Genomic DNA, 44,318 nt, shown 5'->3' with positions numbered 1-44,318 from the left:
ATCGAGCTGCGCAAATACGGCAGCGTGCCGCACAGCGGCTTCGGGCTGGGCGTCGAGCGCACGGTGGCTTGGATCTGCGGCATCGAACACGTGCGCGAGGCCTCACCATTCCCGCGCTTGCTCAATCGCCTCTACCCCTAGCTGCGGCCATTGGGCGCAATCGTTTTAGCGCGCAAGCTCCCGAACGTAACACCACACCATAGGGCTTCAGGTGATGCGGAAGCGACACGGCAGCGGCGGATACGCCGACGGTGCCGGCAGTACCTGGCGCGTTACCTTCTACTGCTCCAATAGTCTGACCATTCATTTCGAGCGTTGCCTGTGATTGCGCTACATAATCCTCAGTTCGTCGTCTCTGGCAACGAGCAATCCTACAAGCTGCGCGCCTCCAGATGTCCTATTTGTGTCCTATTTTTAGTGCAACCCTGCGGAGATGCATGAGACCAGCACACCGCCGAGCTTGCCAGAGCAGCTGCTGTTGGTGGTGCTGGAAGCATTGCGGCTATGGTTCGACTAGCCCGTTCGCCCGGAGACGGTGCACTGGTGCACCATGGAGAAAGAGCATGGTCGCCTTGTGCAGGATCAGGTGCGGGCGACGACCGTGCTCGACGCCTATCTGCAAACGTTAGGCTGGCCAAAGGTCGGACAATGTCTGTGCATTCAACAGCGGAGCCTGCGGATGGCCAGCAGGGTCGAGACTGGTCACACGCACTACGCTATCACCAACCTGACCGCGAAGGAAGCACCGGCGAGGCGGGTGTTTGAGTGGTGGCGCGGTGACGGGCAGATTGAGAACCACGGGCACTGGGTGCGGGATGTGGAGTTTGGCGAAGACCGCTGTTCGGCGCGCCGCCGACAGGCGTCACGTGCGTGAGTGGCCTTGCGCGATAGGGCGATCGGCTGCTGCGCTTCCGGGGTGCCCGTTCGATCACTCAAGCGCGCGCTGCGCTCGCGTTTAGCCCTGAGCATGCTGCTTCGATCATTGGTACTCCGCTAGTATTCCGCTAGATTGAGCCAGTCCTGGGCGTTATCCAGACCTGTGGACAAGCCCCATCCACAACAACCTAATTCGCGCTTCGTGGACGGTTGCGCTCTATTAAGCCTAGATTTAGTAGGCCAGCGCGCGTCACACGCCACCGATAAGCGGCTAACGGCCTCGCTGAGGCCGCCGGCGAGCTGCGTCGGCGTGTGCTGGACGAGATCCGCAGCGGCCACAGCAGGAAGCCGAGCCCCTGCTAGCGACAATGGATAGGATTTACGATCTGCTGGTGACGATGGACTTCCCCGACACGCTGCGCCGCAACACCGACATGGTGCGCGGCGTCCCTAGAACGCACGCGATAGACGTTACATCGCGCGCGTCAAGATAGGACGCGCGCGATGCCTTTTCCGCGCCGGCGCGTGCAGAGGAAATCGCATTTCCAGGCGTGAGCAGGCGATGGCAGCGGCGCCGCCTGATCAGAACATGATCAAAACATGATCAAAACAGTCTTGATTTATGGTGAAGGATGACTAGATTGATTTGCGCGAATCGAAGTTATCTGAGTAAAGCAAATTCCACTTTATGTTCACTAGAGGGAGGGCAAAATGACCAAGCAACACGCCTCAAAGTGGGGTTCACTGACAGCGGCGATCATGCTGGCACTGATGGCATTACCGGCCGCGACGCCGGAGAAGGTGGCCAAGGCCGCACCAGTGCCGCCGACAGGGACATGGCCTTTCTACCGTTACGACCTGCAGCGCACCAACCGTGTGCCGCCATCCGCAGGGCAGGCCAACATCACCCAGCCGGCGGTCAAGTGGACGTATCCCGTCGGTGGGGCACCCAGTGCGACGGTCGCCGACATCACCGGCCTGAACGGCGTGCCAGACGGGCAGCCAGAAATTGTCACTTGGGGCGGCGGGCGTGTGCGCGCCTACAACCCGCGTAACGGGGAGTTAATTTGGATCAGTGAGCTCATCGCTGACCTAGACATGTATGCCTATCAGAGCGGCGTCGTGCATATTAGCAATGTGGATCTCAGCGCGAATGGCAGCGTGGAGATACTCGTTGCCGTGACGTCTGGGTCAAAATGGTTCCTGTATACATTAGCCGGTGCAAACGGTCAGCAACTCTCTGTCATCAGTCAGAACACGCCAGAGAGCAGGCCTCCTCGGATCGCCGATATCAACGGTGACGGACGCATCGAGGTCGCCGAGCAGGGGAGTCGCTCTCAAAAAGTGGTTTACACGTTTGCATCTGGCGCTACGATGCCAACACTCATTGCGGTAGTCACTGCCGATCTATCAATGGCAAGCGTTGGAGACGTTAACAATGACGCTATCCGCGAACTGCTTTATACAGGACAAGGAGGCAACATCCAGATAGTCAATTCGAGCACCTGGGCAGTTGTAACAGCGGTGGTGACGAGTGTTTCAGGGGTTGAGAACTATCATGGAACGATAAGCGATGTGTTGTTCGGGCCGAGTTATCCTGGCCCGGAAATCATCCTCAGCAGATACTCGCTATCCTCGCCCTACGCTGCGTTCGCAATCAGTCGAATCGGTGCAGCGCCAAGCTATCCGATCACGACGTTGTGGGTGAATACGACTACACAGACTTCACAGCAAGTAGTGGGCATAGCCGACTTGAACGGCGGAGATCGCGAAGTGGTACTCTCCCGACAGATCGCTGGGCAGTGGCAAACGGTGATTCATGATCCGCTAAATGGGACAACGATTGCCTCGGTCAACAACCAGTATTGGTGTGGCGCGGCCAACCTAGATGCCGACGCGTTTGACGAGCTTGTCCTATGCGAGCCGACCGGCAGCAATCTGATCGTGCGAGTCTACGATGGAATTCCCCCGACCTTGAAGTGGCAGCGCACGGTTAGGCGCCTGGTCACTTTCGGTGGCGACTGGCTCAGGGAGCCTCTAGTAGCGGTATTAGGCAACGCCGACTTCGACAGCGACGGCGTGCGTGACATAGTAGCGATCGAGAGCAACAACGCGGCGGTTGTAGCATATCGCGGCAGCGATGGGGAAGAGATTCGTCGCTTTAACTTCCCCAACGATGTGCCACACGACGTGCGATTCATTGGCGGAGTGGGTAACCCTAACACGCCGGAGCTGCTTCTGGCCGGTGCGGACGGCTTCCTGCGCTATCTCGACAGAACCTTCCAGTTTCAGCGGGCGATGTATGCTGGCACAGCAACGGTGCAACCCTACGTGGTGAACACCAACAATGACGCGCGCAACGAAGTGATTATTGTGACGCCGTTCGGTCTGCAGAACCTTGACCCCTACAATGCTACACAGCAGACCCCGCCGCAGAGGAACTGGACGTATCGACTAGAAAGCCTTGCTTTGCTTGAAGATCGCAATCTCAACCGTTGGCATCCTGTAGATATTGATCAAGATGGTTTGTGGGAATACCCACTGTTCGAGCGCACGGTGCCGACCGGGTATGTCGTGCGTTTACTGCGTAAAAACCCCCTGAGCGGTGCAGAAAGCGTTCTGGCTAGTTATCCGGTTCCAACCGGTACGCTCACCCCTCATCTGCTAGGCGTTGGCGAGTTCGACTCCAATCCCGCACAGAGCGAACTGCTAATGTCGGAGGGATGGATCGGCGAATTCCCAGTTCATGGCATTCGGCTGTCCGGCAGCGCATTGCTGCAAATATGGAATCCGTATGCTCTTGGCTCGCCTCGGACTAATACATCGGCGCCCGTAGCAGTCGGCGGAGACATCAACATGGATGGGCGCGATGATTTCTTGCTCCAGACAGACCTTATCCAGTTGCGTTCGGGTGGTGACGGCGCCTTGCTCATGTCGAGGAGCAGTTGGGCCAGCCGGCAACAGCCGATGTTGGCACAATTGGACGCAGATAGTCCGCTGGAGGCGATATCGGTTGGGCAGAGCCGTCTAACCGTAATTGATTTCACGGCAGCTTTCAATGTGACTTTCTCACGCACCGTACCTTTTGTTGATGACCGAGCAAGGTCAGTGGCCGATGTAAACACCGCGGAGCCGGGGCTGGAGATCGTGTTCAATTGGTTGGATGGCAGTCTAGCAACGGCTTCCGGCGTGACCGGGAACGACATCTATACGCGCGGGCTGGGGATGGCGTTCAACACCGGCACATGCGAGACGTTCATCAATCAGCCGGTGGCCTATCTCGGCGGTCAGGTGGACGCTGTTGAAACGATGTGTCCAGGCGCGGCGCGGCTATGGACGATCAACGATATCGCAGTAGCCAACGTGGACAACGACGCCGGCGATGAGATCCTGGCCGCCTCGGAAAATGGTTACCTCTATGTGCTGAACGCCGAGAACGGCAGCCTGGTCTGGGCATATAACTTCTACTATCCGGTGCGCTATATTGCCGTTGCTAACATTGACAACGACCTGCAACTGGAGGTGCTGGCCAGCGTCGCTGACGGCTTCTTATATGCGCTGGAGCAACAAACCTTCGCTCGGCCGTCATTGGTCTGGGACGGCGAGAGCGCAGTGATCAACGACGACATTGATGTGCAACTGGAGCGCGCCTGCTACCGCGGGCACTGGACGGTGACGCAGGACGCGCTTCAGGGCTGGCCTAATGGCTTCCGCGTGGCGTTGCGCGACGAGGGCGGCGCACTGATGACGCAGGGCTACGTGAACGTACCCCGCGAGACTACCACAGTGCAGGGGGTAGTGTTGTGCGCCGGGGGCAGCAACCCACAGTTGGTCAGCCCACTGGTGCCAGGGCGGCGCTACTTCCTAGAGGTAATTGCGTATCAAGGCGGACGGGCTTCCGCGCCGACCTTCAGCGACATGGTGCTGGTGGCAGCGACGGGTGACTTTGGGCAGAGCGCTAAGAGCGTGACGCCGGCGACGGCAGGGCCGGGCAACGTAGTGACGTGGACGGTAGTGGTGCGCAACAATGGTGTGGCAGCGGCGGGTGCGCAGATGTTCGACCCGATCCCGCTCAACACCAGCTACGTGACTGGCTCGGCGACGGCGACGAGCGGCGCCGTGAGCTACCAGGCGGCAAACAACCGGATTACGTGGGACGCGGGCGGCATGATGCCACCGGGTCAGGCGGTGACGATCACCTTCCAGACGCAAGTGACGACGATGTTCAGCAGCGGGCTGATCCGCAACCGAGCAGAGGTGATCAACCAGAGCACGGGCGTGCGCACGCTCGTAGAGGCGAACGCGTCTGTAGGAGCGTCGAACCTGAGCAGCGCGGAGAAGACGGTGGATCGCGCCGAAGCGCAATTGGGGGACGTGCTGACCTACACAATCCGGGTGACGAACACGGGCACGGCGGCGGCTAGCGGGACGCTGATAGACGATCCGCTGCCAAGCCCGGTGACTTTCCAAGGCAACCTGACCGCGACCGGCGGGAGCGGCAGCGCCATCTACAGCGCGCTACAGAACCGGGTGCGCTGGACGGGGACGCTAAACCCCGGGCAGTCGCTAGAGGTGAGCTTCCGCGTGCGGGTGAACGTAGCGAACGCCGTGGTGGATAACTGCGCGACGATGCGCGACGCGCTGAATGGGACTTTCCGTCGCTGCGCGCGGACGATAGTGGGGTCAGGCGGGCCGGCGCTGGCCGGGTCATACAAGACATCAGATCGGCTGAGCTACGCAACGAGCGACCAGATCACCTACACAATCGCAGTGATCAACGACGGGACGACGACCTCGACCATTCAGTTGCGCGATCCGCTGCCTGCGGGGTTAAGCAATGTGCAAGCGGGCGCGACAGCAGGGACGGTGAATGTGGCAGGCAGCATGGTGCAATGGGACGGCAGCCTGCTGCCTGGCGGCCAGGCACTGATTACGATTCGGGCGAACTTGAACTTGCTAGACGGAGTGTTGAAGAACACAGCGGTGATGACGGACGTGACGAGCGGACGGGTGTACACGCTGACGCGCGAGGTGCTGGTTGGCACTGCGCCGTCGCTGAACGGGGAGAAGTTCTCTGAGCCGCTGAGCGCGAGAGTAGGGGAGGAGATCACCTACACTATCCGGCTAGAGAACACGGGGAACGCGGTGGCGGCGAGCGCAGTAGTGACCGATCCACTGCCTTCTGGGACGAGCTATGTGGCCGGGTCGGCGCAGTCCAACCGGGGAGTAGTGACCTATAACGCAGCGCAGCAACGGCTGGAATGGAGTGGGCCAGTGTGGATCACAGCGCCGACGTTCATTACGTGGCGGGTGAAGGTAGAGGCAGGCGCGCCAGCAGGGTCGCTGATCCTGAACGAGGCGCGCTCGTTCGACGGGGTGAGCGACCTGGACACGTTCGTGGCGACGACAGCAGTGGATGTGCCGGCGGGCAAGGCGCTGATCCGGACGTTTGTGTATAGCGGCACGGGGGCGACGGCGATGGTAGGCGTGCAGGTGAGCGCGGCCGGGCTGGTGACGGTGACGCGGAACACGGACACAAGCGGGTATGCGGGTCTGCTGGTGGATGCTGGGATGACGCCGACGAACTACGCGGTGTTCCAAGTTGTGCCGCCTGGCTACGTCAACCTGACGCCGAATCCCGTAGGCGTACCCGGGGTGGTCGAAGGTGGGGTATACAACGTGGTGTTCCGCAACGCGCTTGGCGCGCCAGTGGGCTTCGGCTGGGTGAAGGGTGTGGTGTTCAACGATGCGAACGGCGACGGGCAGCGCAACATCTTCAGCGAAGTAGGGCTGGGCGGATGGACAGTAACGGCGAGTGACGGGCAGACGATGCAGACGCTGGCGGATGGGAGCTACTTCTTCCTGCTGGCAGCCGGTGGGCGCGTGATCACGCAGACTAATCAGACAGGATGGGTTGCGACGACGCCAGCGCTGGTGCCGGTGGTAGTAGCGTCACAGGGGGTGCATGAGGTAAACTTCGGGGTATGGCAGTGCCCGCCTGGGTCGCCGGTGTGCGTAGATCCGCCAGAGGGGTATGCGTGGTTGTTCGGCTATGTGTATCGCGACGCGGACGCGACGTTGAACGCGCCGGATGGGCTGATCGGCCCCGGGGATGATCCGCTAGCGCTGGTGGACGTCTGGACGACGATCGGGACGTTCAGTGCGAGCGACGCGACGGACGCGAGCGGGTTCTACTATGTGCAGGTGCCTGCGGGCAACGGGGTGGTGAGCTACACATTGCCGAGCGGATATGTCGCGCTGACGCCGGCGGCGGTGCCGCTAAGCGCACCAGACACTGGTCGGCTGAGGGTGGACTTCGGGATGATCAACGCGACGCAGTGTGCGGCAGGGACGGGCATAGTGAACGGGTTCGTGTATTCAGACACAATACCGGTTGGGCAGTTCTTGCTGGGAGTGGACGGACCAACACTGACGGAGGCGCCGGTGACGTTCGGGGTGCAGACGCAGCGGACGAACTGGATGTATGCATTCGCGTGTGTGCCGAGCGGTAGCGGGACGGTGAGCGCGGGCAACCCAGCTGGCTACACGAACACCACGCCGAACAGTGTGGGCGTGACTGTGCCGAGCCAGGGAGCAGCGAGCGCGCACTTCGGGAAGGCTTTTCAGAATATCCCGGTCGGGCCGCGCTACGCCTACGTGCCAATCGTGCGGCGGGAACCGTAGCATCACTCCTGCTTCTCTTCAAAGAGAGAAATAGATGGGTCAGTGAAACTTGTGAAGGCCTGGGTTAGCCCAGGCCTTCAAGTTGCGCTGGCGTGGTGGGTGGTAGCGCGTCAATCCAATGCGCCACTTCGTCGGCGCGGTAGTGCGCGCGGGCACGCAATTCTTTCAGGCTAGATTCGGCTAGATCGCACGCGCCGATCGTGTCGCCGTGTGCAGCGCGCACACGCGCCAGGCCGAATCGCCCAAGCGCGGCCACGTCGGCGTAGCCCCGCTGGTCGGCAAGCTCCAGGCCGCGCGTGAACGCATCTTCGGCGTCTGTTAGCGCATTCTGCGCTAGATGATATTCGCCCAAGGCGACGTGCGCGCTGGCAGAGAACCAGGCGAACCCATGCTGCTCAGCCAGCCCTAACGCTTCGCTCAGGTGCTGGCGCGCCGATTCAAAGCGCTGGCGTTGTGTCTCCAGCAATCCCAGAGCGTATTCCAGCAGCACGATATTGGGCAAGCTGTTGAGCTGGCGGGCGAGCGGAAGTGCGTCGCGGTAGTAGCGCTCAGCAGTCTCATCGTCGCCGCCCTCGGCGGCGATGATCCCCAGCGCTGTCGAGGCGTACAGTACGCGATCGCGGAAGTCAATGCGACGAGCCAAGTCGAGGCCAGCTTGCAAGTATCGGACAGCTTCGGCGCGGCGGCCACGCTGCCAGCACAAAGCACCCATGTAGATTAGGACGATAGTTTCCGTCACAGGGCGTTGGAGATCGCGAGCCAGGCTGAGCGTCTGCTGGATGGCGGCCTCGGCTTCATCGTAGCAGGCCAGGTGGCCAAGGGCGCTGACTCGAGTGGCCAGCGCGGCGAGGCGTTGGTCGGGAGAACGATTGATCTCGTCCAGGGCGAGTGCCTGATCGCAGGCATCCAGTGCTTGCCGGGCGTCGCCGGCCTGTAGGTGCGCATGAGCCAGGGCAAGCAGTGCCGTCGGCAGCAGATGGGTGGCTCGTTCGCGGATGTCGGCCACAACCTGATCGAGGTGGCGGATGGCAGCGCGCAGCTCGCCGTGCCACAGGAGTACGCGTCCGCGCAGGATGCCAAGGTGGTGGCGCTGTGCGGAGTCATCATTCGGCAGGCCTGCCTCGGCGATCTCTAACAGTCGCTCGGCGAGGGGGCGCAGCCCGCGCCGGTCGAGGCAGTCGAACAGGAGGATTGCGAAGTGAGCGGCGGCCTGAGGCGCGCGTGCCTCGATGGCGGCTTGAACAGCGGTCAAGGCAACGTTCCACTCGGCTGGCGGAAGCGGGCATAATTCAGGCGAGCGGAGTCGCTGCACCGCATGCTCAAGGAAGGCTTTGCGGGCAGCGTCACGGATCACCTCTGTTCGAGGAGATGTAGCGGCCACATGCCAGTCCACGATGACCGGATGGATGCTGTAGGCAGTGCCGCGGCACTCGATCAAGCTGGCGTCTACTAGTCGGTCCAGAACCTTTAGCTCTGCCTGATCGCCGACAGTGGCGCGCAATACCGCCAGCGCCGCTTCTTCGTCGAAGGTTACCGGCTTGGGCAGAAATATGCACAAGCTGGCCAGACCGCGCCGTTCTCGGGCGCTCAGCAGCGAGACGCTCAGCGCAATGGTCTCGCCTAGCGAGCGCGCACCGGGCGCAAGCCCGCTGGGTTCGCTCAGCGCGGGTTGTAGGCTCAGTCGTGCGCGGCGCTCGCGCAACCGCGCGAACGCCGCTTGAATGCGCCGTGGCTGGCCGGCGTGGGATTCGCGACGCAGGTAGTGGCCTATCAAGGACAGCGCCAGCGGCAAACCGCCGCACGCCTGCGCGATTTCCTCCATCGCCTCGCGCCAGTCTGCTTCCAAGCCAGGGGCTAGGGCGTTCAGCACCTGCAGGCTTTCCTCTAGCGTCAACTCCTCGACGCGCAGAGTGGCATGCGCGTCGGCAAAGACTAGCGCAACCTCGGCATTCGATGTCGCAAGGACATAGGCGCAGTGCTCGTTGCCGATGAGCAACGGCGCGATGTGCTCGCATTGCCATACATCGTTGAAGGCGAATAACATGTGCCGCGCATCCAGCAAGTGGCGCAGCGTCTGCGCGCGCTGCGCTGTGTTTAGCCGGCCCAGGTCATGCTGGCTTAGGCCGAGCGCTAGCCCCCAGTCACCGAGGATGGTGGCTAGATCGGGCTGCGCTCCCAGATAAGCCCACAGCACGCCGTCGGCGAACTGCGCCTGCGCGAACGGCGAGCGCACTACACGGGCCAGCGCTGTGCTCTTGCCGCTGCCTGGCAAGCCATACAGAGCCAGCCGCCGGCAACCAGATGCCAGCAGCGACTCGGCCTGTTCCAGCAGCCTCTGCCGACCAATGAACGGCCCGCTTACCACTGGCGCGGTGTTGATGGGCCAGTTCGCCTGACCAGAATTCGACGTCGTCGAGGCCGCCACGCTTGTGATCGCACGCGCCTCGGCCTCCTGCAACTGCGTTCCTAGTGCGTCGAGTGCTTGTTGCAACGCGCGGCGGCAGCTGACTGGCTGCACGGACAGTTCACGAGCGATTTCGGCCAGTGGCTTGCCCTCCAGGTAGTGCTCGGTCAGCGTCAGATACGCACGCCATCTGCGGTCAAGTGGACTGGGGACTGTGCTGGCCGGCCGTAGACGCTCGATGAAATCACGCACGACAGCGCGCACGGCTGTGGCAGTCTCCTCGTGATGCGCTGTGAGCCGCTGTGTCACCAATCGCCCCCGCGCTAGGGGATGCGCGCACAGCCTCGCCGGATCGTGCCAGGCGCGCAGTAAGCGACGTAGTGACTGGCGCCCATACAAATCTTCTAATGACTGCGCCGCCTTTTTACCTAATGCACTCAGCCGGCGATGTTTGCCCATGTTCGGCTCACAAACCAAACTTAGGTAGGCCGATGATGATCAGAACTTGATCAAATTCTACTTGAAAGAAGCAGCCCTGTTCGCTAAGCTCTAGCTACACGCAGGGGAAACGCATCACTCATTCTAAGGTCGCGCCCGCTTGGAGCACTTTGAGCAGGTAATCGTTGTCCCACCCCGCACGCTGCCGCTTCCCCGCTAAGCTGTCTTTGGTCGTCTTCTCCAGCTCGAGCAAGTTCAACGCAAAACGTCTCACCACGGCGAAGTTCGTCGCCTCAAAGCCCACCTGCGCTCGACTCAGATCTTCCTGAAAGATCACATCCAGCGTCCAGTGCAGATTGTTCTCGAGACTCCAATATCGTCGCACCGCTTGGGTACAGCGCTTCACATCCCCCTTCAGGCTGGTAATGAAGAACGCTTGACTCCGTTCCACCCGATCGCCCATCTACCGCGTGCGATCCACGATCCCCATCGTTCCAAGTTGCCACCAGGCTCCCTTGTGGTTGAAATACGCCACATATTCCGGATCGCTCACCAGCACGTAGCGCCGCGTCTGGATCCGGCCTTGTGCCTTGCTACGGTCTGCCCAGCGCTCATGCTTGACCGCTCGATAACCGATCAGCGCTTCATGCGCTATCATCGCGATCACTTCATCGTATAGATGTCCCTGATTGTCATTCAGCGCGAACACATAATCACCGCCATGTTCCACGACGATCCGCGCATGCTACGTCTGGTAATAAGCTGTATTTGCAGTCACCATGCAACCCTTCAGCACCAACTGTTGTAAGATCTCCGGTACTGTAGCAATTTCATTGCTCCCCTCGGCACTTACCGCTTAGCCAGCACCAGCCAGGCACTGCTGGTTCAGGCGCAGACTATCTTGATAGCTGCCCGCCTACTCTATCGGTTGTAGCTGCGTCGGATGGTCTTGTCATCTAAGGTGATCACTTCTCGGGTTTCAGTCATAAGATCGCCTGCATCCAACAGATAAAGCAGGGCTGAAAGGTCGTCTGGCACAACAAGAAGATGAACATGCGCCGAAAGGTGTCATGCGAAAGGATGCCTCAAGAAAGATCGAGGACCGTGGCCAGCTAGTCGCGTTTGAGCCTGCAATGGCGCTCGATGGCCACCCATTCATTTGCACCAGCGATTATGGCAATAATGGCCATGATGATGACGGTCTTCAGCGGATATAGCTTGCCGTGATCTCGGCGAGGGAGTGTCAGCTCGTCTAGGTAGCTTTTCAAGCTTGTGCGGATGAGAGTTATACCCAAATAATCATCGCATTCTTAAACCTGCATTATGTCATGCGTTTCCCTGCAAAATATTACCTCTGCTCTCGACAAGACAGATAAAACTTGCTACAATAAGTACTATGAGAGATAAAAATCACTTCCATGTGGTCAGACTGATATCAAAGATTAGTGAAATTTGGCCGCCAAGAATTGAAATCATAGAGCATTCGGAAGAACAAAGATCCAAAGATCTTCCGCCAACTATACAATCAAAACCGAGTAATAAAAAATCATCTGGGAGAAGATCAGGATCTACCTACATCTTAGAGCCAGTGCTTATCCTAGTATATATCTTAATGCTAGCATTGAATATCCAGAATTTTATGTGGTGCTATTCTCTATTTGTAGGTGGAATTACGGATACATTGAATAAAATGTATTTAAATTCAGACGAATATGCTGAAATAAAGTACAACGCGACGATAACTTACGATATATTTAAGAATAATAGGATGGAGTTTGGGAAGCAAGGCCTTGGCCAATTATGGCCTGAGATCGGTGATCCATCACCGACTCTATCCCATGGTAAAATAGATAATTATGATTTCACAGTTCTTACCACAAGGTTAAAACTACATGTTGGCCCATTTGGGCGAGAAACTTCGCTAAATTATCTAAAATATAATGAAGTTTTCACGGGTGAGGAGTAACGTATTTATGCCTGGAATTATTACGATAAAAGAGGACATACCTCTCGTCACAGATACACTTGACATGATTCGTGCAATGATTTCGAATACAAGTTCAACCACGCTTCAGTTTGTACCAATTAATTTGGCAATGATTAAAGATGAGCCGATGATTAATATATTATTTTTAGACCCTGAAAATGAAAAACATATCGATGGGTGTGATGTTAAAATAAATTACAGACAAGTTATTGACGCAATTTTTGAAAAGGTCTTCGAGGATGCTATTACACAACCTGAGGATGAATCAGAGTGGTCCAATCTAGCCGAAAAAATAAGTTTCTGTGTCAAAGAAGGCCTTTTGCCAGATATGATACGTAAGGCTTACTATATTCCTCCTATGCAGCATCTCCTTACTCCAAGTGGAATCCCTATCGCCTTTATGATCGAGAATATAAAATAGATTTTTTATAATCATCGTTGAAAAAGTGTTAATTTAACATGCACCCTCAGGTGCAGACTCAGCAAAACTTGGCAATTCACATGGTGAAATATTGACCGGGATACCATTTTCGCCCATACGAATAACCTCGAAGTGAAGATGAGGCCCTGTAGAATTACCCGTATTCCCGGATAAACCGATAGTATCATTTTCTCCGATCACTTGGCCTGGTTGAACGTGTACACTTGAAAGATGTGCATAAAGCGTAAGCACGCGATCATTCCCCGAACCATGCGAGAGCACAACGTAATGGCCATATCCCCCTTCCATGTATCCAACTGCGACAACTTGCGATAAACCCCCTGCAAAAGGCCTAAGCGGTGTGCCTGAATACATAGATATGTCAATTCCATTGTGGAAATCTGTATCAGTTCTCCGGTCACCATATTTACTCGTGATCCTAACGTAAGCTTGGTTGATGGGAAAACGCACTAATCCTCCTTGTACAGCTGCATTTGGATCGATAGGACTTTCGAACCAGCGTTTTCTGTTTGGCAATGGTCGTGCACCTGGAATTGGCCGATAACCTACATTGCCGTTCGGCAAGAAATATAACATATTTTCGTCTGCAAGAGGGTCATAATTGTCATCATTTCCGCCAGCCGTCACAGCCGGATGTCGCCCATCCAACACCCACTGTTTCATAGCATCACCCACCTCGTGATATGTTACACCAAAGAAAGGAGCAGCTTTATTCATAATTGGCGGAGTACGCATACCGAGAAAGTAAACACTAGACGAAACTACACTGCTACCCAGTATCAAAATGGCGTATGTAAAAATAGTTGCTAAACAAATCCAGGGAATTACCAAAAAAACTACCCATCTCATGCCAACATTATAACACATCATTGCTTTATTTCATCATTATATATAAATCATGACATTGTTTTACCAATCAATATGTCTGGTTATTTTACACATGATTAAATGTTTTTATATGCATACATTTGATTAAATATTTTTATATACATACATTATATTTATAAGTATATCTAATCGAGGTGTTTATATAATATTTAAAGAAATCGCATAAATATTGGAAAAATTACTACCGTACTAGAGCTATTTCTTTACTTCTTTATACGTAAATGATTTTATGAGAATAATACATGTGCAAAAAATATCTATATAATTATTTTCAATAGATTATGTTTAAGATGTTTTACATGAATTACACTGAGATAGTTTAATAAATGTTATGTCCTATTTAACCAACTTGTTTTAATATATTTGGTGCTATAATATTATGCATTCATAAGAGGGATCGATATGTCAAGTATAATTCTCGAAAGAATTATCGCAACGAATTACAAATCCTTTAGGACGTTAGATCTGCCAATAAAACAAGTGAATGTGCTAATTGGAGCCAACGGTGCCGGAAAATCTAATATTCAAAGGCTTTTCGGTATGATTAAAAGTATAGTCAATCAGGAATTTCAAGCATATATAGATAAATCAAATGGCTCAGGCGCGATACTGCACTACGGTCATATGAAAAGTGATCTAATAAATATTACAATATGGTTTAAGCATGATAACAATTTATCCTCTGCTTATCATTGCAAGTTAGTTCCAGCCGAAAAGAGCATGAAATTGGTTAATGAAACGATCTATGTTCGCGATAGCAGCAAATTTTCTGACCCAATCGTTTATTGTGAACATGATAATATCACGACGGAAAGTCATCTACCGCACTGGGCAAACATTTCTGATATACCTCGTCAAATTCTTGACGCTATACGTAGTTGGCATATTTATAATTTTAACGACAGTAGTGCATTAGCGCGCGCAAAACAGCCTTGCAACCTTGATGATAATCTCTGTTTGGCGCCTGACGCGAGCAATTTACCCGCTTATCTCGACATGCTAAGAAATAAATATCCGAAGAACTACGACAGCATTGTTCAAACTATACGGATGGTGAATCCATCCTTCAGTGATTTTTTCCTGCGAAGACATCCATTCATCTTTAACCATGTTGAATTGATGTGGAAGGAAAATAATACAGATTTCATCTTCAACGCAAATATGCTTTCTGATAACATGCTCCGATTTATTTTCTTGACTACATTGTTTTTGCAACCACGTGAAATGTTACCTTCTTTAATTGTCCTAGATAACGCTGACCTAGGATTACATCCATATGCTATTGTTTTGCTGGCTGAGATGATTCATAGCGTAACTGTAACTGACCGCACGAAAGTTGTTTTATCTACTCAATCAGCTACGCTTATTGATCAGTTTGAACATGAGGATATTTTACTCGTAGAACTTGACCATGGTATATCCATGATCCGTCGCATAGATCAAAATAAAATTGTGCCATGGCTTGCAGAATATAGCTTAGGTGAGTTATGGCAGAAGAACGTTTTAGAGGCATTGGCGATTTGATAGGTTATATACAAACATCGTCTGAATAGTTAGTGTTTGTATACTGTCGTTAAAAAATCACTACACTATTTTGTAATTCAGGGGCTTCTTTTCACTACTATTGACTAGTATGATGTATCCCTTCTCTTATTCCTAACCTGCACAGAACTAAATTATAGATCAAACTGCAGGCGTATTCTGTTGAAATGACTAGTCATTTAGTCAGATGGAGAAATATTCTAACTACTTAAGCCATTATCATATCTACTTATGCAATGTGCAGGATTTTTTCATGAGGGGTAATTCTTTATATAGCACTTGACTAAACAAGATGCATGCAAATATGCAAAAAAAGACGAATTTAATATAAGGCTTGTAGGCATTAATACGCCTACATTTATATTTATTTATTGTTATTATATAAGCTGATATATTCAAACAGTTGATGTTTTTTGAATTAAGCCATGATCATCGTAGGTGTGTTTCTTTAAAGTATGAAATACTGACGAGATAAGGAATAAAAAAGGCATAATTCCTCTCTTTATTTATTGGCTGCTAATTCATTTTGTATTGCCTGTAATGTTAGACCACGAAGATCTTGTCTTTGCAAAGCTGCTATTGAGTTAGGCGTAAGACCATCCGAGTAATTTAAATTAAAGACGATGGCTATAGCAACAAGACCTGATCGTTTAATTATCCGCATCCATTTAATCATATTTTCAGCTTGTTGTTCTTCTGTATGTGATGCTGCCCATGCAAAGTTCTTAGGGGTTTGGCCATTTATTGGCAAAGAAAATGAAAATTCTGTTATACATAAAGGGCGTCTGAGTCGGCTATCTTGTTTATAAAATATATTCTCGGCAAATCTGGATATAACCTGATCTGCATAGCCTATGCCATCTGGTCCATTAGCGTGATACCCTACACAATCAAACCATAGAAATCCTCCCTCGTGAGAAATATTTTTTAAATACTCTACATCACTTATATAACTTGGATATGAACTTTGATCAAGTGGTGCCATACCACCTGATATAACTATAATGTTCGGATCAGAACGACGGATAATCGTATAAGAGATGCGCAGTAAGTCCAGATACTGGTAAGGATTTACGCCCTCCTCCCATTCGGCGTCTAAGTTAGGTTCATTCCAGATTTCAACTGCATTGATCTTGCCTTTATAACGCTTAAGCAGGGCGGATAAAAATTGTTGCCATGCGCCTAGATCTCTTGGCGGACCAAGTACTGTATTGGCATAAGAAGGCCTTAGATATTTTGGGCTTGTTGTTATCGAAAACATTAGTTTCATACCATACGCTGATGTTGCTTCGGCTACATCGTCTAAACATTGCCAGCGTACTCTTCTAATATTTCCGTCAAGATATTCAATGTCGCCCCATCTAACTTGTTGTTTTATCCATATCAATCCTACTTTCTTAGCTGTCTCAACGGCAGGCCAAACAGGATTGTGACATCCATCGATCTGAATGCCGAATTCAGTGATTTGCGGAAAGCTTGGCCATGTGTGTGTAATACCATATTCGTGCATAACGGTTAGATCATCCATCAACTGTTCATATTTAATCTCGAAATATGATCCGGGGATAAAGTCATCTGGAGGTATGATTTCATCAGGGGAAGACGTAGGTGGAGGCTCTTCCGGTAAACCTGGCAGGAGCATCGAATAAGGTATTTCTGTTTGATCTTGGGCTTCAGACGTTATGCCATGTATTTCCTTATTTGTGCTTGGTGTATTTGTCGAGTCAATCTTTATAGTTGGTTGTACAGCTGTGATTTTATCTTCATTTATCATTGATGAATTCGCATCTATTGTTGACAGTTTGTCGTTACGATTATCTCTTATCATTAAATACAAGAAAAGAATGATTGATAATACAACTGCAAGGAGGAAAATGATTTTTTTGGTTTTTAGTTTGCGCATATCTTATGCTAGAGGCCTCATTTTGAGAGCTAAACTGGACTATTCGGATAATGATCTGATGGACGAGTTGTATAAAGTTTATGCCTTGACTGTGGATAAGGCTTGTATACAAGCCTTCTAATATTGCCTGCATGAAGGAGGAACTTGCCCGGTTCGAGAGTTGGTAAGACTGCTTTCTCAGCAGCGCTTAATTTCCCGATCTGCCCGATTTGCTCGACACTAATTGGAGTTTGCTTAAAATACAGCCGCGTGTCGGCAATTGAAACGATAGTTGAAGCGTGCCGATTAGCAGCGAAATCAACTACGTTCTGGGTAGCTAGCCACAATGAGGCATTTTTTTTGCGGAAGCGACGAGCGCGTTCAGCTAAAGCTGCGGCCGTAGAATCAGAATCGAGCAAGAACCATGCCTCGTCTACAATTTCTAGTTTAGGAATTTCTGTGTTATTTAAAACCTGAACTAAAGTCCAACTCAGAATTTGCTGCATTCTGGCCCTCAAGTCACCGCGCTTGAGATTTTTAAGTCCGAAAACTACAAGAGAATAAGTTTCCACATCGATATTTGAGTCGCAGTCATAGCTTTTATTAGTATCGCCATAAGTATAAGCATATAAAATGCTTTGGAGATGACGTGCTGCTTTTTCCACGGCAGGATTCTTGGTACGATGGACTTTAGCAACAGTCTCCAGCGCATCATAAAAATCTGATAGTTTAGGAGGCGCTTTTCTCAACGTCTCAGGTTTATCATGATATATTCCCTTGCTATTAAAAGCCAAGAAATAAGCTTTATGAAACGCCTCTCGTTGGAATGCGTCTAATGGAATACCTTGTATAGATTCAACCCAGGTTAGAAAATCTTTCATCGCGCCGTGTAGACCTTCGGGATCGTTATAAGCCGGCTCCATCACATTAATCTTATACTGACTATTGCTCGCCATATCGAGATATGCACCACCAAGGTCATCACATAATTTTCGATATTCGTCCTCGATATCTATAACAAAAACCTTCATTTTTCTAAGAATAGCCTGTTCGATGAGGTCTTTGAGAAATAAAGATTTGCCTGATCCGGGTATGCCAATGATAATCGAATTAGGATTGTCTAAAGCCATCGGGTTAACAAATATAGCTGCTTTATTAGCCACATCAACACCGTAGAAAAATCCTTTCTTTACCACGTTCTCTTCGGAGATCATAGGGAACATGGATACCGCAGTATCGGCATCGATATTTCTTCTATGGGTGGCCATCAGATTTACGCCCAATGGCAATATGCTGGTGAAGGCTTTATCCTGCTCAAATTGAGCCACATAAAAAGAGTTGATTCCTGCATACTGAAGCAGTTGTTTGATCATAGTGCTATATTTTTCAAGCATCTCCACTGTAGGAGCAGCTATACCAATGACTGCAGTCAACATAAAAATAGGTTCGCCATGTAAAACAACCTTTATTCGCGCATCAGTAATGCGATTAAGTCTAAGAGCATCGGCTTCGTTTGGATCTCTCTTTTGAATGGCCAACAGGTTACGTTGTGTGCGAAGCGCGGTCGCTTCCCGGGCTAGCGCTTGAGAAGCTATATCAGGACTGATAACGGTATGATGGAGTGCGATATAGATATTTCCGCTGAACTGGAGTATGCGATGCCACAAGTCACGAGAGACGACTGGTGGCCATTCTGCTACATAAAAAAGGCGATAGTATGCACCACCGATATTAATCTTATCATCTTCAATGTAGACAAAAGGCGGCGCAATTTTATCGCTCAACTCATCATCACCTATCTTAAACGGTGGAGATTCCTCTTTTATTTTTATGTCTTCAGGTATCTTAACATCTTGTCCTCTGCGCTTCAAAATTTGCTGGATTGTGTTAATCATGGCTTTATTCTAGCATAGTAGTATCTGTAGAGTAAAGCATTTTAACATTTGCGCTTATGCCTTCATCGACATAGTACATGTATTAGTAGTAGTAGTAGCGCCTGTGGACCAATTGTTTGTGGATATTCTCCGACTTATATGTGGATATCTTCGCATATTTTGTGGATAAGGCCGCATTTCTTGTGGATAATGGCCAAAATAATTCCACCGAGAGGTTTTTTCTCACATAATATCCGCGTTTTTTTGTGGATAAATCGCTTTGAGTTGTGGATAAACTGTGAATAGGTTGTGGGTTAATTTTCAACAAGCTCGACGTTTTACTTTGAATAGTATCCTAGTATAACCATTAAACCTTCATTTGATAGTACAATACGAGACCTTTTTTATTAATATATTCCGCGGTTGAGTTTAAAAAGATGCCTGTCATATTTATTTAAGCACATCAATGATCATTTTATTTAAAATATCTTGGCCAATAATACTAATTGTCACTATCTAATTTCTTTTCAATTAGCTCTGCAGCGGACATGAGGTGCTCTACCGCTGCCGCATGTAGAGGGTCTTGCGTTATTGATGAGATGTAAATCACCAGCTCAATCAGCTCGTATAAATGATTGAAAAGAGCGCGTAGCGGTATTGTGTAGTGTTTCTCCTGATTCATTCTTCGGGAGTAAATAAAATTAGATACATGAAGTGTCCCAAGATACATAAGCAAATCGGTTTTCAAACAAGTCAAGAATCACAGCAGCAGCCAGCGCTACCTGTGCAAGGCCTGCAATCGTCATTTCACCCCTCAGCCCAACCCAATCGGCTACCCACCTAGAATCCCGCGCCAAGCTGTCGAGATGTATCTAGATGGCCACAGCTTCAGATGCATCGGGCGCAATCTGCATATCAAGTGCGCAATTGGTAGCCAACTGGGTCAAGTGCGCCGGTGAACGTGCCTTGGCTGCACCATCCCACAGTCCCAAAACGACGACGATACTGTCGTCTAGCTCGATGAGCTGTTCAAATTCGTTGAGAGTAAAAATGCTTCTGTCTGATCAAGAATGTCAAGTGCAGAACACACTGCATGATGATCTGGTAGATACTCTATTTAGCGATGAGGCTGTGGTGCAGGCGATGGTAGATACAGAGCTACAGGCATTTTAGTACTGCACCGACGGCTTCATTGAGTATGCTGCTTTAGATTAACAACGGGGAGGCATCTTTCACTACGCTGAGCAAGTCGCAGACCTACTCGGTTGAAACAAGTTCTGCGGACTTTTTGTGAATATCATTTGTTTAAGCCGAAGGTTGCATTGATTTTTGCAGTGCGTTAAGGATCGTTCGCAATCGGTTATATCCTTTGTTCAATATTGCAATCAGCGAATAGTTCTTCAAGAAAGCGTGTTCGAGTTATCAGAGATATCCGCTGGAATACATAATTATTTTGATTTAAGCACTTCCGTTCTTTTGGGGTGTGTTAGAGGTATAATAAATCATATATGGATGTTGATGGAGATAAAAATATAAGCCATTGCAGCGTTCCTGTTAACTTTAATACGGTTCGCTGGGCATGTCGGCGTGCTGGATTATCTGAAGGCGAATTAGCTCAAAAGTTAGCCATATCGGAATCAGATTTAAAAACATGGGAAAAAAATGGTGGTGTGTCAACTTGGAAACAAGCGTGTCAATTAGCGGATATTTTACATATTCCAATTGGCTATCTTTTCATAGATGATCCCTCATCAACAATTTATTCAAGCATAGAGTATTTTTGTAATGATACATCATGTGGCCAGTATCTTGATAACCCTGATCTGGAATATTTGATGAACGATGTTTTATATAAATGTGGCTGGCTAAGCGATTATAGAAGGCAAGAAGGTTATCAACCTTTGGATTTTATCGGTATTTCTAATGAGAGTGATGATTATAAGAAAGTGGCAATGTCTATCCGTCAACGTCTCAGTTTACCAAATATGCCAAGCGCTAACATAAATAATGCGGAACAGTATTTCAAAATATTGCGTAATATATTGGAAAACAACAACATCTTTGTGATTGTAAGCTCCAATGTACTAGGTCATCATAATTGGAATTTATCAAAAGACAAGCCATTTGATTTTGTCGTGTCTGATTTATATGCCCCTTTTATTTTTATAAATAATTTGGAAAGCTTCGCAAAAAAGACCTATGCGCTTGTTAGTGCTTTAGCTTATCTATGGTTAGGTAAAAGTAGCATAATTGGTTCAAACGGCAATAATGATATTTTCCATAAAATTGCATCAGAGATCCTATTGCCAGAAAATTTTATCATTAAGACATGGAACGAAAATAAATCCAATGATATAATTGCCAGGATAAAAAATATTTCCAAATCTCTCTGCGTAGATTCAATACTTGTTGTGAATAAATTGAACGCGCTGGGAATTATAGACGAAAGACAAAGACAAGTCTTTTTGCAAGATATCGTACATACCACTTCATCAGAAAACCAAACCACTTTTAATATAGAACATCATAACGATATTTATGATTATTTGATTTATACTTACGGGGTTTCATTTACTCAAAGTATTATCCACGGGGTTAAGACTGGGTTTTTCCTCTATCGTGAGGCTGCCAGTCTCTTGAATATCAGTTTAAACGAGCTTTACGTCGTGATAGATAAAGATGATTATATAAACAAGGGTTTATACATGGATTGAGCTATATAGGTAAATTAAAAAGATATCGCACCGCAAATTATAAGATATAATCATAAAAGCATAATTGCAGACCTGCTTCATCTTGTTGGTTATCGATCGAAGAACTTAAAATCTTATCGAGACGTATGAAGGTATAGATATCCGAATATCTCAAAAGAGCTTATCTCTAGGTTATAGGTATCTAGACAGTTTGACTATCTGAGTAGTGAAATGACGATTGCTGGCCTTGCATAGGTATTTCAGCATTTCTCTTTAGTTTATCTAGTTTTTACTTGATTTTTTACATTCCATGCCGACTTTATCTTTGTATATTCATTTTTATCTGCTCCGAGCTTTTCATGTTAACATAGGGATAGACCAATAAGCGAACCTATATCAGTAAATCACAGAAAGATAGTAAGATGATCTCAACCGGCGGAGTTGAAAACAGTTGTGACTCTCGGCCCCGTCATCAGTGCGATCGTCTCTATTGTCATCCTTGCCGTTGGAAACTCAAATTGGGGAGATGCTGGAGTGGACAACCGTAGCCGCCTGCTAAGCGGTTGTCCTGGTAAAAGTGGACCTAGGGTTCAAATCCATATTCACATGAAGATGCTGAAATTATATTATAAACTCATCTTAACATCACACTGATTGATGTCATGAGAATTGAGCCTTTTTGCTTATATTCAATATCTACAAGGTAGTATTTAAATTATAAAAAATATTATAATAAAGTTATTATTATAATTATCTCCGCTTTATTATGAATTATCTTCAGATATTAACTTATATAAATCAACCATCACATCATCTTCAACATTGATATTATTGCTATCATAAATATCCTCGCCCTTACTTTCAGGGTTTTGTTTATTTTCTGGTAAAATGTGCTCTTTATGAGTATCATCTATCTCAAGAATACCACTGGGTAAATATCTGGACTTATAAGTCATCACAAATAGCGCTTGCTGGAATTGGAAATCTTTTAGTTTCAACTTCTCTATTTCGTCTACAAAATGGGCTAAAGTTTCAGATTGATACAGGATTTGTTTACCGATCTCTTCCATAGCTTGTAAACGCATATCAACATGTACAACTGCGATCATTTTAGCTTCCTCTTCCGACAATTTAAACTTTTGCATTGCTCTAGCTGCATACAAAGCATCACAAAGTTCAACAGAAGCACTTTTTCTACGTATATTTATTTGCACAGGTTGATTGTTATATACACCCTTAATATTAGCTTCTTGCTCAATTAATGCACCGATAAATATATCAAGATAAGCATGTCCGTATTGTTTTGGTAAATATGCAATATCCTGATCATTGATCTTACGAATCATCGTTAAGGCAGCGAAAACAATCTCTTCCGCATCCTTTATTCTATGGTATCCATATACATGCTCTAGATATTCTAGAGTATGAAAGAATGCGGACTTTATGTCTTCATCTTCAATTTCTACTGCCTTTGCATAACGAATAGCACGTAATGCAATTGCATCGACATTATTGTGATCAGGATTAATATCCTGAGCTAATATTTGACGATCATGATAAGGTACCCATCGGCTAATAACAGCCTTATAATTTGGATGAGAACGTTTGTTAGTTCCAATAGGCCATAACGATTTCATACTTTTATTATAGCACCAGATCTAAATGCCTTGTGGCATATAATTTAAAACGACTTTGTTAATACATAGTGTTATAAAAAACAATAGTAGTATAATTCCGCCAAATCTATATTACATTAATTATTTAGCATGCTTCAGTATACTTTTATTATAAAACAAAGAAATATTGACGACAAAAAACAATCAAATGTAACGTTTTTTACTGTTAATATGATGCAAATTATATGTTTGCACGTTTATTTCACGATATATTATAACTCTTTAATTTGACTTAAATTATTTTTATAAATATATTTGATTACATGACGCTAGAATTCATTCTATGGATACATTCTTTTTCTTTGTTTGTGTTATTTATATATATTTATAAAATTATATAAGTATCTAGCAATCAGATATTGACCTAATTTTTATTGCATAATGTAAATCTTTAAATGGAAACATGACAATTGTATCACTTCTGTGATTGAATGAAATAAAAACGAATGTTTTTGATATTTGATGGATAGTGTTATTTTTATATAAAATTTCAGATAGTTTTTTGCTTAGCACATATCACATTAAATGAGTGAAATTAGTCTAGGAAGGCATTTTAAAGATATCAATGAATAGATGATCAAATAAGGTAAAACACTGCAGAAGCTAGCGCAAGCTGCGCAAGGCCTGTCATCATCATATCATCTCTCAGACTAACACAATCAGATAATCGCTTAGAATCCCGCACTAATCTTTTGAGATGTATCCAGATAGCTACGGCCTCCGAAGCGTCGGGCGCAGTCTGTATATCAATTACGCCGGTGACCATGCCTTGGCCCTCCCTATCCCACAGCCCCCCAACCGACTACGATACTGTCGTCAAACTCGATGAGCAGTTCACATTCGTCGGGAGTAAAAAAGCGCGTTTATCTTATCACGATATCCGATTGTATAGTCAAAATAATGCTTGAATTACGAAATGACGCTCGATAATCGTACATAATTGATAAGAAATCCTTTCTAATTATGATATGAAAAAATCAACAACAAGTGCTGATATTGACACATGGTTAGGCGAGGTTTGATCTTTGGCTTGATAGTTAAGTTTTGCCAGATAGTGGTTCAAACGTCTTGCCTTGTTTTATAAATAAATTAATAAAATAAAGTAAATAATTATATACGAAAATGTTATAAAAATTTTCACGTGGTCATATATAATATTGTTCGTGTTCTAAATCTCCTAAATTACTAATAAGTTTGTGATCTATTCTTTTCTTATCTGACATATTGCGTTTATTGATATAACAAAGAATTCTTTCAGCATAGTCTGACCATATATTTTTAGATATTTTCAATATATTTTTTATTTCATAATCATACCTAGCATCTTGAACTGTGCTGACAATACATCTTGAAATCTTATCTTTATCCATTAACTCGAGTAGATTAAATATTTCTCTAGCTGGATATTCTAGTAATTTATCGGCGTATTTAAACAAAAGAGAAATCCATTCCTCATTGTTATTTAAACACAATAGGAACATACATCTAGATAACTTATTTTTGTCATGACTGAAGCAGTCTAATACCTTCTTAATCAGATCTTTTTGTTCTAGATCATTCTTTAATATTAATAGAGCCAAACAATACTCGACGCTGTTATACAAGCTATATGGATATATTCCTTTTTGATAAGATGATATAAATAAATCAAGATAAGATATAAGGCTATCCTTTATATTATCTTCTTCTGTTTCGTAGATTCTGCGAAGATAAAAATCTAACTTTAATTGAGTATTATATCTATCTATTAGCTTTTTTCTTTCATTATCGCAAATATTTTTATCATAAAATTCATGAATATATTTACCCTCAGGATCAATCTCCCTAATTTTTTCCTTCAATTTGATGATTAAAAGACCGTTTCCTTTTTCTACTGCTTTATTGTATATATCTTTCATTGAATCTATTGTTTTTATACACTTAACAATTTTATCCACAGCAAGAGCGTTCTGGGAAAGAGCTAATGATTCGGACATAAAATCGCCTATATATCTACGTCGAAACAATTTTTCCAGTAAAATACCAAAAAAGTCAGATGGAAAAGGTTTATCTGGTGTATCAAAATAACATAGCACATTTTCAATTAAAGATAGGACTTCTTCTTCTATTTCTCCGTCCTTTATCTTTTCATATACTTCTTCGTTCAGAAGAAATTGATTTACTAGAAAATAAAGCTCATCTAATTGACCTTGACTTAAAATAGATATCACTTCTGTTATTTTTTCTTTATCGCTTTCATTTATTTCATCATTTTTACCATATTTTTCTTTTAAAATATTAACCGCCCTCGAAGCTAAATCATAAATGTATCTTAAAGCATTCTTGTTGCGGTTGTGTAATAAATATTCTAAATCATAAATTTTTAAATAACTAACTCTTTTATCTATTATATCAATCATATCTTTATCGTTTATCCCCAACTTTTCACACATGACAAGATAAAAATGTATACCAGATATATTCTCCGTAAAATGATCGCAAGAAGGAAAACGTCTCATTTCATTATATATTGCATCATGTATACCCTGACATACATCTAAAACTAAATCAAATAGATGAACCAATTCTACAACTATCAAGCCCGGTTTATTTATATAATCAATTATCTTCTCCTTATATTCGTTGCGGTTTTCCAATATACATCTAGCGATGTATGCAGCAGTGTGAATAACTAGGGTTTCGCTATTTTCATATAAGTATAAAACATCTTTCAATTTATCAGAATTGATCAATGCGAGATAAATTAGAGCCTGTGCTTTGATTAGGTCGTGAGTTGATTTATTAATAATTGATGTCAACAATATCATCTCTGATAATTCTCTATGGTTTTGAATATAATTAAACATTTCGCGATAGTCATGATTGTATATATTTCTGTATAATATAAAATGGTCTATTAGCACTTTTAAATTGCTCATGCTTCACCTGTTAATATTTTACACAACTACTGCGCAAGTTACTCAGAAATAACGATCGCCTTAAAATTAAAACCGGGTCGCTTTATCTTTATTTCAAGTATTTTAAAGTATTACGCTCAATTCATATTTTCATATAATTATATATGTGTTGCTTTATGAATAAAGTTCAAGGATTTAAACGTACGTTGTATTATTAAATACGGGGAAGTTATAAGCAAATGAATCAAGAATTACGCTATTAACCAGTGCTAACTGTGAAAAAGTTACATCGTTACTTACTAACTCAACTAGTTCAAGTAACTAGATACTTAAAATTTAGCAGGGATCTATTTCATGATATTCGTATCTCAATGGTTTCATACGCAACGATCAAATTTTAAGACAAACAATCAGAAGTGTCTAAATCCAAATACTTGCGTAGTCCCGCGGATAACTCTGATAACCCGGATGCGCTTGCTTGAAGGTATGCCGCCGATTCCAGCATTGCACAAAGAACTCACCCGACCACCGTAGCTCCTCAATGCACCGCGAAAAGCATCGCGCCCGTCGGCCTAAGCGAGCAAGATCCCCCACAACTCGGCGAGACTTGCTTCAACTGAATAGGTCTGCGACTTGCCCGGCGCAACTAGAGGCAGCCGCCACGGTAGTCCAAAGCAGCATACCCACTGAAGCCGTTGGTGCAATACTGAAATGCGCGTGGTCCTTGATCCACCACCGCTTGCAACATCGCTTCATCGCGGGATAATGTGAACAGCTCATCAAACTCGACAACAGTATCGTCGTCGGTTGGGGGCTGTGGTATGGGGGGCAGCCAAGGCACGTTCACCGGCGCACTTGACCCAGGTGACTACCGATTGCGCACTTGACACGCAGATTGCGCCCGATGCGTCGGAAGCTGTGGCCATCTAGATACATCTCGACGGCTTGGCGCGGGATTCTAGGCGGGTAGCCGATTAGGTTGGGCTGAGGGATGAAATGACGATTGCAGGCCTTGTACAGGTAGCGCTGGCTGCCACTGTGATCCTTGCCTTGTTTGACCACCGATTTGCTTATGTCTCTTTAGCCACTTCATGTATCCAATTTTATTCACTCCTACCTTTTTAATAAATTCCTACTTTATGTTAATATTCCTTTCTTGCAGATCATTACTCTGTTCAGATTCAGTGAAAAGACCTAGGTTAGTCATTCTTATGCTTTCATGGGTATATAAGGGATATAAAGAAGTGTTCGAGACAGCACCGCTATCAACGATATGTCTCGTAGCAAGCGCACATAACACGACGTTACTACCTATGCCAGTGAGAAACAGAAAACATTTGACTTGTGCGTTCAGTCTGACGATGTATTCATCGGGAAACAGCCGGATCGCTTCAACCCCCTGATTCTTATACATCAGCTCAGCCAGCTTGAAACTATCTGCCACATGCGCGCCTTCAAACGGGCAATACTCTCCCGTCAGAGCTAGATACGCACTTTCCGCATTTGCTCTCATCACGTGATAGGGCAGCAACAGAATCTCATTGGCCGTAATCTCATTCCGAGCTATCTTGCTGTGCAATGTGGTGCATCTAACGCATCACGAACATCCCCGTATCTGAGAAAGGCTCTAGGATGTGCACGTTTTGTCACCGAGCCGCACAACGAAGTGCTTCTGTGTAAGCAGGTCCGCACTGCGCACGAGATAATCAACCAGCGCGACATGGGTATACGCAATCCCGAACTCATCGGACAATGTCGGAAAGGCGTTATTGAACACACTGTCATATAACTCCCGCAGGACCTCTGCGCGTTTCTCCTCATCCTTCAACCACAATGCGCGCACGCACATCTCCTCAAGGCAACCGATTGGTCTGGCGTTGACATGGCAGGATGCAGTGGGCGAGACCTACTATCAGGTCTGAGTCGGCAATGCCATCGGCCTTTGCAATATGGCTAATGTCACGATAACTGCCAACAGCACAATCTTCATTCTTACCTGTCTGGATTACGGAACACAGTATTACTGGCAAGTCAGTGCTTGCAACGCAGGCGGATGCACTCCTGCAAACGGCGGTGTGGCATGGGACTTCAAAACGATCAACCCGCCAGTGCCTGTCCCGTTCCAGAAAACCACCACACCCAACGGCGCGATCAACATGCCAACCAACGCAGATGGCGTGCTTTTAAAGTTGACAACTTATACAGAAACTGACAGATATGAAGTGTGCATGGGCACGCTCCCTGGCACGTGTGATCTCAGCGACGGCGGTTTTCAGGATGTCGTCAACGTGCTGAAGCGATACGTCTGCCAGTTGCCTTTTAGCGTAACTCTGTAGACGGCGACGACATACTACTGGCAGGTGCGCGCCTATAACAACGTCACGGCCACGCGAGCGCTCGCCGATGGTGGGGTGGATTTCTACTTCACGACAGTGAATGTAGGCGGACCGGGCAACCTCGGCAAAGACGCACCGGTCAACGGGACGTTTCACTTGCCCACATTCAGCTTAACCTTGTGCTGGTTCCCAGCCAGTGGTGCAAATAGCTATGAAGTCTGCCCCGGCACAGCAGCGAGCAGCTGTGGCGCGCTGCCGGGCAACACCTGGCTCAACGTGGGCAACGCGCTAACCACGAGCGTGACCAACCTGTTGCCCGGAATAACCTACTTATGGCAGGTGCGCGCGCTGAACGGCGGCGGGACGCCCCCGGCCAACGGCGGGGCGTAGTGACGGTTCACCAAGCGCAATACGAACCCACCGACGGAGTTCAGCAAAGCACCGCCGTTCTACCTAGCGACGATGCGCCTGACTGTAACGTTGGTACTAAGCTGGTTCGTCAGCACCGGCACAAGCGGCTATATACGTGGCAGCGCATCTGGGCTGTGCGATGCCACCGGCGGCTGAGTGAACGTCGGCACTGTCACGCAATGGGCGATAACGCCGGCCATGCAAACGCCGATGACTTACTGGAGGCAGGTACGCGCACTGGGCAGCAGCCTAAGCACGCAGGCCAACAGTGGTCAGTGGTGGGCGTTCACAACGGTGCCCAATATGCTACCTGGGCCTGGGGCATTTAGCAAGCTTATCCCGCTGCAAGGCGCCCGTGGCGTGCCAGTGAACGTTACGCTAGCTTGGCAGAGCGCGATTGGTGCAAGTAGCAACCAGGTCTGCATCGCACGCAGGCCGGGCTGTGCGACGTGACGGTAAGCTGGATCAACGCTGGTGACACGAGCTTCGCCATCGTGCTGAATCCTGTCACCACCTACTGGTGACAGGTGCGCGCAGTGAACACGAGCGGGCAGACGCAAGCCCACAACGGAGCATGGCAGCACTTAACCACCGCAGCGCCTGTCGGTGCGCCAGGCACCTTCGGCAAGACCAGCCCGGCCAACAGCGCGGCGGATCATGCGACCACCTTGCTACTGAGCTGGAGCACATCGCCCGGTACGATCGGCTATCAGCTGGGCGTCGGCAGCCTGTCCGGCGACTGCTCAGTCACCGGCGGCTGGACGAACGCTTCCGCGACGAGCTACGTACTGAGCGGTCTGGCATATGACACTATCTACTGGGGGCAAGTGCGTGCGGTGAATGCATCCGGACAAACCCGGGCTGATGGTGGAGCGTGGTGGCGCTTCAGCACTGACAACAATCCAGGATCACCGATTGGCGCACTCAGCAAAGCCGCGCCGGCCAATACCACGGTCTATGTGGCGGTCAGCGCGCCGTTGAGCTGGGGCGCAGCAGTCCACGCGCAGCGCTACACTGTGTGCTTGGGCAGTTTGCTCTGGCCGCGTGACGTAATGAATCATGTTCAGGTGATCAGTCCAACAACCAGCCTGGTGCTGGCAAGTGCGCAGGCCGAGCGCACTTACTGGTGGCAAGTGTGGGATTACAACGACGGACAGTCCTGCCTAGCAAATGCAGAGCAGTGATGGATGTTTACAACGGCTAATGACATCATGAGCAGGACAGACAACTTCCAGAATGTCGCACAGATCAGTGGAACGGTAGTGGGCAACAGCACAGTGCTGAGTTGGATGGTTGCAGGCAGCGCAGTGGGTTAGCGCGTATACATCGGGACAGCATGGGGGCTGTGTGATGTGATGAATAACGTCACAGTGACCGGGACGAGCCACGCGGTGGTCGGTTTGCACCAGGGCAGCTATTGGTGGCAGGTGACAGCGATGGACTACGATGGTGACACCACGCAGGCGGACAACGGCGAACGCTGGCTGCTTATCGTTCAAGATGACAGGATCGGCACCCTGAACACGAGCGGCTTGACCGGCACGCGCAAGGAGGCGAAGCCGACGGCGGTGCGCATGGGCGATGCGGTGACGTATACCATCGTACTGAGCAACAACGGCAGCCTGCTGGCGACAGTGCGGGAGAGACTGACACGCTAGTGGTGCGTATGACGTTGCTGAGAGCAACACCTGGCTATGTGCAGAGCGGGCAAACACTGGTGCGGAGCAATGTGACTGTGCCAGCGAATGGAACTACGATGATCACATTGACGGTATGTGCAGGTAGTGGACCACTACCAGATGTCTATGTGTTGAACAACAACGTGGTAATCGGTGCGCATGAATGTGAGATCGTGCGTAGTGCGCCGGGTGTATCAGTTGTTCCACGCTGTGCCTTAGTTCCAATACTTCTGAAAGACCTCTAAAGGCCAACACATTCGGGGATATTTAAATCTAAATATTTATGTTGTCTTGTTGATCGGTTGATCAAGTCATGCAGTAAATCAGAAGTAGATCAATTGTATATATGAAGCGTCTGATTGATATAAGCTAACCAGTGGTCAAATGCTGGAGCACCGCCATTTTCAAAGTTTTGACTATCTCGCTCATATAGACGGACGATATTTTCGATCAATCACCCCAATCAGCAGAATTTGAAAGCATTGCTTAAACAACTAGAGGCGCTTCTGCGCGACACGTAGGCACATCGGGCAGACTTTCATCGCCATAGGTGACGTTGGCACTGGAGCATCAAATTCATCAATGGCGAGATAATTTTGAACATATCTTTTGATCGCAAACATAGCTACGTCGTTGCTAATTTGCGTGAACGAATTAGGATACTCGTTCAGTTGCACGAGCTGGGCTTTGTGGGGTTCAAGAAGGCCATAATCTCATCGACGCGCAGAGATTACAATCTAGCATCCTGCTTTTGCAATACTTAATGTCTTGGCAGCTTTACTGAAGACTTGATGCATTTATCTGAGCCCAGTCTGGTGATTAAGATGATCACTCAAATTACCGAGCTAAAAAGAAAAGTTGCGGCCTAAAGTTTGAGGCCTACACAGCCAACGTCGTGAATGAATACTGGAACGTTGATTCGGCTGCGTGCATGGTGGACAGCGCTGCTTGTACGACGAGCAGTCTGCTCCAGTGATCAGAATAATCTAAGGGGATATCACTAGTGCGACGAACATCGGGTTCGCAATTACCTTTGACGCTATCTTCGACGTGGGTCGAAATATTGAGATGCCTCGCTGGATGTTTGTTGAATGATATAGATGAAAATGCATTATTGTTAATTTAATAAATTATAATGTCAAGTAAATTAGGTTAGGAAATCTCTCTCATGCTTAAAATAACAGTTTTATTTCATCTGATGGCGTATAATTAAAGCATGAGGAAGTATATCCCATTAGACGAAGAGCTTATGGACGATCTTCTTAAAAATGGGCGCTATGAAGAAGCAATTGATCTGGCTAAGAATTGCACAGAAAATGGCATTCCAGAAGATCTTTTAAATAAAATCACCCCTCTAAAAAATTCATTAGTTAATAAATATAGTAAAATAAATAAAGAGGGGGCTTTAATGAAATAGCACTAGGTAAAGCTGGAAGGATAAATGCTACTACAATCACGCAATAATTTTATTTCTACTATCCAGGTTAAATCAATCTAATGCATGCATATAATCAATTTTTAAGCCATCACGATATATCAGAATAGCCTAAGCTTGTGATAAATGAGTCGTAGTTATTGTAATATTTTTATAAACCAGACATATAATAATTAAATTAATAACCAGCGAAAGTTATATTATTTGATTTTAAATCAACTGTTTAATGTATAATGAAAAATTATTCGATCTAATCATAATTACAATCAAGGTAACGATATGCATCATGATAAATAAATATCATTGATCTTCACTCATCATTTGTATGTCAAGTAGTTCGCTTATAAATTAATACTTACCCATAATGTTGTTTATATATGCAATGATTTTATGAATTTTAAGATAAAATGATATTAAAACACTTGCTTTTATAACAATAAAGTCTCGTCTGAATTGTATCTTTTATCATACATCATCATATCTATTAATTTTATTACATAGAAGGATAAATCCCTCTGTTTTATCAAATTATATTTTATATTCTTATCCAACATTTCCGTTATTTTAATTATACTTAATATTTTACCCTCGTCTTTTTCTTTTATTAAAAAATCGCACAATTTTTTTATTATCTTTTCCTTGTTTAATATATGGCAGTTCACCAAATTTATGTCATCTAATAAAAAATCGAAATGTTGTGAGAATTTATAAATAAGCTCGAAAGACAAATCGTTGTTGCACAATAAAATAGCCAGAAATAATTTTTTCTTATCTATTTTTAGGTCAATGACATGATCCAACAATTCTAGTATCTTCCTGTTCTCTTGAGAAATTAAGAAAGGTGTATAAAGACATATAAAATTATTCAAACTTAAACAGAAATTCTTCAAATTATCCCTCTCAATGATTTTCATAAAATAATACCACGCAAAATCCGATCCAATTTCCAATATATCCTTGTGAATACTATTACAATTTATTATATTAATATTATACGAATGATCAACTATCATTTTCATCGCTTGACAGTCTTTTTTATGCATGAAATACTTCATTAAAATACAGAAAAGAGTTCTATTTCTAACCTTTGGTGATTTTACGAAATAATCTAGCATCATGTCTATTAATCCTTCTCTCATTAAAAATATATAACAATCATCATCCGGAATATTATTCAACAAAGAAACGTCATGATTTAATGCGTTTTCAACGAAATCACTCACTAGATTTTTATCTAGAGTATCAAGAATTGCCTTTATAAAAGAACTGTTCAATTTCTTTTTGTTTGTTAATAAAACTCTTAGTTTTTTTACTGCGCTATCTCCACCACATAAACCGATTAATGACTTTGAATGCAATTTATCCTTGACATCTCTTTCGATGTGTTTAAATACAACCTCAGATATTTCGCCACATCTTTGTAAAGTAAAAATGTTATGTTCTTGTTTATCATAATCAATACAGTTAATACATGATTTACGAATTTTGTTAATGATCGAGGATGTATTTTTAAGGATAGTAAGTCTTAGCACTTCATCACTCTCATTATATGCATCCAACAAAAATTCACAAAGATTGAAATAATCTATACGACTAATACTCTCGGCTAATTTAACTTTTTCCCACTGCGGCATGTTTTTTAATACTTTAAATATTCCATGGCAAAGGAGGGGATGACTTTTAAATATGATGATATTCTCGGCGTTTTTATGATCTAATACATACAGCAGAATCCTGCATATATGTTCAGAACATTCCATTTCTTCTAATAATTGAATGCATTCATCAATTAAAGGATATTGATCAATTTTACATATATTTTCAATTAAATTAGCTACAGCTAATTTTATTTCTCGATCAAGTAGGAAGACGTTTTTAAATAATAGTAATAAATCGTGATTATTGTTTTTACACACGACATGTAATTTAGCAATTAGGTAATTATAAGAATCTTCATCTCTATTCATATAATACCATGCTAAATTTGCCGCATAGGCTATAAAAGAATCTTTAGAGTATTTGTATTCATCAATAACCTTCTCAGCTTCATCCATCTTTGTCGCGCCTATATAAATCAAAATCAAGGCTTTATAGATAAGAGGCAGATTTTCATCATTTGATAATAAATTACTAAGCACAAAGAAAGCCTCTTCTTTATTTGACAAAATCTCATTTATCAAATCATCTTTAATTTTGTATATTCCATCGGGCAAATCCTCATATGCACTGCGAGATAAAATGCGGTTTATTAAGTTAAAGCAAGGCATATATTTCATATTATAACTGAAGATCCGTGTGGGATTAGATATGTAAATGGGTATCATTCGATATACGACGCACTCAAGAAATTTCAGCGAAGCTGTAGCAAAAAAGCAAAATAATCGCGACATCAATCAGATAACCTATGCAGAGCATATCATTTTTGCTTTAACTTACAACTGAAGCGATCATTTAATCTTCCAATATGAAATATACCGCAAAAATCATAATATGTATATTGATAACCAAATCCTCGCATTATTATCAATAATTTATGGCTTAAATTAGTAATCTACAACTTACTCGATGGGGTATATGCTGGTAAATGTGCTTTTATCCTTCTATTTCATATTCCAATAACTGATGATTAACTCACCATCATAATCATCAACACGCTAAGATTTTTAAGAATTGAATGTATGACTTATAGCACAAATCAAACACTGGTACACACTGCATGATGAGGTAATAAATAATATCATGGCGCAATGATATTATTGAAATAAAAAGGATCAAAGGATCGAAAGCCATAGGTATCCCAGTATTGCATCAACAGATTTAATTAATATGTCGTTTTATACTTCTTCCGGCAATTCTTTTTGTCTCGGTATATAAATTCTAGAGTATATTCGGTTGCGATGAAGTTAAACGACTCGCAGGGGATGTATCTAGATTATACTTGCTGAATCATCTACTTTAGCATTAGTTTAAGAAGATGATCATATTTGTTACGTCATTTGTGTTACGCTGATATAACCAACTATCTTTAAGGAAGTATATCTTTGTGACAACATCAGCATAACTAAGAAAGTATTTTGGTTGATATGCATCAAAGAAAAAAGGCCTTAGTGATATGATAACCGCGTTCTTCGTCTGATTTTATCTACACGAGACAGGCCTTGATAATCAAGACAAATAACACACGATCCGTATTTATATTTAATATACTATTGATATATTGTCTTAGTTTCGATTGTCTAACAATAATCGTTTTAAATTGATAGGGTTGCATAGGTAGATCTTGCATAGCCTACATCCCAATTTTATTTACCCTTGCCTGATATAAGTGATAAACTGATCGCTATGCCAAAAACGATTATGCCCAAGCTAAGGACACAGTATATTTGTAATAAGTGCGGCTGTACACAAGCACGCTGGGTAGGTAAGTGTCCAGCATGCGGCGAATGGAACACGTTGATTGAGGAAGTCGTCGGGGCGCAGCCGAACGTCGACCGGCGCGCGCCGACGCTCAGCACTACACCACAGAAGCTGTGCGATATCCGCGCTGACGCGACCCAGCGTCTGCCTTTGCCAATCAGTGAATTCAACCGTGTGTTAGGCGGCGGCATCGTGCCAGGTTCGCTTGTACTGATCGGTGGTGACCCGGGCATCGGCAAGAGTACGTTACTACTCCAAAGCGCTGTACTCGTCGCCAGACATATCGGGACAACACTCTACGTAAGCGGCGAAGAAAGCTCCCAGCAGATCAAGATGCGCGCTGAACGCCTAGGCGTAGGCCAGAGCGATCTCTACCTGCTCTCCGAGACTAACCTTGACCACGTAATTCATGCTATTGAAGCGCTGCGACCAAAGCTATGCATCGTGGACTCGATCCAAACCATGTATATGGACAGCTTGCCATCTTCTCCGGGCACAATTACCCAGGTGCGAGAAAGCGCACAACGTTTGCAGGCGATTGCCAAGTCCAATGATGTGGCCGTGTTCATCGTCGGCCACGTGACCAAAGAAGGCAATCTGGCTGGACCGAAGGTGCTTGAACACATTGTAGACACCGTGCTGCAATTGGAAGGTGATCGTTTCCAGTCCTTCCGCATTTTGCGCAGCATGAAGAATCGCTTTGGCGCCACTAGCGAAGTCGGCGTGTTCGAGATGACCGGTGACGGTATGCGCGAGGTGATCAACCCCAGCGAGGCTTTCTTAGCCGAACGTCTTCTGTACACGCCCGGCAGCGCAGTTGCCGTGACAATGGAAGGCACTCGTCCATTGCTGGTCGAAGTGCAGGCATTGACCAGCCCCACTCAGAACCCTATGCCGCGCCGTACTGCTAACGGCTTCGACTACAACCGATTATTTCTGCTGATCTCGGTATTGGGCAAACGCGTCGGCATTCGCCTCCATGACCAAGACGTATTTGTGAATGTTGTGGGGGGATTAACGATTGACGAACCAGCCGCTGACCTAGCCGCTGCAGTTGCTATCGCAAGCGCCCATAAAGGCGTGCCTGTCCCAGCCGATATCGTTGTAGTGGGCGAAGTGGGACTAAGCGGCGAGGTACGTAGCGTCGGCCAGCTTAACCAGCGGATTAACGAAGCGGCCAAGCTTGGCTTCACGCGTTGTATCTTGCCAAAAACAGCGCGCAAGGTAGAACGCCCTCCAGATGGTCTGCAACTATTGCCGGTGCGCAGCCTAGGTGAGGCGTTGCATGCCACGTTAAGTTTGTAGGCACTTGGCTTCTCTGCTTTGCGCAACTCAAACGGTTGTGTAAACGACTTAACGGGTCATTATCTATGCATATTGAATAAACCACCGCTGTACTTTGCTGCACTTTTTTGTTCAATCGCCTAACAAAATTCGTGTGCCAATGTCACCAGTGACATGGGTTGCCTCACCACACATAAAATGATCAACTATGACTGACTCCTTGTTAGTTTGATGTGATAATGCTGTAATTACCCGATGTTTATCAGTTCAATAAATCTTATCTTCGCTTTATTTTTCATATAAGCTTTACATTGAAATGAAAAATCAAGGCATTCTTGTATCCTCTTTCTTTGACATTAAACCAAATCATTAATTTACTTTAGCATGGTTTTAGAACAAATGATTTAAGGTTGCATAAGAACAACTTATTTTCTTTGGCAAGGCTTCTTTTTATATCATTTTACTAGACAAACCACGAACATGCTGATAAAAGAGCTTATAGAGGCTCTATGTGATAAAATTGCACTATATTTTTTTGCGCTTAATGTGTCATTATCTATTACGGCGACTCATCGCAAGATATGTCTAATAGTTTGTTATAGGGAAATAGTGAATTACGCCAATTATTTGGTTGTGCAAGTAATTTAGTTATAAAAAGTTATTTACAGATAAATTTAAAGACGCGATATTCTTACATATCATTAAGCCGTAGAAAATGAGTTGATATATCATTTAAATTATCGCCTAATATTCATGGGCCACTAGAATTATTATTATGATTCCATCACGGTAAAATATTTTGCGAATGATCGTTTTGTTTAATCATTATCCTTCTTTCATTCAGTATTCTATTTAGTCCTATTTTTAAATCATTGCTAATATCTGATTGAACTAGACGTTGGTAGATATTTTCAATATTATAAACACCTTCCTTTAATATAACTTCTGCGTATTGAGACAATCTTTCCGGATCATCTTCACGAAGAATCTGCGCATGCAATATTGGTATAACTTCAAGGCACCCTCCAGAGATTAGTGCTCTTAAAGAGAGTAGTTTAATCTCGAAATCGGTTTCATGAAAAGATAAATCTATGAAGACTCTTCTCACTGTTTTATCATCGATATATTTAGACAAAACCTCTCCACATGTCTTCCTTAATTTCAAGTTCTCAGAATGTTCAAATTTCTTGATCAAAGCGTCTATTAAAATATATACCTGTTGGTTTGATAAATTTAGTAATAAATCGCGCGTTGAATCATCCTTTTCATGTAGAGACAGAACATTAAACAATGCCGATATACCTATGTGAAATGTTTTCATCACATCCATTGCTTCAATAAGTATAGACGGTGGACATTCTGTCAATATTCTATCTAGACGCATGATAAACATGCGTGCCTTTTCTTTGTAAATTCTCTCGTTGTGTTGCTCATTTTTTTCGTTGGTTTTCATTATAGTGTCTTTATTCCTCATCAAAATATCATTTATAGAACGTGCGCATATTATTTTATGTTTATCGTGTAATGGCATTTCTAGTATATTAAGTAGTATTTCCAGATGTTGAATGTCTCCGTATAATCCAATAGTTGACAAGAGCTTATTCAAAATTAAGTTAATGGATTGATCATCGAAATCAAAGGGGCGCTTATTTATTATTGATTCGAGTAAGTTGGTGATAATATTTATGCCCATCATCGTATTTAGTTTTGGTGCAGCTTCTATAGCACAAAATAATATATCTAAATCTTTGCTATTGTATATCATATGCTTAAGTAAATTGAATCCAGCCTGATATTCGCAGATTTGCATCGCTCTAATACACGCCAAGATAGCATCCCTATTAAACAAATCACTTTCCATTAGTCTTATCAACTTATCGCCATAGCCTGAATCAATGAGGGCTTTAGCTAATTCTAAGTTTACGGTATAACTCTTCTCTGTCTTCATTTTGTCTAAAAATGTTTCGGCGGTCTTTTCGTTTATCATACGGCCGAGTAGTACAGCTGCATATGTTCTTATATCAGTATTTTGATGGTTTAATAGTTTTGCGAACATTTCAAAATAAAGCATAAAGTTAGGTTGGTAATTTATTCCTAAGTACATTAAAAGCGTTGCTGTCCATTGATCATTATCGGATTTTTTAATCCATGAAAGTGAATTGTATGTAGCTAATAATGGGTCAATTGCAAATAAAGCCTGCAAACAACTTTTTTTAATAGTAAAATCATCTGTGTTATTTATTGTGAAAATCAAAGCGGCGCATGATTGTTTATCGTTAAGAAGAGCTAAAGCATGAGCGCAGCATTCTTGTATTCCGTATTCCTCATGAATTAAACCTTTTCTGAGTAGATGGCTAAGGTGGTAAAAACGATTTTCTCCTATTATCGTAGCACAAGCAGATCTAGTTTCTTTAGAGTGGGTCAAATCAAATAAGATATCAGCGAGGATACTCGTGATACTTTGGCCTCCATACATTACTATGAGCTTTATATATTCAGCGTTATTAACACCTTTATTTTTGTTTATATAATCTACAACAACGCTGATCGCTTTGTCTTTATCTGATTCTAAAAGAACACGAGCAATTATTCTCCTTATTTCCTCATCATCTGTTTCGTAAAAAATATCTACTACATCTTTATTTATCTTTTTTATTTTATAACTGCTGATTAACTCAGCTGCTTTTTTTCTCAAAGCTAATAAAGGTGCATTTTTTAGCTGTGATAATAGTCCATTTTCAACTTGAGATGTGGTGTCTTCATAACTCATATTTTATATTATAATACAAAACACTGCTAAATAAATATGTTGAACAGAAAGGCCTACGCAACATAGCTGAAATCTATTGAAGAGTACCATACATTTGTGTCGTGATATCTTACTAACTCCTATCCTGAAGAAGATCGAAGATGTGTGGAAAGATCATCGCTCTTTAAGATTATGAATTATATGCTTAACTCCATAGCTTGTATTATAGATGATATTTAAAAATAACATAAATTTTCGGAAAATGATTATTCGCCTATCGTTAGCATGTGATAAGACATAAGAAAAACAATTTGACTAATGGCTTCTGTATCTTTAATAAATATTTCGATGGAGTAGCAAAACCTGCCGGTTAGATCTCAACAATCAAATCATACAATAATCAAGGTGACGCTTATGTCTAAAAATTTAACCCATCCAGTCAGTAACTGCAGTTTATAATGAGATCATGTCAACATATACTATTCATAGATCAGGTGATCAAGTAGAGATTCTTTCTCCAGAAAATCAACCACTCTATCCATCGCAGCAATATTCACTAACAGGGTTTGGGGCGGGTTACGTAGGACAAGGTCCCATGGAATCCGCTTACGCTATTTTAAAAGATTTTTACGAAAAGAATTTGAATATAATACCAATTAACATTCCTCATAATATGTGTCAAAAATTTATGTATGATTACGTTTCAAGAACGAATCAAGGTGATGATAATCATCCTTGCTATATATCTGTAGAAGAAATCACCAGTTGGTTGGCTTATAATAGTTGGAAGCAGTATAGTTTTATCCACATTACACCTAAAACCCCAGCAGAAGAAAGCCAATTGCCTATTGTGATAAAAATGTATGACAAATCAGCCGGGTTGATAATAACAATAGAAGAAAATAAGGATATACCGATGGGAATATTGAGCTATATCAATCATGTTTTATGCCATGATTATTATCAAGAAGGTATTTACCCCATCGATGTAAAAACTCATCAACTATTCTTTGATTATTATTACAGCAAATTATCTTCTGAAGATAACAATAGAAAAGAACAAGCAGTGGAGTATTTTTTGATCTCTTAATCACATCATGAAGTTATAGATAATATCCAGTATGTATACGCCAAAATGATAGAGATAAGGCAAAATTGAATATGTCTATAAAAATAGCAAAAAAATGGCAGGTGTTAATCTGGTTAGATCGCAAATAAAATTTGAGGCGTGAAAAACAAGCGTATGAGCAAATCAACTGACAACCTAGGAAAATAGAAAAAGAAGGATTTTGCGTTATACATACAAGATACGTTTTCGTCATTTCATGCATCGAAATAACTAGTTGTTCTAGACCTCTAAAATTCGGCTTAAAAACATAAAGCTATATACATTTGCCACGGCATTAGATAAAGCAGTAACAATCTACTCGTCAGTTAATAAATTAATAAAATAGAGGATAAAACATGCCGATTATTGTGCTTCAATTCTTCCCCAGTCTCCTCCCATCCTATGAATCAAAATCACCGTTTAATCCATCATCAGCCATAATATTACTCTTTCATATATATGTAAAAAGTATCTGTCTCATCGCGAGGGACGTTCACTAGCGAATATCGCGTGATGATTGAATGATCGCTATAGCTGATAATGGAACATGGGGCACGATTTGTATACCAAATGCGACTGACAGAAGAGGTGCACTGATGATTTAGTTAGGTGTACCGATCGAGATTATCATATAAATCTATTCTAACCATTTTCATTTGTGACGGTCAAATCTTGTAAAGAATGGGTTAAGCCACAGTATAACGAATTGTAGTCTGATTTTGTTTGAATAATACCACGAAGTTAATCATTTTTAAGCTGCCTAAATTGCAAGAAGTTTTCATCATAATGCTGGCAGCTCAGCTTATAGTGTAAAAGAGTTGTTAAAATGCCGGAGGATCTTTAGCGCCCCTTGATAATACCTGACAGCATTTTCAGTATCACCACAGGCAGCGGCTATGTCGCCGAGTTTATGTAACAGTTCAGCTACCCATTCTTCGGTAAATTCTCGTGATGATGTAGCGCATTTACCAATGTTTGTACTGATTTGTCGTTCGGCGGTATCAAAACACTGCAGCAATCGTATTCCAATGGGTGTAATGGAAAGTAATTCATTGCCTAAGAGGCTACCGCCAAAACGATCAGATCTGATGAGTCCACTAACGATCAGGATCTGCAGTGTGTGTCCGATTTCTTCAGGGAACTTGCGCACACGAACAGCGACCTCGAACGGCAAGCATGGGCCACCTTCGTACAAGGCGCGCAGGACTTGTAGTTCCTGTGATAGCATGGAGCGAGTTTGCTCGGTTATCATATACTCATGAGATAGATCAATATTTGCCACGGAATAAAATCAAAATCAATCGCCGTGATATAAAATATTATAGCACAACAGACGAATAGAATCTGCATGATGAAATATGAATTGATAGAAAATCCCAGTCTTGTAAAACATGGATGATGGAATACACCTGCAAATAAATAAATATAAAAGGCTGGCTGTTTTAATTGAATATAAATCGGTGACATATTAAAGGGAAGGGCAAAACATGTCGCGATAGCTCTTAATACATGAAAATGTGTTCATAGGTATCTTTTGGAGAGCATACCGAAATACAGATTCTGCAAGCTGGATACTTATCATTCGGCGTCAGCAGTCATGGATATTAAGATGCACAAAAAATAGTGATTAGATATCTGTCACTTTGTTTACTTTTGATGTATTATATAGATGAAGACATTATACATGCGTCGTTCTGTATTTTACCGATATCCTACAAACGATATCCTATAAATTATATTGCTAGATGTGTATTTATTTATAGTTTTCACTGCATAACGAATAATGGCTATATCTACCTGCTCTCTTGATAGAAGTAGATTTTTAGTCAGGAATGCAAGAGACCATGCCCATTGACCATGAGCACGATCGCGATTCAACCGACCGAGACCACAGAGGCGATTCCAGCGACTGCCAAGCCCGCGGCTCTCTACTTCGCCACACTACACAGCGAGACAAGTCGGAGTGGACAAGCGCCTGCGCTGAACGCGATTGCGCGATTAGCAGGCTCTGAAAACTGTGCAGCGCTGGACTGGACGGCGCTAACGCCTGAGGCAGCGGGGCTATTCGTACACGGCTACAATGTGCACCTGCGACCGTGACAAAAACTCTTGCTGCGCTGCGGGTGGGGCTCGGCAGGTCTTCAATCTCAGCGTCCTCAGCGGCGACGACATGCGGCGCATTGAGAGAGCAACGCAAGCGTTCAGGGGCACCTTCCTTGAGGGCGCATGGTCGAAGACCGAGAGCTGACGGAATTGATGCGCGCCTGTGCTCAAGACTCAAGCCAAGGAGAATTACGAGACGCGGCGATGATTGCAATCGCGGCAAAGACAGGCGCACAGCGCGAGGAGATTGTGCACATCCGCATCGCCATCGTTGACCTGCGCAAGGGTAGCGCTGAAATACGCATTATCTGCAAGGGGAATGTTGATCACGTGCTTTATCTGGACGGCAGCTCATTGTGTCGCCAGAATAAATGAGCAGCAAAGCAATTGACGAAGTGCTCATTAAGGCGATCGTGGGTGGAAACACAGTGCATAGGCGAAGGCTGTATGCTCAGCCGTTTACTTTCAGTTCGACGGCAAAGCTTATCATTTTTGGCAATGTAAATCTTAAGCTATGTGGCAGAGATTGGGGCACTTGGTGCCGAGTGCTGCGGTTGCCGTTTCGGCAGCAATTTGGCGCAGGCGGCGCGCGCTGCGGAAGACAAACTAGCCGAGCGACTCAGCGCCGAGCGCGACGGCATACTAGCCGATCTGGTTCGCGCTGCCGTGGATTGGCACGCAGGGGGACTATGTGTTCCTGACGAAATCAAAACAGAAACCGAAAGCTATCGCGATGAATTGGATGATGTGCGAGCGTTTGTGAAGCACTGCGTGCTGCGACAAGATGTTAAGGTCAATTTGCGCGATCTTTATCGCGCTTATACCGAGTGGGGGCGGCGAACTTGCCGACTCACGGCAATTGTCAAGAGCCATTCGCGATCTGGGATTCGAGCTGAGGCGGACAGCAAAAGGGACAGTAATGCTAGGACTTGGGCTCGCGGCAACGGAATAGCACGACACAAGCAGGCTAGAGTAGAAGCGCCTCTGGTTTATCGCCAGAGGCGCTTGTTTTTTGTGCCAGATTGTGCGAGTAGGACACAGAAAGGGCAGAGCGGGCGCTGGGAATGAAGATGATGAAGATGATGAAGATGTTTCCGGAAAAGTTTTTTCCCGCGAGATAGTTTCACTTTTCATCTTCATCTTCATACCCTGTGCTTTGTCGCCCTCGAAGGGAATGAAGATGATGAAGATGATGAAGATGATGAAGATGTTTCCGGGAAAGTTTTTTCCCGCGAGATAGTTTCACTTTTCATCTTCATCTTCATACCCTTCCATGCAGCGGTGCAGGATCGCGTTTTGCTTAATGTGATAATTATTTCTTTTTGAAAGAAAACACTTTATACAGGACTGGGACAGGACAGACTACCTATTACTCTGGCGAGGATTCATGTGTATACACACTATCCAGCACCTCATTGACCACGCCTTCCATCTCGGCGTGAAGTCTGACCGTCTCAACCGACACCGTGATCGCGCTGCCCATTGCGTCCACCAGCCACTTGGGATTGTCCAA

At 45.0% G+C, this 44,318-nt stretch carries 37 protein-coding genes; 22 read left to right on the top strand and 15 right to left on the bottom strand.

What is annotated here, in order from left to right:
• Positions 1–6: 6 nt before the first annotated feature.
• Positions 7–141 (top strand): hypothetical protein, encoded by a 135-nt coding sequence (locus NZM04_02655; GenBank protein ID MCS7062943.1) that lies wholly within the window; start codon positions 7–9, stop codon positions 139–141.
• Positions 142–504: 363 nt separating this feature from the next.
• Positions 505–765: a hypothetical protein gene (locus NZM04_02650; GenBank protein ID MCS7062942.1), complete on the top strand. Its 261-nt coding sequence runs from the start codon at positions 505–507 to the stop codon at positions 763–765.
• Positions 766–993: 228 nt separating this feature from the next.
• On the opposite strand, the gene NZM04_02645 is transcribed toward NZM04_02650, so the two are convergent.
• Positions 994–1,245, bottom strand: a complete 252-nt coding sequence (locus NZM04_02645) for a hypothetical protein (GenBank protein MCS7062941.1) — start codon at positions 1,243–1,245, stop codon at positions 994–996.
• Positions 1,246–1,587: 342 nt separating this feature from the next.
• Between NZM04_02645 and NZM04_02640 the strand changes: the two genes are divergently transcribed.
• Positions 1,588–7,560, top strand: a complete 5,973-nt coding sequence (locus NZM04_02640; GenBank protein ID MCS7062940.1) for a hypothetical protein — start codon at positions 1,588–1,590, stop codon at positions 7,558–7,560.
• 64 nt (positions 7,561–7,624) lie between these two features.
• On the opposite strand, the gene NZM04_02635 is transcribed toward NZM04_02640, so the two are convergent.
• The 4 genes from NZM04_02635 to NZM04_02620 form a co-directional block, all read right to left on the bottom strand.
• A complete protein-coding gene (locus NZM04_02635; GenBank protein MCS7062939.1) occupies positions 7,625–10,228 on the bottom strand; it encodes an NB-ARC domain-containing protein in 2,604 nt (867 codons plus the stop codon).
• A gap of 313 nt (positions 10,229–10,541) precedes the next feature.
• The gene (locus tag NZM04_02630; GenBank protein ID MCS7062938.1) at positions 10,542–10,853 is read right to left on the bottom strand and encodes an ISAs1 family transposase; all 312 of its coding nucleotides are present in this window, start codon (positions 10,851–10,853) and stop codon (positions 10,542–10,544) included.
• A 12-nt stretch (positions 10,854–10,865) separates the two neighbouring features.
• The gene (locus NZM04_02625) at positions 10,866–11,132 is read right to left on the bottom strand and encodes a hypothetical protein (GenBank protein ID MCS7062937.1); all 267 of its coding nucleotides are present in this window, start codon (positions 11,130–11,132) and stop codon (positions 10,866–10,868) included.
• 382 nt (positions 11,133–11,514) lie between these two features.
• Positions 11,515–11,670 (bottom strand): transposase family protein, encoded by a 156-nt coding sequence (locus NZM04_02620; GenBank protein ID MCS7062936.1) that lies wholly within the window; start codon positions 11,668–11,670, stop codon positions 11,515–11,517.
• Between the two features lie 128 nt (positions 11,671–11,798).
• Here NZM04_02620 and NZM04_02615 point away from each other — a divergent pair, with 128 nt between their 5' ends.
• A complete protein-coding gene (locus tag NZM04_02615) occupies positions 11,799–12,368 on the top strand; it encodes a hypothetical protein (protein MCS7062935.1) in 570 nt (189 codons plus the stop codon).
• 7 nt (positions 12,369–12,375) lie between these two features.
• Positions 12,376–12,810 carry a hypothetical protein gene (locus NZM04_02610; protein ID MCS7062934.1) on the top strand — a complete coding sequence of 145 codons (435 nt, stop codon included), beginning with the start codon at positions 12,376–12,378 and terminating at the stop codon, positions 12,808–12,810.
• 33 nt (positions 12,811–12,843) lie between these two features.
• On the opposite strand, the gene NZM04_02605 is transcribed toward NZM04_02610, so the two are convergent.
• Positions 12,844–13,680 carry a M23 family metallopeptidase gene (locus NZM04_02605; protein MCS7062933.1) on the bottom strand — a complete coding sequence of 279 codons (837 nt, stop codon included), beginning with the start codon at positions 13,678–13,680 and terminating at the stop codon, positions 12,844–12,846.
• Positions 13,681–14,121: 441 nt separating this feature from the next.
• Here NZM04_02605 and NZM04_02600 point away from each other — a divergent pair, with 441 nt between their 5' ends.
• Complete coding sequence (locus NZM04_02600; GenBank protein MCS7062932.1) at positions 14,122–15,243, top strand: AAA family ATPase; 1,122 nt, start codon at positions 14,122–14,124, stop codon at positions 15,241–15,243.
• A 520-nt stretch (positions 15,244–15,763) separates the two neighbouring features.
• Here the strand turns inward: NZM04_02600 and NZM04_02595 are convergent.
• From NZM04_02595 to NZM04_02585, 3 genes are all read right to left on the bottom strand, one after another.
• Positions 15,764–17,164, bottom strand: coding sequence for a hypothetical protein (locus NZM04_02595; GenBank protein ID MCS7062931.1), 1,401 nt, complete (start codon positions 17,162–17,164; stop codon positions 15,764–15,766).
• A gap of 29 nt (positions 17,165–17,193) precedes the next feature.
• Positions 17,194–19,038: a DUF87 domain-containing protein gene (locus NZM04_02590; GenBank protein MCS7062930.1), complete on the bottom strand. Its 1,845-nt coding sequence runs from the start codon at positions 19,036–19,038 to the stop codon at positions 17,194–17,196.
• A 680-nt stretch (positions 19,039–19,718) separates the two neighbouring features.
• Positions 19,719–19,874 (bottom strand): hypothetical protein, encoded by a 156-nt coding sequence (locus tag NZM04_02585; protein MCS7062929.1) that lies wholly within the window; start codon positions 19,872–19,874, stop codon positions 19,719–19,721.
• A gap of 19 nt (positions 19,875–19,893) precedes the next feature.
• Here NZM04_02585 and NZM04_02580 point away from each other — a divergent pair, with 19 nt between their 5' ends.
• Together NZM04_02580 and NZM04_02575 are read left to right on the top strand one after the other, a co-directional pair.
• Positions 19,894–20,190 (top strand): hypothetical protein, encoded by a 297-nt coding sequence (locus tag NZM04_02580; protein ID MCS7062928.1) that lies wholly within the window; start codon positions 19,894–19,896, stop codon positions 20,188–20,190.
• Between the two features lie 335 nt (positions 20,191–20,525).
• On the top strand, positions 20,526–21,731 hold the full coding sequence (locus NZM04_02575; protein ID MCS7062927.1) for a hypothetical protein: 1,206 nt from the start codon (positions 20,526–20,528) through the stop codon (positions 21,729–21,731).
• A gap of 743 nt (positions 21,732–22,474) precedes the next feature.
• Here NZM04_02575 and NZM04_02570 read toward each other — a convergent pair.
• Complete coding sequence (locus tag NZM04_02570) at positions 22,475–23,347, bottom strand: hypothetical protein (protein MCS7062926.1); 873 nt, start codon at positions 23,345–23,347, stop codon at positions 22,475–22,477.
• Between the two features lie 803 nt (positions 23,348–24,150).
• On the opposite strand from NZM04_02570, the gene NZM04_02565 reads away from it, so the two are divergent.
• Positions 24,151–24,294 carry a hypothetical protein gene (locus NZM04_02565; GenBank protein ID MCS7062925.1) on the top strand — a complete coding sequence of 48 codons (144 nt, stop codon included), beginning with the start codon at positions 24,151–24,153 and terminating at the stop codon, positions 24,292–24,294.
• Positions 24,295–24,531: 237 nt separating this feature from the next.
• On the opposite strand, the gene NZM04_02560 is transcribed toward NZM04_02565, so the two are convergent.
• Both NZM04_02560 and NZM04_02555 read right to left on the bottom strand, forming a co-directional pair.
• Complete coding sequence (locus NZM04_02560) at positions 24,532–26,304, bottom strand: hypothetical protein (GenBank protein MCS7062924.1); 1,773 nt, start codon at positions 26,302–26,304, stop codon at positions 24,532–24,534.
• Between the two features lie 625 nt (positions 26,305–26,929).
• Positions 26,930–27,124 (bottom strand): hypothetical protein, encoded by a 195-nt coding sequence (locus tag NZM04_02555; protein ID MCS7062923.1) that lies wholly within the window; start codon positions 27,122–27,124, stop codon positions 26,930–26,932.
• Positions 27,125–28,052: 928 nt separating this feature from the next.
• Here NZM04_02555 and NZM04_02550 point away from each other — a divergent pair.
• The 8 genes from NZM04_02550 (at position 28,053) to NZM04_02515 (ending at position 32,126) form a co-directional block, all read left to right on the top strand.
• Positions 28,053–28,205: a hypothetical protein gene (locus NZM04_02550; GenBank protein MCS7062922.1), complete on the top strand. Its 153-nt coding sequence runs from the start codon at positions 28,053–28,055 to the stop codon at positions 28,203–28,205.
• A gap of 27 nt (positions 28,206–28,232) precedes the next feature.
• Positions 28,233–28,619 carry a hypothetical protein gene (locus NZM04_02545; protein ID MCS7062921.1) on the top strand — a complete coding sequence of 129 codons (387 nt, stop codon included), beginning with the start codon at positions 28,233–28,235 and terminating at the stop codon, positions 28,617–28,619.
• Positions 28,620–28,643: 24 nt separating this feature from the next.
• A complete protein-coding gene (locus NZM04_02540) occupies positions 28,644–29,009 on the top strand; it encodes a fibronectin type III domain-containing protein (GenBank protein ID MCS7062920.1) in 366 nt (121 codons plus the stop codon).
• A gap of 155 nt (positions 29,010–29,164) precedes the next feature.
• A complete protein-coding gene (locus tag NZM04_02535) occupies positions 29,165–29,359 on the top strand; it encodes a hypothetical protein (protein MCS7062919.1) in 195 nt (64 codons plus the stop codon).
• A 207-nt stretch (positions 29,360–29,566) separates the two neighbouring features.
• A complete protein-coding gene (locus NZM04_02530) occupies positions 29,567–30,214 on the top strand; it encodes a fibronectin type III domain-containing protein (GenBank protein MCS7062918.1) in 648 nt (215 codons plus the stop codon).
• A gap of 171 nt (positions 30,215–30,385) precedes the next feature.
• A complete protein-coding gene (locus NZM04_02525; protein MCS7062917.1) occupies positions 30,386–30,688 on the top strand; it encodes a hypothetical protein in 303 nt (100 codons plus the stop codon).
• A gap of 8 nt (positions 30,689–30,696) precedes the next feature.
• Positions 30,697–30,954, top strand: a complete 258-nt coding sequence (locus tag NZM04_02520) for a hypothetical protein (GenBank protein ID MCS7062916.1) — start codon at positions 30,697–30,699, stop codon at positions 30,952–30,954.
• Positions 30,955–31,925: 971 nt separating this feature from the next.
• Entirely contained in the window at positions 31,926–32,126 is a 201-nt protein-coding gene (locus NZM04_02515) for a hypothetical protein (protein ID MCS7062915.1), read from the top strand.
• Between the two features lie 446 nt (positions 32,127–32,572).
• Here NZM04_02515 and NZM04_02510 read toward each other — a convergent pair whose 3' ends face one another.
• Positions 32,573–34,420 carry a hypothetical protein gene (locus NZM04_02510; protein MCS7062914.1) on the bottom strand — a complete coding sequence of 616 codons (1,848 nt, stop codon included), beginning with the start codon at positions 34,418–34,420 and terminating at the stop codon, positions 32,573–32,575.
• A 1,081-nt stretch (positions 34,421–35,501) separates the two neighbouring features.
• Here NZM04_02510 and radA point away from each other — a divergent pair.
• Positions 35,502–36,866: a DNA repair protein RadA gene (gene radA, locus NZM04_02505; protein MCS7062913.1), complete on the top strand. Its 1,365-nt coding sequence runs from the start codon at positions 35,502–35,504 to the stop codon at positions 36,864–36,866.
• 763 nt (positions 36,867–37,629) lie between these two features.
• Here the strand turns inward: radA and NZM04_02500 are convergent.
• On the bottom strand, positions 37,630–39,615 hold the full coding sequence (locus tag NZM04_02500; protein ID MCS7062912.1) for a hypothetical protein: 1,986 nt from the start codon (positions 39,613–39,615) through the stop codon (positions 37,630–37,632).
• A gap of 445 nt (positions 39,616–40,060) precedes the next feature.
• Here NZM04_02500 and NZM04_02495 point away from each other — a divergent pair, with 445 nt between their 5' ends.
• Positions 40,061–40,684: a hypothetical protein gene (locus NZM04_02495; protein MCS7062911.1), complete on the top strand. Its 624-nt coding sequence runs from the start codon at positions 40,061–40,063 to the stop codon at positions 40,682–40,684.
• Between the two features lie 820 nt (positions 40,685–41,504).
• On the opposite strand, the gene NZM04_02490 is transcribed toward NZM04_02495, so the two are convergent.
• Positions 41,505–41,930: a tetratricopeptide repeat protein gene (locus NZM04_02490; protein MCS7062910.1), complete on the bottom strand. Its 426-nt coding sequence runs from the start codon at positions 41,928–41,930 to the stop codon at positions 41,505–41,507.
• A gap of 616 nt (positions 41,931–42,546) precedes the next feature.
• Here NZM04_02490 and NZM04_02485 point away from each other — a divergent pair.
• The 3 genes from NZM04_02485 (at position 42,547) to NZM04_02475 (ending at position 43,873) form a co-directional block, all read left to right on the top strand.
• The gene (locus tag NZM04_02485; protein ID MCS7062909.1) at positions 42,547–42,714 is read left to right on the top strand and encodes a hypothetical protein; all 168 of its coding nucleotides are present in this window, start codon (positions 42,547–42,549) and stop codon (positions 42,712–42,714) included.
• A 214-nt stretch (positions 42,715–42,928) separates the two neighbouring features.
• Positions 42,929–43,180 carry a hypothetical protein gene (locus NZM04_02480; protein ID MCS7062908.1) on the top strand — a complete coding sequence of 84 codons (252 nt, stop codon included), beginning with the start codon at positions 42,929–42,931 and terminating at the stop codon, positions 43,178–43,180.
• A gap of 141 nt (positions 43,181–43,321) precedes the next feature.
• Complete coding sequence (locus NZM04_02475; protein MCS7062907.1) at positions 43,322–43,873, top strand: hypothetical protein; 552 nt, start codon at positions 43,322–43,324, stop codon at positions 43,871–43,873.
• Positions 43,874–44,318 lie beyond the last annotated feature (445 nt).

The organism is Candidatus Methylacidiphilales bacterium, from assembly GCA_025056655.1.
In the GTDB taxonomy this organism is placed as follows: Bacteria; Verrucomicrobiota; Verrucomicrobiia; order Methylacidiphilales; family JANWVL01; genus JANWVL01.
This window is presented reverse-complemented; position numbering and strand designations above follow the sequence as displayed.

What these genes read in the sequence shown, in the direction of transcription:
- NZM04_02650 (MCS7062942.1), top strand. Translation starts at nt 505, where the DNA reads ATGGTTCGACTAGCCCGTTCGCCCGGAGACGGTGCACTGGTGCACCAT.
- NZM04_02640 (MCS7062940.1), top strand. Translation starts at nt 1,588, where the DNA reads ATGACCAAGCAACACGCCTCAAAGTGGGGTTCACTGACAGCGGCGATC.
- NZM04_02615 (MCS7062935.1), top strand. Translation starts at nt 11,799, where the DNA reads ATGAGAGATAAAAATCACTTCCATGTGGTCAGACTGATATCAAAGATT.
- NZM04_02610 (MCS7062934.1), top strand. Translation starts at nt 12,376, where the DNA reads ATGCCTGGAATTATTACGATAAAAGAGGACATACCTCTCGTCACAGAT.
- NZM04_02605 (MCS7062933.1), bottom strand. Translation starts at nt 13,680, where the DNA reads ATGAGATGGGTAGTTTTTTTGGTAATTCCCTGGATTTGTTTAGCAACT.
- NZM04_02600 (MCS7062932.1), top strand. Translation starts at nt 14,122, where the DNA reads ATGTCAAGTATAATTCTCGAAAGAATTATCGCAACGAATTACAAATCC.
- NZM04_02595 (MCS7062931.1), bottom strand. Translation starts at nt 17,164, where the DNA reads ATGCGCAAACTAAAAACCAAAAAAATCATTTTCCTCCTTGCAGTTGTA.
- NZM04_02590 (MCS7062930.1), bottom strand. Translation starts at nt 19,038, where the DNA reads ATGATTAACACAATCCAGCAAATTTTGAAGCGCAGAGGACAAGATGTT.
- NZM04_02580 (MCS7062928.1), top strand. Translation starts at nt 19,894, where the DNA reads ATGGCCACAGCTTCAGATGCATCGGGCGCAATCTGCATATCAAGTGCG.
- NZM04_02575 (MCS7062927.1), top strand. Translation starts at nt 20,526, where the DNA reads ATGGATGTTGATGGAGATAAAAATATAAGCCATTGCAGCGTTCCTGTT.
- NZM04_02570 (MCS7062926.1), bottom strand. Translation starts at nt 23,347, where the DNA reads ATGAAATCGTTATGGCCTATTGGAACTAACAAACGTTCTCATCCAAAT.
- NZM04_02565 (MCS7062925.1), top strand. Translation starts at nt 24,151, where the DNA reads ATGCCTTGGCCCTCCCTATCCCACAGCCCCCCAACCGACTACGATACT.
- NZM04_02560 (MCS7062924.1), bottom strand. Translation starts at nt 26,304, where the DNA reads ATGAGCAATTTAAAAGTGCTAATAGACCATTTTATATTATACAGAAAT.
- NZM04_02545 (MCS7062921.1), top strand. Translation starts at nt 28,233, where the DNA reads ATGGCTAATGTCACGATAACTGCCAACAGCACAATCTTCATTCTTACC.
- NZM04_02525 (MCS7062917.1), top strand. Translation starts at nt 30,386, where the DNA reads ATGAATAACGTCACAGTGACCGGGACGAGCCACGCGGTGGTCGGTTTG.
- NZM04_02520 (MCS7062916.1), top strand. Translation starts at nt 30,697, where the DNA reads ATGACGTTGCTGAGAGCAACACCTGGCTATGTGCAGAGCGGGCAAACA.
- NZM04_02515 (MCS7062915.1), top strand. Translation starts at nt 31,926, where the DNA reads ATGAGGAAGTATATCCCATTAGACGAAGAGCTTATGGACGATCTTCTT.
- NZM04_02510 (MCS7062914.1), bottom strand. Translation starts at nt 34,420, where the DNA reads ATGAAATATATGCCTTGCTTTAACTTAATAAACCGCATTTTATCTCGC.
- radA (MCS7062913.1), top strand. Translation starts at nt 35,502, where the DNA reads ATGCCCAAGCTAAGGACACAGTATATTTGTAATAAGTGCGGCTGTACA.
- NZM04_02500 (MCS7062912.1), bottom strand. Translation starts at nt 39,615, where the DNA reads ATGAGTTATGAAGACACCACATCTCAAGTTGAAAATGGACTATTATCA.
- NZM04_02495 (MCS7062911.1), top strand. Translation starts at nt 40,061, where the DNA reads ATGTCAACATATACTATTCATAGATCAGGTGATCAAGTAGAGATTCTT.
- NZM04_02490 (MCS7062910.1), bottom strand. Translation starts at nt 41,930, where the DNA reads ATGCTATCACAGGAACTACAAGTCCTGCGCGCCTTGTACGAAGGTGGC.
- NZM04_02485 (MCS7062909.1), top strand. Translation starts at nt 42,547, where the DNA reads ATGCCCATTGACCATGAGCACGATCGCGATTCAACCGACCGAGACCAC.
- NZM04_02480 (MCS7062908.1), top strand. Translation starts at nt 42,929, where the DNA reads ATGGTCGAAGACCGAGAGCTGACGGAATTGATGCGCGCCTGTGCTCAA.